The sequence below is a fragment of the Denitrobacterium sp. genome, assembly GCF_056180635.1.
The window spans coordinates 1-40,452 of sequence record NZ_JAZZJS010000049.1; the positions used below are offsets into that span (position 1 = coordinate 1).

General features: G+C 60.1%; 34 protein-coding genes and 1 tRNA gene. 16 read left to right on the forward strand and 19 right to left on the reverse strand.

Annotation, left to right across the window (positions count from 1 at the left end):
- The first annotated feature begins 230 nt into the window (after positions 1–230).
- From AC04P6_RS04530 to AC04P6_RS04565, 8 genes are all read left to right on the forward strand, one after another.
- Positions 231–1,796: a helix-turn-helix domain-containing protein gene (locus AC04P6_RS04530; protein ID WP_475565412.1), complete on the forward strand. Its 1,566-nt coding sequence runs from the start codon at positions 231–233 to the stop codon at positions 1,794–1,796.
- A gap of 185 nt (positions 1,797–1,981) precedes the next feature.
- On the forward strand, positions 1,982–2,647 hold the full coding sequence (locus AC04P6_RS04535) for a hypothetical protein (RefSeq protein ID WP_475565413.1): 666 nt from the start codon (positions 1,982–1,984) through the stop codon (positions 2,645–2,647).
- A gap of 61 nt (positions 2,648–2,708) precedes the next feature.
- The gene (locus AC04P6_RS04540; RefSeq protein WP_475565414.1) at positions 2,709–5,633 is read left to right on the forward strand and encodes a molybdopterin-containing oxidoreductase family protein; all 2,925 of its coding nucleotides are present in this window, start codon (positions 2,709–2,711) and stop codon (positions 5,631–5,633) included.
- Positions 5,633–6,217, forward strand: coding sequence for a 4Fe-4S dicluster domain-containing protein (locus AC04P6_RS04545; protein WP_475565415.1), 585 nt, complete (start codon positions 5,633–5,635; stop codon positions 6,215–6,217). The genes AC04P6_RS04540 and AC04P6_RS04545 overlap by 1 nt, the downstream gene beginning before the upstream one ends.
- On the forward strand, positions 6,218–7,036 hold the full coding sequence (locus AC04P6_RS04550; protein WP_475565416.1) for a dimethyl sulfoxide reductase anchor subunit family protein: 819 nt from the start codon (positions 6,218–6,220) through the stop codon (positions 7,034–7,036).
- A 56-nt stretch (positions 7,037–7,092) separates the two neighbouring features.
- Complete coding sequence (locus AC04P6_RS04555) at positions 7,093–7,875, forward strand: TorD/DmsD family molecular chaperone (RefSeq protein WP_475565417.1); 783 nt, start codon at positions 7,093–7,095, stop codon at positions 7,873–7,875.
- Complete coding sequence (locus AC04P6_RS04560) at positions 7,865–8,515, forward strand: 4Fe-4S dicluster domain-containing protein (RefSeq protein ID WP_475565418.1); 651 nt, start codon at positions 7,865–7,867, stop codon at positions 8,513–8,515. Before AC04P6_RS04555 ends, AC04P6_RS04560 begins: the two co-directional genes overlap by 11 nt.
- A gap of 5 nt (positions 8,516–8,520) precedes the next feature.
- Positions 8,521–9,474: a 4Fe-4S binding protein gene (locus tag AC04P6_RS04565; RefSeq protein ID WP_475565419.1), complete on the forward strand. Its 954-nt coding sequence runs from the start codon at positions 8,521–8,523 to the stop codon at positions 9,472–9,474.
- Positions 9,475–9,628: 154 nt separating this feature from the next.
- On the opposite strand, the gene AC04P6_RS04570 is transcribed toward AC04P6_RS04565, so the two are convergent.
- The 5 genes from AC04P6_RS04570 to AC04P6_RS04590 all read right to left on the reverse strand — a co-directional run bounded on the left by AC04P6_RS04570 (position 9,629) and on the right by AC04P6_RS04590 (position 15,206).
- Positions 9,629–10,537, reverse strand: coding sequence for a dimethyl sulfoxide reductase anchor subunit family protein (locus AC04P6_RS04570; protein WP_475565420.1), 909 nt, complete (start codon positions 10,535–10,537; stop codon positions 9,629–9,631).
- A 5-nt stretch (positions 10,538–10,542) separates the two neighbouring features.
- Entirely contained in the window at positions 10,543–11,208 is a 666-nt protein-coding gene (dmsD, locus tag AC04P6_RS04575; protein ID WP_475565421.1) for a Tat proofreading chaperone DmsD, read from the reverse strand.
- 108 nt (positions 11,209–11,316) lie between these two features.
- Positions 11,317–12,180, reverse strand: a complete 864-nt coding sequence (locus AC04P6_RS04580; RefSeq protein WP_475565422.1) for a dimethyl sulfoxide reductase anchor subunit family protein — start codon at positions 12,178–12,180, stop codon at positions 11,317–11,319.
- Position 12,181: 1 nt separating this feature from the next.
- Entirely contained in the window at positions 12,182–12,802 is a 621-nt protein-coding gene (locus AC04P6_RS04585) for a DMSO/selenate family reductase complex B subunit (RefSeq protein ID WP_475565423.1), read from the reverse strand.
- A 10-nt stretch (positions 12,803–12,812) separates the two neighbouring features.
- Positions 12,813–15,206 carry a DMSO/selenate family reductase complex A subunit gene (locus AC04P6_RS04590; protein WP_475565424.1) on the reverse strand — a complete coding sequence of 798 codons (2,394 nt, stop codon included), beginning with the start codon at positions 15,204–15,206 and terminating at the stop codon, positions 12,813–12,815.
- Between the two features lie 191 nt (positions 15,207–15,397).
- Between AC04P6_RS04590 and AC04P6_RS04595 the strand changes: the two genes are divergently transcribed.
- The gene (locus AC04P6_RS04595) at positions 15,398–16,927 is read left to right on the forward strand and encodes a helix-turn-helix domain-containing protein (RefSeq protein WP_475565425.1); all 1,530 of its coding nucleotides are present in this window, start codon (positions 15,398–15,400) and stop codon (positions 16,925–16,927) included.
- Between the two features lie 699 nt (positions 16,928–17,626).
- On the opposite strand, the gene AC04P6_RS04600 is transcribed toward AC04P6_RS04595, so the two are convergent.
- Complete coding sequence (locus AC04P6_RS04600) at positions 17,627–18,091, reverse strand: DUF4143 domain-containing protein (RefSeq protein ID WP_475565446.1); 465 nt, start codon at positions 18,089–18,091, stop codon at positions 17,627–17,629.
- A gap of 490 nt (positions 18,092–18,581) precedes the next feature.
- On the opposite strand from AC04P6_RS04600, the gene AC04P6_RS04605 reads away from it, so the two are divergent.
- On the forward strand, positions 18,582–20,801 hold the full coding sequence (locus AC04P6_RS04605) for an isopeptide-forming domain-containing fimbrial protein (protein WP_475565426.1): 2,220 nt from the start codon (positions 18,582–18,584) through the stop codon (positions 20,799–20,801).
- 16 nt (positions 20,802–20,817) lie between these two features.
- Here the strand turns inward: AC04P6_RS04605 and AC04P6_RS04610 are convergent, their stop codons facing one another.
- Entirely contained in the window at positions 20,818–21,069 is a 252-nt protein-coding gene (locus AC04P6_RS04610) for a hypothetical protein (RefSeq protein WP_475565427.1), read from the reverse strand.
- 89 nt (positions 21,070–21,158) lie between these two features.
- On the opposite strand from AC04P6_RS04610, the gene AC04P6_RS04615 reads away from it, so the two are divergent.
- Together AC04P6_RS04615 and AC04P6_RS04620 are read left to right on the forward strand one after the other, a co-directional pair.
- The gene (locus tag AC04P6_RS04615; protein WP_475565428.1) at positions 21,159–21,713 is read left to right on the forward strand and encodes a hypothetical protein; all 555 of its coding nucleotides are present in this window, start codon (positions 21,159–21,161) and stop codon (positions 21,711–21,713) included.
- Between the two features lie 4 nt (positions 21,714–21,717).
- Positions 21,718–23,079, forward strand: coding sequence for a hypothetical protein (locus AC04P6_RS04620; RefSeq protein WP_475565430.1), 1,362 nt, complete (start codon positions 21,718–21,720; stop codon positions 23,077–23,079).
- Here the strand turns inward: AC04P6_RS04620 and AC04P6_RS04625 are convergent.
- Positions 23,066–23,263 (reverse strand): hypothetical protein, encoded by a 198-nt coding sequence (locus AC04P6_RS04625; protein WP_475565431.1) that lies wholly within the window; start codon positions 23,261–23,263, stop codon positions 23,066–23,068. The two genes, AC04P6_RS04620 and AC04P6_RS04625, sit on opposite strands and share 14 nt — an antisense overlap.
- Positions 23,264–23,470: 207 nt before the next feature.
- Between AC04P6_RS04625 and AC04P6_RS04630 the strand changes: the two genes are divergently transcribed.
- The 4 genes from AC04P6_RS04630 to AC04P6_RS04645 are packed head-to-tail and all read left to right on the forward strand — an operon-like array spanning position 23,471 to position 26,897.
- On the forward strand, positions 23,471–23,881 hold the full coding sequence (locus AC04P6_RS04630; RefSeq protein ID WP_475565432.1) for a hypothetical protein: 411 nt from the start codon (positions 23,471–23,473) through the stop codon (positions 23,879–23,881).
- A 58-nt stretch (positions 23,882–23,939) separates the two neighbouring features.
- Positions 23,940–24,896: an ABC-three component system protein gene (locus tag AC04P6_RS04635; RefSeq protein ID WP_475565433.1), complete on the forward strand. Its 957-nt coding sequence runs from the start codon at positions 23,940–23,942 to the stop codon at positions 24,894–24,896.
- Entirely contained in the window at positions 24,877–25,122 is a 246-nt protein-coding gene (locus AC04P6_RS04640) for an ABC-three component system middle component 8 (protein ID WP_475565434.1), read from the forward strand. Before AC04P6_RS04635 ends, AC04P6_RS04640 begins: the two co-directional genes overlap by 20 nt.
- Positions 25,119–26,897 carry a DUF2326 domain-containing protein gene (locus tag AC04P6_RS04645; RefSeq protein ID WP_475565435.1) on the forward strand — a complete coding sequence of 593 codons (1,779 nt, stop codon included), beginning with the start codon at positions 25,119–25,121 and terminating at the stop codon, positions 26,895–26,897. The genes AC04P6_RS04640 and AC04P6_RS04645 overlap by 4 nt, the downstream gene beginning before the upstream one ends.
- A gap of 344 nt (positions 26,898–27,241) precedes the next feature.
- On the opposite strand, the gene AC04P6_RS04650 is transcribed toward AC04P6_RS04645, so the two are convergent.
- From AC04P6_RS04650 to AC04P6_RS04700, 11 genes are all read right to left on the reverse strand, one after another.
- Positions 27,242–27,754: an LlaJI family restriction endonuclease gene (locus AC04P6_RS04650; RefSeq protein ID WP_475565436.1), complete on the reverse strand. Its 513-nt coding sequence runs from the start codon at positions 27,752–27,754 to the stop codon at positions 27,242–27,244.
- A 605-nt stretch (positions 27,755–28,359) separates the two neighbouring features.
- Positions 28,360–28,436, reverse strand: a tRNA-Met gene (locus AC04P6_RS04655).
- 186 nt (positions 28,437–28,622) lie between these two features.
- Positions 28,623–29,204: a phosphodiesterase gene (gene yfcE / locus AC04P6_RS04660; RefSeq protein ID WP_475565437.1), complete on the reverse strand. Its 582-nt coding sequence runs from the start codon at positions 29,202–29,204 to the stop codon at positions 28,623–28,625.
- 265 nt (positions 29,205–29,469) lie between these two features.
- The gene (locus tag AC04P6_RS04665; protein ID WP_475565438.1) at positions 29,470–30,255 is read right to left on the reverse strand and encodes a dimethylarginine dimethylaminohydrolase family protein; all 786 of its coding nucleotides are present in this window, start codon (positions 30,253–30,255) and stop codon (positions 29,470–29,472) included.
- Between the two features lie 105 nt (positions 30,256–30,360).
- Positions 30,361–31,851 carry a basic amino acid/polyamine antiporter gene (locus tag AC04P6_RS04670; RefSeq protein WP_475565439.1) on the reverse strand — a complete coding sequence of 497 codons (1,491 nt, stop codon included), beginning with the start codon at positions 31,849–31,851 and terminating at the stop codon, positions 30,361–30,363.
- Between the two features lie 113 nt (positions 31,852–31,964).
- Positions 31,965–34,622: an o-succinylbenzoate synthase gene (menC, locus tag AC04P6_RS04675; RefSeq protein ID WP_475565440.1), complete on the reverse strand. Its 2,658-nt coding sequence runs from the start codon at positions 34,620–34,622 to the stop codon at positions 31,965–31,967.
- Between the two features lie 41 nt (positions 34,623–34,663).
- Positions 34,664–35,503, reverse strand: coding sequence for a 1,4-dihydroxy-2-naphthoyl-CoA synthase (gene menB, locus AC04P6_RS04680; protein WP_475565441.1), 840 nt, complete (start codon positions 35,501–35,503; stop codon positions 34,664–34,666).
- Positions 35,504–35,514: 11 nt separating this feature from the next.
- A complete protein-coding gene (locus tag AC04P6_RS04685; RefSeq protein WP_475565442.1) occupies positions 35,515–36,264 on the reverse strand; it encodes an alpha/beta fold hydrolase in 750 nt (249 codons plus the stop codon).
- 12 nt (positions 36,265–36,276) lie between these two features.
- Positions 36,277–38,526, reverse strand: coding sequence for a 2-succinyl-5-enolpyruvyl-6-hydroxy-3-cyclohexene-1-carboxylic-acid synthase (gene menD, locus AC04P6_RS04690; protein WP_475565443.1), 2,250 nt, complete (start codon positions 38,524–38,526; stop codon positions 36,277–36,279).
- On the reverse strand, positions 38,526–39,785 hold the full coding sequence (locus tag AC04P6_RS04695; RefSeq protein ID WP_475565444.1) for an isochorismate synthase: 1,260 nt from the start codon (positions 39,783–39,785) through the stop codon (positions 38,526–38,528). Before AC04P6_RS04695 ends, menD begins: the two co-directional genes overlap by 1 nt.
- Positions 39,786–39,896: 111 nt before the next feature.
- Positions 39,897–40,452 (reverse strand): HAD family hydrolase (locus AC04P6_RS04700; RefSeq protein WP_475565445.1); only part of this gene is annotated, 556 nt, incomplete at its 5' end.

Below are 40,452 nucleotides of genomic sequence, written 5' to 3' on the forward strand. Positions count from 1 at the left end.
CCCGTAGCTCAATGACGGGATAAAGAAAATGGAGCATCCCACGCTCGGGCGGCAGCCCCAACGTTTCACGGGAAACAATAGCCCAGCCACCAGACGAAGTGCACGGGGCGACAGAAGGACTGTCCCCCTGTCACCGTTCCCCTGTCGCCCGTTCGTTGACAACGCCGCTACGCACCCCGACAATGAAAGGAGCTCATAGGGAGAGTCGTCTTACGGGGGAGCGAGACGATATGGACGAGAGGGAGCGCAACACCGTCGCACGCTTTGGCAAGCTGTGGCCCTCACTGCCGTTCCTGGCAACGGGTCTTTCGCTTGCCTGGAACGACATCGCCTTCAGCGGCGCAGGTTGGCTTTCTGCCACCGAATCGAACGGCGCCAACATCACCCTGCTCTACCTATACTTCAACGGCGCGTTTGCCCTGGCCTGCCTAGCCGCGGCCCTTCTCCCCCATCGGTTTCGGCTGCCGCTCATCCGTCCACGCGTGGTGCGAACCGCAGGCCTGATCTCCGCCTTCGGAGCCCTGCTCATCATTCTGGCGGGGCCCTTCTATCTTGATGAGGCTTTACCCTTCAACATAGGCTGCGCGCTCATGGGCATAAGCTCCGTGGTCATCATGCTGCGCTGCGCTTCGGCGTACAGTCAGCTTGCCCCACGCCAGCTGCTGCTCTATCTAGCGCTTGCCCAGATAGCGGAGGTATTCGTCTACCAGCTGAACATGTGCGCGCCCCCAGGGCTGGCCGTGGAGGGCGGTCCTTCGCTTGCCAGCATCATCATCTGCATAGGGCTACCCCTGCTCGCGGCATTCTTCGCCACCATTCCCAGCCCCGCGGCACCCTTCACCATGCAGAAGAAGCCCCAAATGCCCGAGGCAAACGGCACGATCACGCGCGGATTCGTAGCCATTCTGGCCGTATTCTTCCTGCTAGCGTTCGTGTCTTCCATGATCAACATCAATGCCATCAGCCAGAGCAATCCCGCCGACACGCTCGCCTCCACCAACGTCACCACCCTCCTGCGCATCCCCGTGGCGCTGGCGTTCATCTACATTGCCATCAGCCCGCGGCTGGCCTCGCTCGACGTGGTGAAGGTCATCTGGGTATTCATGCTGCTTCTGGCCATGTCATTCGTGGGTCTGGCGCTGCTGAGCGCCGCCGGTGGCATCTGGCAGCAGCTGAACAACATCTGCTACACCGTGGCTGGCCTAGTGAACTGGTGCATTCTCTCGCTCGTAGTCTACCAGCGACATACTTCGGTCGTGCGCACCTTCGGCCTGGGCCAGGGCCTGTTCCTGGCTGGCTGCGTAACCGGCTGCTACTGGGGCGTGAACGTTCTGCCCAACCTACTGCAGATCATCTCCCCCGCAGAATTCTTCGGGGCAACTGCCGTAGTGGTTCTGCTGGTCGCCGTGCTCATGATGATATTCATCGACAGCAACGCGCTGTTCGCCCCAGCGTCCCAGGAAGAGGAAACGCTCGAAGAAATGATGCAGCAGCGCATCATCATGCCGCAAATCGCCACCGAAGACGATTCGGAACACCCCGCCGAACGCCGTCCGTTCCGCACCGCCATGGAAGAAATGGCGGCAGCCCATCAGCTTACCCAGCGCGAAACCGAAATCTTCATCATGCTCGCGCGCGGCCTAACGGTAAACGCCATCGCCGAGCAGCTCTGCCTTTCGCGCAACACCGTACGCACGCACGCCCATGCGGTCTACTCCAAGCTTGGCGTGCATTCCCGCGAAGAGCTCATGAAAGACGCGCACCTGCGCTACAACGCCGAAAAAACGTTCGTTTAGCCACGTCAAACCTCTCATCCAGTTTGAACTAGAAGCCCTGGGACGAGATTCCGGGGCCCTCATCCTTCAATTTCATCCGTTCCACATCTTCCTCGCCTCCTCCTTCCTGGCCATGCTTGGCCCCAAGGAGATGGGAGCATACCGCGGCGCTTAGGGCGCGCGGCAAGGAGGAGAGGAGCTTTCTCATGGACGAGGAAGTACAGGCGGAGCTATGTGAACCAACCGACGAGGAAAAGCTCGACGAACTTGAGTTCGCCGTAACGCGTCAGTCGCTTCACCGCGAAATCTGCTACAAGACGCTGGCATTCTGCCAAACGCGTCGCATACTGCGTGAGGTCGAAGAATACATCATGGGCCTGCCGCAATATGCCCAGGCCGTTCAGTCGCCCTATCACCTCACGGCGCTGCTGGCAAAGCATTACGGGCTCGAGCGCATTCTGCTGGACGAGGAAGGCAACGTGGTGACCGCAGCCGACCTGGAGGGGCTTTCCGAAGACGAGTCGGACGACCTAGTAGCCGACGAAGCCTACGAAACCACCGGGGTGGGCAGGCGCTTCGTGGCGTTGCACGACCCCCTTTCCCGCATGCGCGAACTCCTGGAAGAGGAGCCCCTGCGCGCGGCAACCTACCGCGAGCTGCTGGCCTACTGCTCAATCCAAAAACGCACCTACAACGATCTATCAGACCTGCTAGAGGGTCGCGACGTGCTCTTCATTACCCAAGACGGTTCCAGGCAGCGCATCCAGCCTAGCGTGCTCGTCGACCGCCTCAACCGCGTCGGCGCGCTCGTCTGGCAGGCCGGATGGGAAACGACGGACGAGGGACGGAGGTTTCTAGCGGAGGTGCAGTAGGCAAGGGACCCCGCAGACGGGGGAGGAGAAAGCAAGTGAGAGAAAGGGAAGGTAGGAGAATATGGCGTTGAAAACGAACATGTCGCGCCGAGCATTCACGAAGATGTCAATGCTCGCAGGCGCGGCGGCATCGCTGGGCATTTCGATGAGCGGATCGCTCGTCGAAACGGACACCGCCGAAGCTGCCACCACGACGGAAACCAAGAAGGTCCGTACGTCGTGCCATGGCTGCATCCAAATGTGTCCGGCAATCGCCTACATCGAAAACGGCGTGGTCGTACGCCTGGAAGGCGACCCCGAAGCGCCGGTAAGCCGCGGCTCATTGTGCATCAAGGGACTCAACCAGCTGCATACCATGTACAGCCCGCGCCGCGTGCTGCACCCACTGAAGCGAGCGGGAGAACGTGGCGAAAACAAGTGGGAAGTCATTTCCTGGGACGAAGCCATCGAGCTAGCCGCCACGAAGATCAAGGAAGCCATCGACGAATACGGCAACTACTCCTTCTTCTCTTCGGTAGGCGGTGGCGGATCCTATTCGTTCATGGAAGCCATGACGCTCCCCATGGCCATGGGCTCGCCCACGGTATTCGAGCCAGGCTGCGCGCAGTGCTACCTGCCGCGCTGGAGCATGTCGAAGCTGTTCTACGGTGGCGACGACCAGTCCATCGCCGACAACGCGGTGCAGGAGATCTTCCGCCCCGAGGAAGACAACAAGGCGGAAGTCGTGGTTATCTGGGCAGCTCAGCCCTCGGTATCGGAAACGGCCGAATCGGGCCGCGGCATGGCCGAAATTCGCAGCATGGGCGTGAAGACCATCGTGGTCGACCCGAACTTCTCGCCCGATGCCGCAAAAGCCGATGTATGGCTGCCCGTGCGCCCCGCCACCGATACGGGCGTCATCCTTTCGTGGTTCCGCTACATCTTCGAGAACAAGCTCTATAACGAGCAGTTCACGAAATACTGGACGAACATGCCGTTCCTCATCGACCCCGACACGAAACTGCCGGTTATCGCGAGCGAGCTGTTCCCCGATTACGTTTCGCCCACGCCCGATAACACGCCGGCGTACGTGTGCTACGACCTGAAGACGAACAGCGTGCAGCCCTTCGCCTACAGCAAGCCCGAAGACTCCACCGTAGACCCCGAAATCTTCTGGACGGGCACGTACAACGGCAAGACATACAAGACCGCAGGCCAGATTTACAAGGAAGAGGCCGAACCCTGGACGCTGGAGCATTGCGAGGAAGTATGCTGGGTTCCCGCCGACAAGAACGAGCAGGCCATCCGCCTGTACACGCACGCCGATGACGGCAACCGCGCTCCCTGCAAGGGCGGCGACGGCGTGGCCGGCATCTGCAACGGCGTGGCAGCCGACATGACCGAATCGGCCTCGCAGGTACCCATCGGCCTCATGGGCCTGGATTCCATCATGGGCTACATCAACAAGCCCGGCGTCTCCATGACCCAGAAGGGCGGCGGTTATTTCACCGCCACTCCTACGGGCGAAAAGGTAATCGAGCGCCCCGTTACCTACAACAACGGATTCGGCGGCATGTTCTCTGACATGTACGGCGTTGGCGCAGTCATCGGCATGTCGGAAGCCGAAAACAAGGAGCGCATCGAAAAGCTGGGCGCCGCAATGCCCGACTCGCAGCGCATCCTGAACAAGCTGCTGCAGGACCGCCTGGGCATGAAAGACCACAAGGGCCTGTACGCCTGGTGCCACAGCCACATCCCCACGGTGCGCCAGGCCATCGCCACCGGCGAGCCGTACAAGCCGCGCGTGTGGTTCGACATGTCGGGTAACAAGCTGGCCATGCTGGGCAACGCGAAGAGCTGGTACGAGGTGTTCCCCGAAGTGGACTTCATCATCGGCCAGTATCCGATGCTCACGTCGTTCCACGTGGAAGCCGCCGACCTGGTGTTCCCGCTGCGCGAGTGGCTGGAAGAGCCCATGGTGAACATGACCCAGCTGAACACCCAGTGGCTGCAGAACGAATGCACCCACATCGGCGAAACAGTGAGCCATTCCATTCCCGCCGGACAGGTAGTGAACCGCGTGCGCGAGATGTACGGCGGACACATTCCCAACGGCCTGGAACTGGGCGGCGGCAAGGTGACTGCGTACATGGGTAGCGCCACGGAACAGGAAGTGAAGGAGAGCACGGCCGAAACGCTGATGGCCCCCAGTTGGGACGCCCTGCAGGCGGACATCGACAAATACGTCCCCTGCGTTACGCCGAAAGACCAGTACTTCCAGTACTACCAGCATGAGATGACGGCAACCGACGGCCTGCCCGCCGGGTTTGGCACCGAATCGCGCAAGGTGGAAACCTACACGCAGATCGTGCTGAAGATGGCCCGCAACGGCTACCCGTTCTGCTACCCCAACCCGCAGGAAGCCTGCGACGACTACAGCCCCATCTGCACGTTCATCGAACCCTGCGAAAGCCCCTACAGCGATGCGCAGCAGCAGATCGGCGACCGCGACCAGTATCCGTTCATCCTCACTTCGGGCCGCGTTCCCTACTTCCATCACGGCACCATGCGCCACGCGCCGTTCTCGCGCGAGCTGTACCCCGCACCCGACGTGCGCATTAATACGCGCGACGCCGAAGCGCTGGGCATCAAGCACATGGACTGGGTGAAGGTAACCAGCCGTCGCGGAGAGATTCACGGACGCGCCTACCTTACCGAAGGCGTAGCGCCCGGCGTGGTATGGATGGAGCGCTTCTGGAATCCGGAATGCTTCGATGATTCCATCCCCGAAGCCAAGCGCACTGCCGGCTGGCGCGAATGCAACGTGAACGTGCTCACCAAGAACACCGCCCCCTTCAACGAAGTGTATGGCTCGTATACCAACCGCGGCTTCACGGTGAAGGTCGAGAAGAGCACTAAGCCCGACCTCATCTGGGTCGAGCCCAAGGAGTTCGAGCCGTTCATGCCCACCCTGCACAACGAGCCCAGGACGGAGGATGTATTCTAATGAGGAATTGTCTTGTCTTAGACCTCGACCGCTGCAGCGGCTGCGATTCCTGCATTGCCGCATGCAAGTTCGAGAACGGAATCGGCCTCGGCAGCTACTGGAACCGCGTCGTGGCTGTTGGCCCCACGGGAACGCATCCCGACATCGAAATGTACTGGCTACCCGTGCAGTGCCAGCAGTGCGAAAACCCTCAGTGCGTGAAGGTCTGCCCCACTGGTGCCAGCTATCGCGACCCCGACACGGGCATCGTGCTCATCGACAAGTCGAAGTGCATCGGCTGCCGTTATTGCATGATGGCCTGCCCCTATGGCGTACGCAGCTACAACGAAACGGAACGCGTAGTGGAAAAGTGCACCCTGTGCAGCCACCGCACGGCCGAAGGGCTTGAGCCCGCATGCGTGCACAACTGCTGCACGGGCGCGCGTATCTACGGCGACCTGGACGACCCCTCAAGCGACGCGGCAAAGGCCGTGGCAGCAGCGGGTGCCGCCAACTGCCACCACCTGCCCGACCCGAAGGATTCCGGACCCAGCTCGGTGTACATTCTCAGTTCGAAAACGGCTAGCTGGAAGGAGCTGATCTAGATGGAAATCCAATGGCCTCTGCTCTTGTTCAGCCTCATCGCGGGCTGCGGGGGCGCCACGTTCGCCTTCGTGGGCCTTTCCGAGCTTCTGGGCGCCGCTGAAAAAGCGCGCTTCAAGGCTACCATCGCGGCCATCGCCCTCATGATCGCGGGCGGCTTATGCTCTGTTGCCCACCTGGGCCAACCCTCGAACATCATGGCGGCCGCGCAGAACCTGTTCTCGTTCTCGGGCATTTCGATGGAGATCTTCGCACTCGGCCTAGCCGTTATCGTGGCGCTTATCTACCTGATTGCCATCCGCGGCGGCAACTTCGGCGGCGCTTCCAAGGCGCTGGGAGTATGCGGCATCGTGGTCGGCCTGCTGTTGGGCTTCGTTACCGGCAACGGCTACGTGATGCAGGCCCAGCCAGCATGGAACACCATCGCGCTCCCGCTGGCCTACCTGGGCACCGACCTGCCCATGGGCGCATTCACGTTCCTGGCCATCGCCTCACTTTCCGGCGTGGACGGCGAGGAGCTGAAGAAGTTCGACACGGCGGCTATCGTGTGCGCCGTAGCGGCTCCGGTGCTGTGCCTGATATACGGGTTCATGGTGCAATTCGCCCTCGACCCCGTGCTGTTCTGGGGCGGAACCATCGTCGTCGGCGCGCTCACCTGCCTGTTCGCATGGAAACGCGGCACGAACGCCAACATGGTGTACGGCGGGCTTGCGTGCGCCATCGCATGCGGCGTCTGCCTCCGCGCAGTGATGTGGCTTGCCGGAAGCGGGTTCTTCGACCTGTTCTCAACCGCAGCCGCGCATAGCGTGCTGGGCATTTAGCAACCTGGGGTGGGGCGGGCTGCCTGCCCCACCCCTTCGAGAAGGAGGAACCGTCGATGATCCTCGAAGAGGAAATGGACGCAACACGCGAGCGCGAGCAGGTCAGGCAAGACGAGCTGGCCATGATTGCGGCGCTTGACACGCGCGCCGAATTCTACGAACTGCTGGCGAGCCTCTACTTCGCGCCACTCAAGCAGGAGCAGATCGACAACCTTGCCCAGGCGGACCTTTCCGGTTGGGCCGAACTGAACGAGCTCTTCGCCGAGGGCGCCAATGACATTGCCCGCTACCTGCGTAAACGCAACACGGGAACGCGCCAGGAACTTGCCGTCGACTTTACGGGCGCTTTCGCTGGCACCTCTACCTACAAAGGCAAAACCGCCGTGCCCTACAAATCGGTGTTCACGAGCGCCACGGGGCTGCTCATGCAGGAAGGCTATCGCGACGTCGTCCACGCCATGCGCGCGGAATCGGTCACGAAGCGCGCCGGGCTGGACTGGCCCGATGACCATCTATCGTTCCTGTTCGAATTCATGGCGCTGGAAAGCCGCCGCACGCGCGACGCGCTGCTGGATGGCCGTCTGGAACTGGCGTTGCATTACCTGAACGCCTCGGGCGATTTCCTGGACGCTCAGATTGCCTCATGGTTCGGCATGTTCCGCGACCAGGCACTGCTCCTGCTTCACACCCGCTTCTACCGCGGCGTACTGAAAATCACCCAGGGGTTCATAGAGCTCGACGAGCAGTCGCTGTTCGAAATGATCGATGTGGTGGAAAGCGCCGCTCCGAGCGACTTCGAGAGCCTGACCGAGGGCCAGGAGCCCCGCGATGAGCAGTGAGGACGCCACCCCGAATGCAGAACCCGACGACCGTAGCCCGGGCCTGAGCAGGCGCGCCTTCATGGTGGGCGCGGCCGGTGCCGCGGCCATGATCGCCGTGGGTGGCGGGGTGAAGGCGTTCGCTGGGGAAAACGACTTCGTATTCCCGCCCGGCGGGCAAACGAGCCAGCTTGTAGGCTCGTGCATACGCTGCGATCGCTGCCGTTCCGCTTGTCCGCAGAACGCCATCAGCTTGGGGCATCTGGAAAACGGCCTGCTGAGCGTCCGCCTACCCATCATGAAATACAGCCTGGGCTGGTGCGATTTTTGCGACGGCGAAGATGGCTTCCGCTGCGTAAAGTCATGTCCCACCGGAGCGCTTATTCCAGGATTCGATCCGCACGCTAACAAGATGGGCATTGCGGCATTCGACTACGACGAGTGCCTGCTCTTCCGCTCGGGTTCCCGCTCGTGCTCGAAGGAATGCCGGGGCGCCTGCGCCTACGATGCCATCAAAGACACGCCCGATGGCGGCCTGGAAATAATCGCCGACCTATGCAACGGCTGCGGGGCCTGCGAATACGAATGCCCCTCGGCTAAGTACACCGCCTACGACGGATCGAATCGGCGCGGCGTGAACGTAGAGGTATGGAAGGGGTGAGCACCATGGCCAACGAAACCGCAACCAAGGACAAACCCCGCGCCGAGCAACGCGGAAAGTCGGCGCGCGTGCGCGCCACGGTAGCCATTCTGGCGTTCGTGGCCATGGGCGTGGGCCTAGCCATACACAGCGGCACCGGAACCATTTCATCATTCGGCTGGGACTATATCGCCACCGTCTGCCCGCTGGGCGCGCTCGAGTCCATCTTCGGCTCGTGGGCGTTCGTGCCGCGGCTGGTAATTGCGCTTATCGCCATGCTCGCCGTGGTATGGGTCGCAGGCAAGGGCTTCTGTGGCTGGATTTGCCCCATCCCCTACGTGGGCAAACTGTTCCGCACCAAGAAGAGCTCCGCACGCGAAGCAAACGAGCGCCATGAGGCGGCGAGGCTTTCCTACGAACGCTGGAAGAACAACGACGCTCCGCAGCGGAAGAAGCTCAACCTCGATTCGCGCCATGGCGTGCTCCTGGGGGCCCTGGCCTCTACGGCCGTCTTCGGCTTCCCCGTGTTCTGCCTGGTGTGCCCCGTGGGCCTGAGCGTCGCAACATTCGTGCTGTTCTGGCGCATGGTGCAATACAACGAAGTCACGTTCTGCCTGCTGCTCTTCCCCGCCATCATCATCTTGGAGGTGGTGGTGCTGGGCAAGTGGTGCGGCAGGTTCTGCCCGCTGGGCGCGCTGTTTTCGCTCATCGGCTCCACGAACCGCACGTTCAAGCCCACGGTGGACCACGATGCGTGCCTGCGCAACACGAAGGGCGAGGCATGCAAGGCCTGCGCTTCTGCCTGCCCTGAGCACATCGACCCCTTCTCCGATATGGGCGAACGACCGATGACCGAATGCGTCAAATGCCGCAGCTGCGCCGACGCTTGCCCCGCGAGCGCCATCACGCTGCCGTTCCTGCCCGCTAAACGCGCGAGCAGCGAAAACCCGGCATCCCCCACGCCGGAGATGCCATCCTAACGCGAACCTTCCGGGGCGCCCGTCCCCTCTCCCTCCGCGGGCGCCCACCCTTTTTGTTCCGCGCAAGACCACGCATGTAAAAGTACAGCTATGCACCCCCTCCAAGCCGCTCCTTACCTTCGAAAACGGCTGGAGCCCACGACCGCAACCCACCCTAGAGCGACATGCCCACTGTGAGATGCGAGAGGTAGAAGGCGAAACGCATGATGAACAATCCGCCGAGCGCGAGTGCGCAAGCGCCAAACACGCGCCACGAAAGCGTGCGCGCGGTCGCCGCGGAGCCGAAGTGCGTGAAAACCTGGGCCCCGGCAATGGCGGAAGCGGCAGCCAGCAACGCACCCGCGGCGGCAAGCATAGCACCGTATCGGGGAACGAGCTCGGTTGCCTGATACAGCTCGTTGCCTACATGAGGAAGAGCGCTCCACACGAATGCATACACAGCCATAAGCCCCATCGCGCAGGCAAAAGAAACGCCCACGAGCACACGGCAGAGCATGTCTTCCTTACGGCAGAATTCCGCATGCAGGAAGCAGCCAAGAGCCAGCAACGGTCCAACAACGAAGCCGCCCAGGATGATGCTCGCGGGCGTAGTGGGCGTAGCCCATGTTTCGATAGTGCTCACGTTGTAGGCGAAACCGCACGCGCTAATGAACAAGGCACCCGTTGCCGCCGTTATCAGGGCGAGTGCCTTACGTAGGACGGGATGCTCGCGTTCGGCGAACGTGATCATCCAGGAAAGCGCTGCCGAAAGCAGGAGCACGGCCGCCGATGCCACCTCATTCGAAAGCGGGCTCGCCCCCACGCGCGACACCACGTAAAGCGCGTTCGAGGGGTTCCCCAGATGCGTGGCGGAAGCCACAAGCCCCACCATGCACAGCACAAGGGGGACGCCAAGCGTCTTCCCCAAGCGATACGCACGCTGATGCTCCAGCCCGCCAAAGGCCAATGCCAACACCATGATGATGAATGCGATGGCGGAAGCGGGGGCCAGCGCCGTGAAAAACACGAGGCTGACTTCGCCCGAGGCGTTTGCGAAAGCTATGTCGGCGCCGCTCTGAAACATCTCGGCTACCGATAGAAGCGCGGGATGACGGGATGCAGGCCCAGTTCGCCCTGCATTGCATCCAGCGTAACAGCCGTAAGACGCGCAAGCGCGCGATAGGCGGGATGCTTCGCCGCCTCTTCCATGATGCCCAGGAAATGCCCCGACCAGGTAAGCAGATGCAGCTCCAGATATTCAGCCGTAAGCTCGGGTTTATTCTGGGCAATCCACGCAGCAAGCTGCAGCATGAGCCCAATATGGTCCTCGGGTTCCTTGTCGCGGCGGGCCTCGCTATCGATGCCGTGCTCGCCCATCCAATCGCGCAGGTCCAGGCACGTACGCCCGAAAATCACGCACTCACGGTCGGTGTAGACCGAACCCCACGGCGGCGCGGCCTTGCGAGCGGGGCCTACGAACAGCGTGCGGAAATCGTCGGAAAGCGCCTGACGCGCGTCTTCGGCGGGCCAGGTGGCAAGCGCTTCGGACAGCGCCTGCAGGGGTTCGCTCGCCGACACGCCGGCAAAGGGCCACTGACTCGCAGCGGCTTCAGGATCGAGCTGCGCCAACGCGTCAAACAGGGCGTCGGCGCTTCCCAGGGCCGGGTCTTCGCGAAAAAGCGTGCCCAGCGTGCTTCCCACGAATGCGATGCCCTCAAGCTGCTCGGGGGCAAGCAAACGGGTTTCTTCGGTCATGGCACATCCTTTCAAGCAATTCATGCGCTCCATGGTAGCGCATGGCGAAACGAAGAAGCCGGGCGCCCAGGCCCCACGGCCCGAACACCCGGCTTTCACAGAAAACGGTTACAGCGTAAAGCCCACGGAAAGCTGCACGGCGTAGAAGGCCACGCGGGCGGCAAAGACGCCCACAAGGCTCAGCGTGCATGCTGCTACAGCGGCACCCATGGCCACCTTACGCAGTGCTACGAAGGCAGTGACTGCGGCTCCCAACGCCATGCACGCCAGGCCGCCCGCGGCATAGGGAAGCGCCGTCGAGACCAGGCTTCCACCCTGCACGATGGAATTCGAGAGCCCGTCGGTAACGCCCAACTGCACGCCCAAACCCACGATGGCCAACACGGCACCCGCCAGCGCCATAATCGACAGAGGCATGCGCAGAGCTTGCAAGCGATCGACGCTCAGGACGCGCGCGGCGCCCAGCACGACCACACCCAGAGCCGCGCCGCCAGCCAGCAGATAGCCCACCATGGCAACGGGCGAAACGACCTGGTTCCACGAGGGAATGGTGGGAATCATGTAGGCCAGGCCCATGAACACGGCAAAAACCACGGCAAGCAAGGCAAGCACGGTCGCGAACGCCGCGCGAGCGCCCCGTGCAAGCTTGCCGGCAAGGGCAAGCGCCACGTACACGATGGACGCAAGGAAAAACACGACGCCCACGACTACCTCATTGGTGAGCGGAGAGGAGCCCAAGCCCAGGATGGCGAAGGGCGCATGCAGCGGATTGGCCAAATGCGCGGTCGCGCACAGGAATGCCACCAGCACCACACCTAGGGGAACGAGCGTCATCTTGTCGATGCGCGCCAACTCCTCATCGGAAAACTCCGCCACGCGGAAGGCAATCGCCAGCACGGCGAAGGCAGCAGCGCCCAGCGGCGCCAACGTGGTAAACAGCGTAAGGGGAAGTTCGGAAAACAACGATTCCACGTTAGATCACCTCGAGTTCGTTGACGATGGAGCCCAGGCCCGATTCAGCCGGGCAGGCATGCTTGCTGGGCTTGATGAACAGGTTAGGTTGCGTACGCTCCACCTTCGGAAGCGGCGCTATGTTGCCGCGCTCGCCCAGAGCTTCCATTTCGTCTACGGGACCAAACTGCAGAGCGCGCATGGGGCACGCCTCCACGCAAATGGGCTGCTGACCGGCGCTTACGCGGCTGGCGCAGCCATCGCACTTCACGCTGTGGCCCTTCAAGCGGTCTACCTTCGGCGCATTGTAGGGGCAAGCCATATGGCAGTATCCGCAACCGATGCATTTATCGGTATCCACGGAAACCAGCCCGGTATCGCCATCCTTGTGCATAGCACCCGTCGGGCACACCTTGGTACATGCCGGGTCGTCGCAGTGATTGCATGCCACGGAAACGTAGTAGGTGAACACGTCGGGAATGTCGAAGCCATTCTCGTCGGTGCTCCAGCTGCCGCCGCCGTACTCGCAGATGCGACGGTACGCGTAGTCGGCGGGCAGGTCGTTATAGTCTTTGCAGGCAAGTTCACAGGTCTTGCAGCCCGTGCAACGCTTACCGTCGAAGAAGAATGCGTATTGCGTCATGGCTGCCTCCCTACGCCTTTGCGATTTCAACGAGAATGGTGTGCGACGGGTTTGCCTTGGCAAGCGGGCTGGGATGACCGCTCACGAGCGTATTGATGCACCCGCCTTCATCGGTGCCGTCGGCCCCGCCCTTGTACCAGGCGCCCTGACCAGCGGCCACCACGCCGGGCATCACGCGCGGAGTGACGCGTGCTTCCATATGGGTCGTGCCCTGCGCATTGGTGATCTTCACGCGGTCACCCGTCTGGATGCCGCGAGATTCCGCGTCGACGGGGTTGATCCACACCTGCTGGCGGTTGGCCTGCTGCAACACGTCGATGGGCGCGTAGCAAGAATGCGTACGACCCTTGAAGTGATAGCCGGTCATCTGCAGCGGCGTGGCCCCGTTGGCATTTAGGTAGCCGCCGTTTTCGGGAGCGTACACGGGAAGCGGGTCGATGATATCGGCCTCGTCGAGCTCCCACGTGCCGGCGATTTCGGCAAGCTCTTCGGAATAGATCTCAATCTTGCCCGAAGGGGTCTTCAGCGGATTGGCGATGGGGTCTTCGCGGAAGTCCCTGAAGGCCACGGAATGTCCGTCGGGGTCGGCCTTCTTCACGATGTGGCTCTTCCACGCCTCGGCAAACGGGGGCAGCGGGCTACCATCCTCGATCATCGAGTTGTAGATGATTTCGAGCCATTCCATTTCGTCATGGCCTTCGGTGAAGGCTTCCTTGCAACCCATCTTCTCGGCGATGTCGGTAAGCACGGAATACAGCGTGCGGCGCTCGAACTTCGGCTCGGTAGCAGCTTCGCCCAGAATGACATAGCCCATGTTGCCAGCATAGTCGTTGGAGTTGTACGTGGGCTGTTCCTGCGGCATGGCGTCGGGCAGCAGGATGTCGGCGTACTTGGCGCTGTCGGTCATGAAGGTTTCCCACACCACGATGAACTCGCACTTGGAGTCGTCCTTCAGAATCTCGTGAGCGCGGTCGATTTCGCCATGCTGGTTAGTCAGGCAATTGCCAGCGTAGTTCCACATGAACTTGATGGGCACTTCCAGCCTGTCCTTGCCCTTCACGCCGTCTGCCAGAGCGGTGAGCTCGGTGGGATGGTCGATGGCATTCAGCCAATTGAACGTGCTGATGGACGTTTCCACCGGGTTGTCCTCCATGGGAACGCTGGCCCAGGCCAGGTAGTAGCCATCGTGGTCGCTGCCGGTGTTGCCGCCGTTGATGCCCACATTGCCCGTGAGGATGGGCAGCATGCAGATGGCTCGGGCGGTCTGCTCGCCGTTGCTGCGACGCTGCGGGCCCTTACCCTGGTAGATGGCGCAGGGCTTGGCCGTGCCGATTTCGCGCGCCAGGCGCTCGATGGTTTCCTGCGGAATGCGCGTAATCTGGCTGGCCCAGGCAGGAGTCTTCGCCGTTTTGTCGGCGCCGTTGCCCAAGATGTAGTCCTTGTACGAGGCGTTCTTGCCCTTCGCGCTTTCGGGCATGGTGCTTTCGTCGTAGCCGATGCAGTATTTGGCCAGGAACTCCTCGTCCACCAGGTTTTCAGTGATAAGCACATAGGCCAGGGCATCCACCAGAGCGGCATCGGTGCCGGGGCGAATGGGGATCCACTCATCAGCGCGCGTGGCGGCAGAATCGCTGTAACGCGGGTCGATGACGATCACCTTCGCGTTGCCTCGCTCCAGCGCCTCCATGAGGTGATAGCCCGCGCCGCCACCCGACATGCGGTTTTCGGCGGCGTTTTCGCCGAAGAGCACTACGAGTTCCGCGTTCACGATATCGGAATTGGAATTCGCAGCACGCTTGCCGTACAGGTACGGCAATGCCTTGGCAATCTGCGCGGAGCTATACGTGCCGTAGCGGTTCAGGTAGCCGCCGTTCAACACGCACAGGCGCGGAATGAAATCGGCGATATTGCACGCCTGCACGCCCGTGCCATAGGGAATGAAGATAGACTCGGGGCCGTATTCGCTCAGGATGCGCTTGTACTCGCTTGCAATGGTTTCGATGGCCTCGTCCCAGCTGATGCGCTCGAACTGACCGCTGCCGCGTTCTCCCACGCGCTTCATGGGGTACTGCAGACGGTCGGGGCTATTCAGCCAGCGGCGAATGGAGCGGCCACGCTGGCACGCGCGAATCTGATGATTGCCGAATTCGTCGTTGCCCGTGTTATCGGTTTCCACCCAGTAGACTTCGTTGTCTTTCACGTGCAGGCGAAGGGCGCAGCGACCCTCGCAGTTCGTGGAGCATGCCGACCAGCAAACGGTGTCCTGGTCATGTTCCGCCGCGTGCGCTTCGGTCGCGCCAAACGGATTCTGATTGGCGAGTGCGCTTCCCCCCGCCGCGGCAAGCGCCGCAAGCGCGCCCGTGGATTTCACGAACGAGCGACGGCTCATGCTTGTCTCTGTCATCGGTCCTCCTTCTACGTCTTCGATTCCAAAAGACGGTCGAAGAATAATGCGGTGCGCATGTGCCTCTGTCACATATAGTATGTGAATCTGCTGCTCAGCGGCCTGTATGTGACATTCACCCACTCGGCTGCGTTGATTTTTCCCACCATGCAGGATAGGCTACAGAGCATCGTCTGCACGGGAGGGGGATTATGCGCGAAGTAATTGCGGGGCTCGTGCGCCCCACGCTACCCGCAATGGGATATGCGCTTTTCCTAGCGGTGAACGCCGCAGGCGTATGGGGCGGCGTATTCCCGTTTCTGCCGCTCGACTTCCAGACCTACGACTTGCTGTTGTGGTTCTATCTGGCTCAAGCCGGCACGCTCTTCATCACGTTCTTCGCGGGCGCGCGCCTTTCCTTCACCGGGAACGGCTTTCTGAAGAAGGCACCGGTGCTGAAAGCAGCGCTTCCCTACTTCCTGGGATGGTGCGGGCTCATTGCGGCCATCTACGTGCATGACCGCACGGTTGAGCTCACCGTAGCCGGCGGTGCCCTGCTAGGCCTGGGAAGCGGTGCTTTCTACCTGCAGTGGCAGCGCTACTTCGCCGCCACTGACGAAGAGGTGGGCGAACGCAATATGCTCACCGGTGGCATGTACGCCGCGGCAATCTATTTCGCGCTCTACCTTATCCCACGGGCGATTACGGCACTGCTTATCCCCACGGTGTTCCTGCCGCTGTTCAGCATGGCCCTTATGCTGGCGAATCGCACCATCGATCTGAATCAGCCCATGTTCCAAGACGGCCCACGGCAAAACCGGCGCGTGTACCGCCGTGCATTCGCCAGCATGTGGCGCAGCGCCCTTTGCCTGGGAGGCTTCGCACTCTGCACGGGCCTCATCCGCGCCACGGCCATAGAGTCGCCCACCATAGGCTCGCTCGTGAACATCCTCTCAATGGCCGGCCTATTCGTGGCTGGTCTAGCCGTGCTAGCCCTGTGGCAGCTGAAGGGCCTGCGGCTGAACATCGTAAAGCTCTACCAGTTCACCTATCCCGTGGTTGCTACGGCGTTCCTGGTGCTGCCCGCCACGCGCTTGGGATACGTACGCTGGCTGGCGGCAGCCGTGTACGCGCTGTACAGCATAGGCCTGCTGCTCATGATGCTGCAGTGCGCACAGACCTCGCGCGCACGCGGCGTGGAGCCCCTGTTCGCCTACGGCATGTTCGGCGGCATCGTATACGGCATGCACGACATGGGCTTCATCGCGGGCAGCATCGGACATCAATTAACCAACCAGCTCGTCACGCAAAACACGCTCGTCTCCCTTGCATCCGTCTACCTGCTGGGCATTCTGTTCTTCGCGGTCACCGTAAACTTCCGCGGCACAGCACCGCGCCTGTTGCAAGGAGATTCCATCGAACTGGTAAGCACTCATCCCAATGCCGTTCCCCCACGGCCCAAAACGGTGGCGCGCGTAGCCGATGGCGAACGCTTCCACCACGACCGCGTGGCCAAGCAGGTCTATCTACTGCAAACCGAATTCCGCTTAAGCGAGCGCGAGGCTGAAGTGGTCGATTTGGTAGTGCGCGGCAACACGGTGGCGCGCATCGCCGAGCTACTCACCGTTTCCGAAAACACCGTACGCACCCACATGAAGCGCATCTACACCAAGCTTTCCGTGCACCGCAAGCAAGAGCTAATCGAACTCGTGGAACGCTACGATCCCTCACCCGCGCTATAACGTACGAGCGACGCCGCGAAACCACGACGCGAGTCGCACGCAATGCACCCCTGCAGGCAACAAAAAAAGCCTGACCTTACCAGGTCAGGCATTACATTTGGTCGCGGGGGCTGGATTTGAACCAACGACCTATTTCAGTTACACACCAGTTACAAGAAAACCCCTGGCAAAAGGACATTTACGAGAAATACAGGCGAAAACGTGAGCTTTTCTCGCGCGCGTAGGAGCCTACCCCTCTCCCAACGCGTTGTAGGCCGGGCGGAGCGCGCGATACAAGTTGGCGAAAACGGCTGATTTGGTTACAAACGGCGATTGAACTGCGGAAACGTTGTAACTGGCGTGTAACTGATCTAGTTGCAAGGGGGTTAGGACGCTTTTGTCCTATAAGCCCCCGATTGCTCAAAATCGCCGTTTTCGATCCCCCCTCGCAGTGTTTGTATAAATCTTTGGAAACAGCCACTCGAGGGCCATATCTACAAGCACGCGTTTGCAGGTGCACTGCCATGCGGAGAGAGCACGAAGCGACTGGAAAATGCAACTACAACTCAGTGATTTCCGTTCGGAATTCGAAAAAGACGAGAAGCCTTCATCAGGATCGAATACCGCTATCCCAAGAAGAAGTCTGCCGCGCGCACTATGCGAATCCCGTCGACGTCGGGAGGGTAGCTCCCCTGGCGCACGACGACCCACTTCGGGTGGTTATCGGCGATGGAGCGCAGGGGGGGCAAGCTCCCGCTCGCGTGTCGCCTCGTCTGTCATAGAGTCGGTCACCTGGACGTAGAGCACCTCGCCCTCGCGAAGACAGACGAAGTCGACCTCCTTCTGGTAGAGCTTGCCGACATGAACGGACCACCCGTCGTGCAACAGCTGCAGGTACACGGCGTTCTCGAAGACGCGCCCGACGTCCGATTCGCGATAGCCCATCAGGTACGAGCGCAAGCCCGTATCGACGATGTACTGCTTGGGCAGCGTGCGCAGCGGCGCACGCCCGTGACGACCTTGACGAGGTCGGTATCGCGGAACATGAGCGCGCGTTCCAAATACGCAGGACGTTGGATCAGCTTTGTTGCTATAGACCCTCCGTTCCGAAAATACTAATCTGTTTTGACTTTTCGGAATTGCAGCATAAGTAAGTGCAGCACACCGCTTACCCAGGAACCGGATTCGAACCGACGGTCCAGGGGCTCGCTAAAGCTCACCCTATACGAAGCTTTTCGCCCAGGCCTGCGCCTTATCCCGTGAATGAATTGGCGACCAATTCCACGCATGACCACGTGGTATACGCCCGGGTGACAGGGGGACGGTTCTTCTGTCACCTACCGGATCGTAGCAGGTTCACGGGCGGGTCGTGCATCGTCGACTGCCCTCACTGGCCAAGCCGTGAAAAGTAACGCCTGTTACAGTTTGTTTCGGCCTCAATCGAAAACTGTTTGATTCGTCGCTCCGAAGGGGCTAGCATTGGATGCAGCATGCGAGGCCGCCGGCTGGCCGCCCCGCATGGGCGGTGGCGGAAACGCAACTGCTTGCCTCCATCATCCACAGTCATCCGTACCTAGGCGACGCTCGTACTCATAATGAACGCAGATGCTTTTGCTGCGTCGACGCAGGCCGTTTCAAGACATTGGCGCGTCACGCGTTGGGAGAGGAGACCAACATGGAAGCAACTCCCAAAGGGAAGCTGCCAAGGCTCGCACTAAGCCTGATTGCAGTCATCACCATGGTGCTGGGGCTTATGTCCGGCGCGGGTTTAGGGAAGGCCCTGGCGGATGATGCCGAAACCGGTCGCATTGTGCCCGCAGAGCTGCAGACCGCCGCCGAGACGTACCCCCTCTGGATTGGCGAGACGCAGGTCGCGAGCGATAACTTGCAGGGTCAGGGCTGGAGCTTCACGCCAGCCGCGAACGGCAATCCCGCTACGTTAACGCTGAGCGGCTACAGCTACACGGGCCCGGGCAATATGGAAACGCTGCAGGACTACGATGGCGAATGGGACTACTATCGCCATGCCCCGATCTTTTGGAATGCTGACAGCGCGCTGGTAGTCAAGCTTGCAGGCGAAAACAGCATCGTCGTCACCGCCGATTCTACGGACGGCAACGCTTCAGAAGGCAGTGCCGACGAAGAGGATGAAGATCCAACCCATCGCTACAGTGGCATCTTCTGTGCGGGGAGCCTGACGGTCAGAGGGACGGGCAGCCTTTCTGCAAATGCCGGCGGCATGGAAGACGGAGATGCCGGCATCTACGCAAGGGGCGACGTGAGCATCGAGGGCGGCTCAGTATCGGCGACAGGCTACGATTACGGCATCTATTCGTACGAGGGCACGATTGCCATCGGCGCAGACGCCGGAACGGTTGTCGCCGAAACCACAGGGGGCGCGAACTCGATACACGGGATAAGAGCCGAATACGGTGACGTGAAGATCGACGGCGGTACGGTCACCGCCAGTGGATATCGCGGCATCTCCGTGGGAGGCGACATCGTAGTCAACGGCGGCGAGGTTTTTGCACTATGCTCCGTTCCCTCCTCCTACACAACAAGCATCATGGCCCCCTGTGGCATCGCCTGCGACTACGGCACCCTGACCGTCAACGGCGGCACGGTCACCGCAAGGGGCCACCAGTACGGCATCTACGCCGTGCGTCACCCCGCATCGGGCGAAACGGGATTGGTTCCCGGCATTGCCATCAACGGCGGCAGCGTCGTAGCAGAAAGCAGGGAAAGCGAAAGCAGCGGCATCGGCATTGACGGCTGCATCATGACCGTAAAGGGAGGCTCCGTTCAGGCATCTGGAAACGGCGACAAGGCATACGGCGTGAGCGCCATCAATTCCAGGGGCGAATCCGGCAACGGTTCGCTCGTGATCGAAGAGGGGGTTGCGTCTTTTATCGCCCAGGGCCCGGCCGGCGCCATCAACGCGGATACCAGCGTGAAGAACGCCGTTGTCGGCCTTGGCTATTCAGACGTTGCCGGTACCGAGGGCAAGACGTCCATTGAGGCCAATGCGGATAGCAAGGACTTGAGCGGCTACAGACGGGCCCTTTTCCCGGCCACCGCGGCTTCCGCTACGACGTCGCCTGCGGGGAAGAGCCTTCCCTACACCGGCAAGCCCCAGGAGCTGGTGACGGAGGGCGCAGCCAGCGGCGGCACCATGCTGTACTCGCTCGACGGGAGGGCGTATGCCGCCGAGCTGCCCACCGCGACGGATCCGGGCGAGTACACGGTCTACTACAAGGTGGCCGGCGATGCGAGCCATGTCGACTCCCAGACGCAGACGGTGACCTCCACCATTGCCGAGAAGGCCTATCCCGCGCCGACCACGTCCAACAGCAAGGGTTCCGCCTTCGCCTCTCAAACGGACGAAATCACCTACACCGTGAACCAGGAAGTGCCCAGCTGGGCGACGTTCGTGCGCACGTGGGTCGACCTTGAGAGCGTCTTGCAATACACGGTGGACGCCAGCGACGTCGCCGTGACGTGCGACGGCACGGCGCTAAGCTCTGCCAAGGCATCCATCGACGGCCAGAAGCTCACTGTGGAGATAGACGATGCCACGGCCCTGCGCGGCAAGACCATACAGATTTTGTACAAGGCCAGGCTGCGCTCAGGCGCGAGGCTCGACCCCTACCTCAACGCCGACAAGAACATCGCATCGGTGCCTTACCAGGCGCACACCTCTTTCAACGGAGAGTCAAAGGTGGTCTCGTCGCAGGTGGAGAGCGTGAAGTTCAGGGCAAGCGCCGCGGGCGGGTCGAGGTCGGACCTCCCAAAGACCGGCGACACCATGCCGTACGCGGCTCCCGCAGCCACAGCCCTCGTGGTGCTGGCCGCTGCGGCGCTCGCGCTCGCGGCTCGCAGGCGCCATCGCGACTAGACGAAATCAATACGGGCTATTTGCGATTAGCAACGCGGCCGAGGATTTTGCCAATCGCGAAGATCAGGTACCCGAGCACGACGAAGGCGACGATCATCGCAACGATGAAGAGCGCGACTCCGCCGACGCCGGAGATGGCGGGATCGAGGAAGGGATAGGGATACCTGGTTATCCCGGCCGTAGTGCCCCCTCCCAAATCCAGGCCGAGGGGCCCGGGAACCGCGTTTCGGACGTGAACTGCTTGGCCCCGCTTCTTCTCTCCAAACACAGATGTCAACAGAGGGTTGACATAAGCGCATATACATGCGCCTTATAATTGCACCATCATCTAACGACGGGGTTCAGCGAGGTCCGACCATGGGCGAGTACGTGAAAAAGAAGAAGGACATGATCTTCCAAAGCGGGGACTCCCTGCAGCAGGTTGTCAACGTCGTCAACGAGGCGGGTGCCGCCCTCAACGACAAGAGGCGCACGATACGCGAGAGCTCCATCCCGGAAGTATTGGCGGGTGCGCTTGGCGCGGGCATCGGTGGCGTAGGCTCGTTTGCCGCGCTGTATGGCCTGGGTACGGTCGGCCTCTCTGCTGCCGGCATCACTTCGGGGCTCGCCGCCGCGGGCAGCATAGTGGGCGGAGGCATGGTGGCGGGTGTCTTCGTCCTCGCAGCGCCGGTGGCGGCTCTCGCGGCAGTCGGCGTCGGCACCGCATCCTATCTCAAGAACAAGCAGCTGAAGCAGGAGAAGGAGCGTCTTTACAAGGCCGCCCTCGAAAAGCACCAGGCAATCATCCAGGCGCTCAAGGACGAGGTAGACGCAAGCAAGGAACGCATGGACTACCTGCAGAGTCTGAACGTCCTGCTCGAGCGCGCCGTACGGGACCTCCGCCAGGACCTCGGAATCGACGACGCTGCATAGCTCCATGGAAGACGAGAAGCGCATCAACAAGGTGCTCGCCTATCAGGCAAAGCAGCTTGGCGAGATTGAGGTACCCGACACAAGCGGAATCGAAGACCGCATCGCGGCGAGCGAGAGGCTTCTCAGTGAGCTCGGATATGCGCTTCCGCCTAACGTCACGCGCACCAGCTCGACACAGCGAGCGATTCTCCGCGTGCCTTCGTGGGACGACCTTTGCGCCGAGGCAGAACAAGCCATCAGCTGCAAAGTGGAGATCGAGGACCTGTTCACCGCAGAGGAGCTCAAGGAGAACGCCCTCGCCATACGAAGGCTCAACTTCGAATACAACCAAATCCACAAGCTAGACAAGTTCGACGTTGCTATTGCCGTCGCCGCAGGGCTGCTTGCTGGGGCTGTGGACACTCTGCTCGTTGGCCTCCCGCAGAAGACGCCCGACGGTCTCAGGGCCGGGCCGCTTTCCAACTATATCCGCGATGCGTTCGATCGTAGATTTCCGCCCGAGGAGATGGAGAAGCTGGCCAACTCGAAGGTCAGCAAAGTTCCGTTTGACGCACAGGACAACCGCAACACCACCGAATGGGTCGAAGGGCTATCTGCCTACTACCACAGACTGCTGTCCCTCGGCCACGATCCCCTGCTCGGCTTCGTGTTCGGCGTGGCCGACATCCTCACGGGGAGGATGACCACCATAGACAAGACAGGTAAAGTCGTCTCGCAGGTCATGGAGAACTATGCAGACCGTACCGAAGCCGACATCTTCGCGGCTTTAGCCAAGCAGATTGCACACCTCAAGTCCGACATGACGACTTCGATGGGGCTGCCTGCACCCATGATGGGACTGTTCAACTTCCTACAGTTCGGCAGCATCGGCGAATATGAGCAGACGGTCGCGGAGATTGTTCAAGGCATGTACTACGAGGGATACGACTTCATCCACTTTTGCTCGTTGTCGGTGAGCGCGATGCTCATAGAGGTCGTCGTACGAATTGGCTATGCCGTAAAGCGGATCAAGGAGGGGATTGCTGTCAAGAACGCGATTCCCATCGGCACAGACCACGAGAGGATGCCAAAGCTCGGGACGATGCTGTTCACCGCCCATTCCGCCGCTACCGCCATCAATGCAGGCAAGGTGGTCTTCACGGAGAATCCCATGGCCATCAACTATCCCCAGTGGGTCGCTTTTGCAAAGTACTCGTACCAACAACTCAAGTGGGGTCTTGTAACGAAGCCAGCCCTGCGAGACAGGTTCGTCCTCGACACCATCGACTCTGAGTTACAGAGCGTCTACGAGGACATCGACGCGCTCTTCGATGAAGTGGCAGACGGTCGTATCCAAATGCTCCCCGCATCCACTAACTCGCTGTGATGCACCCCGGCGCGCTCGTCGTGTCGATGCGGAAGTACGCGTACGCCGTCTTGTCGCTCGCCCATGTGGTGCCGTTACCGCCAACGAGCGGCGTGGAGCACGAGTAGAAGCATTGAGACCCCGTGATCCGCTCGAAGGTAGCGCCCAAATCGCATCCGCATAGATCGTCGTCAGGTGCGAGCACCCCGAGAACATGTAGAACAGGTCCGTCAGCGTCGACGGGTCGAAGCCCCGGAAGTCGATGGTCGTGAGGTACTGGCGGTGGGTCGGGCCCGTCATACCGTCCCAGGGCGTGAAGCCGAGCCCCGCGTCGTCGACATCGAGTGCCGCGACATGTTAGGTTACCAGCCGAAATGGCACTGCTCCAAAACTGGATATGCCGGGCGTTCGCATGGTAGAGCACGCAGCCAGCAGTGCCGGTCACGGCGCACGAAGCCACATTCCAGCGCGTGGGCGCCAGCACGACCGCCAGAGCCTGCGCCGCCGTATAGAAGACCAGGTGTTGCTCCTCGATGAAGTCGTCCAGCAACTCGCACAAGAACGCGCCCTCGATCACAACGACGAGCTCCGCGCAGTCAAGCGCCGCCTGCTGCTGTCCGAGGTCTTCCTGGGCTTGCAGCTCTTCCTGCGTCTTGTCGCCATGGTTATCACCTGCCATATCAGCCTGCCTTTCTGTGACGGGCCAATAGATGCAACCGGCCGCATTGCTCTGAAAGCAACTCTATGGGAGCGTCACGAAGTGGCTTATCGAACAATGGCTGTAGTTTCCCGATTGCTTTCTTGTCCGTTATTCGATGCTTGACAAGAAGGTTTAAAATGAACTAATTGCTTCGTGATCTGTGTTGAGGGGAGGTTCTTCGATGTCAAGATATCGCTATGAAGAGCTCTCTCCGTCACAGTTCGAAAACCTCGTAGTCGATATTTGTCGCTGTCTGATTGGCAAGGGCGTTAGGGGTTTTTCTGAAGGGCCCGATGGTGGTCGTGACGCTCGTTTTGACGGCACGGCAGATGACTTCCCGAGCAAGCGGGAGCCATGGATTGGTATCACGATAATCCAAGCCAAACACACTTCTCGCGCCGATGCCGCATATTCTGACGCTGATTTCAAGGGATTAGGGTCGGTGCTTGATAAAGAAATTCTGCGCATAAAAGCTCTGGTTCAATCCAAGGGGCTTGATCACTACATCTTGTTTGCAAACCGCAGGCTTGGCGCCAATACAGAAGATGAGATTCTAAATCGTATCTCCTCCGAGTGCGGACTTGCGCTCAGTGATGTACATATATCAGGGGTCGAGGAAATAGATGACCTGCTAAAAATATATTCTGATATTGCACCTCGACATGGCCTCGATTTACTTGCGGCACCATTGCGCATCACTCGGGATAGCCTCGCGGAGGTAATCGAGTCGATGCGCAAGGCTATAGGCACGACAGGCGCTGAACCAACAGATGAACCGGTCAGGCGCACTCTGCTCACACGCAAAAATGTGTTGAATGGCGTCTCCGAAGAAGAAATTGCTCCACTCAGGAGGCGATACCTCAAAGACACACGCGTCATCGAGCATTTCTTGTCAAACCCAATGAACCAGCAACTGCTCGACAAATACAACGAGGCTGTTGAGGAGCTTAATGCAAGATTGCCGGTCCTTATAGAGCTGCACGGTGGCTTCATGGGTGCTTGGCATGCGGTTTACGACATCATGGTAAACCATGAAGAGACGCTCCGTCGCAACGCACGTCTTGTTCGGTCGGTCCAGTTTTACATGTATTGGAACTGCGATTTTGGAAGGAGCGACGATGACGATCAAGCCGAATAAGCACTCTAATCCCGATCAGACCATCATCGGCGTCGCCGCTCTCCTTCTGAAGACGCTGAGCAAATCTGGTGTGGAAAAATACGATGATCTAGAGGAGCTTGTTGATTCGAAAATCGAAGGGGGACAGTTCCTATTTCTCCCTGCATTAAATCTGCTCTACCTGCTTGGCGCCGTTGACTACCACAAGAAGTCTGATGCCTTTGAGTACGTAGGGGCACCAAGATGATCATCAGGCTGTACTGCAACAAAGATGAGTTCAAGGACATTGAGTTCCATAGTGGACTCAACGTGGTTCTCGGAGAGATTCACCTTGAGAAAGACCGCGACAAGGATACGCATAACCTGGGAAAGAGTACGCTGTGTCAGCTGCTCGACTTTTGCCTCCTCAAGGCAAGGCATAAGGACTTCTTCCTCTTCAAGCACGACGAGCTGTTCCATAACTATATCTTCTTCCTCGAACTACAGCTGGCGGATGGCAGATATCTCACAATTCGTCGCGATGTTGCTACTCCTAGCAAGATCTGGCTCTTCATTTCGCCAGATCGTGGTGTGGATGCCAGGGACCTCGACGATGATGCATGGACGCATAGGCGTCTACCATTCGAAAAAGCCAAGACCCTTGTCGACGGCCTGTTAGGCTACGAGTCGCTGCAGCCGTGGGATTATCGTAAGGTGCTAGCCTATCTGTTCAGAGGGCAGCTCGACTTCGGTGACGTGTTCAGGCCGACAATCTTCCGTGGCAAGGACAAGGATTGGAAGCCGTTCCTATTGCATGTCATGGGCTTCAATTCCGAGCTATTCTCACGCCGCTATGACCTCGAAGCAGAAATTGACTCTCTCAAAGACCAGGAGCGTCGGCTTGCGAGTCAGTTGCCCGATGGCGCGGATGATTCAGGCGAATTGGATGCGTTCCTTGCTATCAAACAGCGCGAGGTCGATGAACTGCAATCATTCTTGGATGAGTTCAAGCTTGAGCCGCATGACCAAGAAGCCGTAAGGGAGCTCGTTGAAGACATTGATGCTCGTATTGGCGAGCTAAACGACAGGCGCTACGACCTGCGCTATTCGATTGCTCAAATCGAGAAGTCGCTCGAGAAAGAGAAGCTTCTCTTCAGCACGTCCGAGGCGAAGAAGCTCTTTGAGGAGGCGGGTGTGCTTTTCGAGGGGCAAATCGCGCATAGCTTTGACCAGCTGCTTGCCTTCAATGCTGATATCACAGAGGAACGACGTTCCTACCTTTTGGAAGACCTCAGCGAAGCCAGAGCAGAGCTCAGACAGATTGAGGGTGAGCTGTCTCAGCTTGACTCCCGCCGCAGTAAGCTTCTCGATCAACTGGGTAGCAGGGATGTTGTCTCAAAGTACAAAGCCGCCACTAATGACCTTGTGCTGCGCCGAACTGAGCTGGAGACCATTAAGCAGCGCCGTGAGCGTATAAGAGAGCTTCAGAAGGTGAGACGAGAGATTGCCTCGAAGAAAGCCACATTGACAACTTGCGATGCTGAAATACAGGATGAGATTGACAGAGTTTCTGATGTCGAAGGCGCTGGCATTTTCGGCCGTTTGCGCGGTGAGTTCGACGGCATTGTATACAAGGTCATTAGCCATCATGGGATGCTATCGGTAAGCGCCAACACCGAGGGTCATGCCGAATTCAAGGCGGAGATTTCAGACAAGCGCGGCATGTCGACCAATCAAGATGAGGGTGTTACATACAAAAAGCTGCTGTGTGTAGCGTTCGACCTGGCTCTTCTCCTCGCTCATGATGCTAGTGGTTTCCCGGATTTTGTCTATCACGATGACGCCTTTGGGGGACTTGATAACCGCAAAAAGGAAAACCTTCGTGATGTGATGAGAAGCTGCGGCAACAAGGGTATCCAGCAAATCGTCACGGCAATTGATAGCGAACTTCCGACACCCGATTTCTTTGATGCCGACGAGATCGCGCTTCGTCTACACGATGACGGCAGCGATGGCAGACTATTCAAAATACCGGAGTGGTGATATGGAGCCCGAGGGGTACGCTTGGCATAACGTAGCCATATCTGACCTAGAGTCCCGCCCCGAATGCATCTACAGCGCCTATCTCGATCCCGAGGAAGAATGGAATGGCTGGGCATGTCCCTACTTCGAGAAGTTCGAGGTCGAGCGTATGGCTGAATGGCTTCCCAAGTTCGATGGCGGCCTCGTTTACAACGAGACCGCCGACATTCACCACCACCTACGACTCCGATGCTCCAGAATCCTTCACCGGTACCGACATTGATGGCATGCACCTGTATCCCATCGGCAGCGACTCATGGGCGTGGTCAATCGTAGATTCACCCACACCCGATCCCCCACCGGATTTACCCCAATAGTGATTCGTAAACCGCTGAATCTAGTTCTCTTCCGCGCAGGTAGCAGTCGAAAACCTCGTGTGCCGGCAACGCCCACATGTCGATGTGATCACAGAGCTTCTCGCTCGCTCCCGTAGCTCCCGACATCACACCTGGGAACGACACGCTCGCCAGCAGTCTTGGCTTATCGTCCTCGGTCGGCACGAGGAACGTGTTTACAACACCATCAAAACTATGGTCCTCGACGAGCCGCTGGTAAGCCGACTGGTACAGGAACTGCTTGGTTATCGATTCCACGCCGGGTTGGCCGCATATCTTACCTTGTCTGTTCGGTGAGTAGTACTTTGCATCGTAGATGTAGAAAAGGTGCCACCCGCATTCCGCGCCACGAAGGTTCGCCTCGTTGCTAAGCGCCGAGAAGTACTTCCCGATATCCTCGAAGTCGTAGTTCTGTTTCGCAGCCTTATACTCGACGACCTCCGTCTCAACGTCCCCTATAAGGCGTAGGACCAGAGAAGGCATCTCGCTCAGCTGTCGTATCGTAGCGCTCCCAACTAATGTAATTACATTAGTTGGTGCAGTCCCCCACCCAATTCTCGCCAAGGGCTCACAGAGCAAATTAATGGAGAAGAAACCGCGCTTACATTACCCAACAAGCTCGTGACCTACGCATGTCGATAGATGATGGATGGAAACTAATGTAAAGGCGCATGGAAAGCTTTATTGCGCGGCTGCGTTTACATTAGTTCGCTCACGCCTCAGCATGTGGAAGGACCGTCAGGCGAAAGAGCTCGCCAAGATCTGCGTCAAGCAAAAGGAAGACTAACCGAAAGACCCGCAGGAAAACGCTGCTCAAACCCAAGAAGAATCATTCCGGTTGTTCCCTCACGAGAGCCTTCCCAAAGTCACGGCAGAAAGCTCGAAGGGGGCATACGAAAACAGGCCAGCTCATCCAATTGGCGAGCTAACCTGCGTCAATGTTGGTCGCGGGGATTCGAGCGCCCGAAAGACGAGCCAGTGGCTCGTCTTTAGCGAGAATGGGTTCACGCTTGCGGGAACCCCCGGAACAGCCCGCAAGGGCAGCCCCCGCGAAAATGAAAAAGGCGCCCGAAGGCGCCTCGTGAATTTGGTCGCGGGGGCTGGATTTGAACCAACGACCTCCGGGTTATGAGCCCGGCGAGCTACCAGACTGCTCCACCCCGCAATGTCTGGTGCTGCTTCAAGCAGCCCAATTAGAATACGCCGAACACAGCCGCATTGCAACTTTTAATCGGCCGCACACACAAAGCACACCTTCAACGGAAGTGTCAACCGACAGCTGGTACCCCAACAGCCATCCCAGCAAATAACCCCGCAAAAGGCCCCGACACCGCAACGGTCGTTCACCTGCCTACCACTGCACCAGTTCGAATTCTCCGTTTTCGTACAACGCAAAGCTGTGACTTCCATCCTTCGGAATGCTCACGCTACCAGGGTTGACCAGGCGAATGGTACGCACATCGCCCCCTGCCGCATTAGTGTCTTCCCCGCTCGCAGGCACCAACACGCCATCACGCACGCGCATGCGCACATCCTCGTTCACCTTCACATGCGTATGCCCGGAAAGAAACGCCGCACCGCTGGGAAGCAATGGCATGCGCTCAGGCGACCACACATGACCATGCGTGCAGAACAGCGTGGCATCGCCGTCGACCAGGGTAGCGTAGTCGGCCATGCAGGGAAAGTCGAGCACCATCTGGTCCACTTCCGCATCGCAATTGCCCCGAACGGCCACGATGGATTCCGCCACCCCATTCAGCATGGCAGCAACCTCCTTGGGGGCATACCCTTCGGGCAGGTCGTTGCGCGGGCCGTGATAGAGAACATCGCCCAGCAGCACAATGCGGTCGGGTGTTTCACGGGAAACAGCATCCATCAACCTACGGCACCACGTTGCCGAACCATGAATATCGGAAGCGATCAACAGCTTCATGTTCTTCCTTTCCCTCGTTCGCTCGAGCATACCGCAATCGCAGCTGCACGCCCGCGCAGTTCACCCATACGCCATGCGGCCCATCGGCGAATGTCACAACAAGCGAAATGCATCCAAGCAAGCGCGCCTCGCATTACCCAACCGCAATGACCCGTCGAGCTCTCGCACGCATAAGAGCGAACCCACCCAACATACGCCAACGGCCTGCAGGTTTCCCCACAGGCCGTCCGAGTTTGGCTTTGGTTTGCGGGCGCGCCCGCAGCAATTACTTCAGAGCGGTGAAGCGCAGGCTCAGGCAGCTCAGGCCGCCGTCGATCTTGCGGAACTCGCTCGTGTCGAGCACGATGGTTTCGTAGCCCAGGTCCTGAACGGCCTTGAGCACCGTGGGATAGCCTTCGGGCACGATAACCGTGCCGTTGATCCAGATGCAGTTTGCGCCGTAGGCCTCTTCTTCGGGGACAACGATCTTGTTGTACTTGGCGAACTCGCGCTTGTCGATGAACTCGCCGCTCACCAGCATGTTGTTGTCTTCCAGGTAGTTCACGCCCGTCTTCAGGTGCAACACTTCCTCCAGCGGCACTTCGCTGCCGGACAGGCCGTACTTTTCCAGGATGGCGATGAACTGGCGGATGCCCTCTTCATTCGTGCGAGCGGAACGACCCACGTAGAAATGGTCGCCCACCATCATCACGTCGCCGCCTTCCAGCGTGCCGGGCGCAACGATGTGCTCGATGCGGTCTTCGGGATAGTAGCGACGAATGATGGGCTCCATCAGCTCGGCTTCCGCATTACGCGTGCCGGCGCCGGGGTTGTCGATGATTGCGCACTCGCGCGTGAGAACGGCCGTGTCTTCCACGAAGCAGCTGTCGGGGAATTCGGGGGCGTCAGGCAGAACGTCCACTTCCAGACCCAGGCTCACCAGGGCCTGAATGTACGCATCGTGCTGGCGCAGCGCGTTTTCGTAATCGGGCTTGCCCAGCTCGGGAGCGCTCGTGATGCCATCGCATACTGCGGGGCACGGGCGGCGCACAATAATGTTGGAGAATGCCATATCCAATTCCTTTCACTAACGCGGATATGCGAATTGCGTCGGCCCTAAGCCGACTGAAATGGAGCGGCCGAACCCCTTGGAGCCAGCCGCCCTGAATGAACTGAACTACCAGACGATTTGACCGGTAAGCAGGAAGTAGATGCTCACGACCAGAGCAACCAGGATGACGCCCACGGCAATCTTGTCGGCAGTGCCGCGCAGGTAGCCGTCGCCGCGCCTCTTCTTCGACAGAACGTACACCACGATGCCGGGTGCAAACAGGAAGCTCATGATGGTGAGGCCCACGGCGCCCGTCGCCCAGCAGAGCAACAGCGCATACGCAACGCCCAGAAGGCCCACGATGCCGTAGAACACGGGCGAACCGCCAACCTTGCCCTGGAAGGCTTCGGGCTCCTTGAAGGCAACCTTCACCATGTAGGCAGCGCTGAACAGGTACGGCAGAAGAATCATGCCAGCGGAAAGCACGTAGAAGAACTGATACGTATTGTCGGAGAACATCATGATGAGCAGGAAGGCCTCGATGATGCAGGCGTTAAGCACCAGCGTGCCAACCGGCGAGCCCTTCTCGTTCGTCTTCGCGAAGAATGCCGGGAAGCCAGCCTTCTGCTGAGCAGCCTCGAAGGGGCTTTCGGCAGTGAGCACGGTATAGCCCAGCATGGCTCCGATGAGAGACAGGGCCACGCCGAAGTTGATCAGGATGGCACCCCACTCGCCCACAGCGTATTCCATGAGGTTCGCCAGCGGCGGATTCTCGAGGGCGGCCAGCTCGTCGAGCGGCATAACGCCCAGCGAGAGCAGCGAAACCATGAGGTAGATGCACAGCACGCAAATGAAGGCGACGATGGTTGCCTTGCCCACGTCGGAATCGCGGCGCGCACGGCCCGAAATGGCAACAGCGGATTCGATGCCAATGAACACCCACACCGTGGTGGTAAGCGCAGAAAGAATCTTGTCGCCGCTACCGAGGATTGCCCCCGTTTCGGCATCGGTGGTCATGACGCTGAAGTTCGCCATGAACGTTTCGGGGTGGAAATGCCCCAGGAACACGATGGCGATGATAGCCGTGAAAATGGGCACCATCTTGGCAATGGTAACCACGGCGTTGATAGCCGCGGCTTCCGTAACGCCACGAGACACCAGCCAGGTATAGAACCAGATGATGCACGATGCGCCAATGATGGAGGGCAGGTTATTGCCCGACTCGAAGATGGGGAAGAAATACGCGAGAGCGCTGAACAGCAGGGCGCTGAAGCTCACGATGCACAGAATGGCGGAAATCCAGTAGCCCCAGGCGCTGCAGAAGCCAATGAAGTGACCAAAGCCTTCGCTCGCATAGCTGTAGATGCCGCCCTTCAGCTTGGGCTTCACGCGGGACAGGCAGAAGAACGTAAGCACGAGGCAGAACACGCCTACGCCGGAAATGCACCAAGCAAGTACGATAGCCTGGCCGTCGGCGCCGTTCGCCGCCATATCGCTGCACAGGCTAAAAACGCCCGAACCAACGATGAGAGTGATGACTGAAGTGATAAGATGGAAGAACCCCATGCCCTGGGGATTGTCGACAGTCTGGTCGACGACAGCTGGTTTACCAGCCATGCAAACTCCTTTATCGGGCTAAGTAAAAGCCGCGCATCTCTTACCCAGCGATATACACAACGGTGAATAGATTACCACACCTTACGTTACAGTTTTGTATATTTTGCCTGCGGTTAAGCATTTGGATAGGTGCGTCTCCACAGCTCAACCCTGTGCAATTCCTCCATGTTCAGACCGCATCCAAGGCCCGCTTCCCCGCCCACGGGGTTCACGACGAGCGACCCCTTTTCCAATACGAAGGGCGGCTCGGTAATGTCATGCTCGAAATAGCGCGACGTATCGGAAATGTCGCCGGGAATGTTCACCCCAGGGAGCATGGCGAATGCCGCATGCAGGCGCTTGCTAATGCCCGTGTCGTACATCCCTCCCATCCATACGGTTACGCCCATGCCACGGGCGCGCTTGTAGAAGTCCAGCGCAGGTTGCACTCCGCCGAACTTTCCTATCTTCATCACCACGCAACGTAGGTCGCGGTGTTCCTTCAGAATATCGTCGAGCTGGGAAGCGTTCGTCCAGCTCTCGTCGAGCGCGATGGGCGTGCGCAAGGTTCGCTGCAAACGCGCCAAGCGCTCGAACAGGCCCTTGGGCCCCACCTGCGGCATATGCTTCGGATCGAGCGGCTCTTCGATGCAGGCCAGATTCAGCGCATCCAGGCGCTTGAGCTCATCCATGTCATCTTCGGTGAAACTCTGGTTCGCATCGGCCAGCAGCGTAAGGTCGGGGAATTCCTCGCGTACCGCAGCAATGGCGCGCACATGACCCGGCTTGACCTTGATCTTCACGCGACGATAGCCCGCCGCAAGCGCATCGCGCACGGCGTCTACCGTTTCGCGCTCGCTGGCGATGCCCACCACGGCGCCACCGGGAGCGCACCCCTCGGGCACGCCCGCAATGGAACCCTCTTCGCTCACGGCATCGCGCGCGCCGATGAGCTGGCGTACGGATAGACCCATGACCTTGCCATACAGATCCCAGAACGCCGATTCCACCGCGGCTGCCGCTAGCGGATGCTTCTGCGCGGCGGGAACGCGCGCAAGCACACGGCTAACCTCGATGGGATGCAGGAACGTATACTTCAAAACCACCGGGATAATCGACTTCTCCAGAACGGGAAGATCGTCGTCGATGGTTTCGGGAAGATACCAATCGGTGGAAAAGGCGACGTCTTCGCCCAGGCCGCAACGGCCCGCCCAGTCGGTAATGCGCACGATAAGCGATTCGCGCTCGCGCACTTTCGTGCGAGCCGTTCGCTGGCCGCCGCCCACCATGGGCTGCTTCACGCGCCAAACGTCGATTTTCACGGCCTCAAGGCGCTCGTTATAGCGCATGCGCAACGCCATGCGGTTCACCTTGCCGATTCCCGTACGCGGAAACTCCGGCAGGACCACGATATGCTTGGGCATGTAGATGCGCGCCAGGCGCGATTGCAGGCTGATGCGCACGGAGTCGGCCATGTCCTGGGCGTTGAAGCCAGGCTCGTATGCCATCTCGCGCGCCTCGGCGAACGCAACGGGGCGACGACCCCAGTCAGGGTCCTCCACGCCGAAGACGAACGCGTCGGTAATGCCCGGGACCTGCAGAATCTTCTTGCGAATCTCTTCGGGATAGACGTTTTCGCCGCCCGAAACGAACATATCGCCCGTGCGTTCCGCAACCTCAACCCTGCCATCCACCAAACGTGCGCGGTCGCCCGTGATGAAGAAACCGTCGGACGTGAAGGCGGCATGCGCATTCAGGTACCCCTTGAACACGCCAGGACCGCGTACGCCCAGCTGACCGAAGCCGTTTTCGTCGGCAGACAAAATGACAACCTGGTAAGGCGCCATGATATTCAACGATGTTGCCCCACCCGGTTCGTAGAGGCGGGAAGCCACATGGCTGCACGTTTCCGTCATGCCATAGCTCGTGTACACATGCGCGTCGAGCGAAGCCGCCTTCTCGAGCGTTGCGCCATTGGGCGCTGCGCCCCCAAGCAGAATGCACTCGTAACGGGGAAGGATTTCCGCCGCATACGAAGAAGCGAGCATGTCCTGCAGCATCTTGTCGACCACCGAAACGTGGGTGCAGCCGTACACGGCCGCATCGCACAGCGTCTGCGTGGCGTCGAAATGACGATACAGAATGAACGGCGTGTCATTCAGAAGCGAGCGAATGAATATCTGCAGGCCACCTACGTGATACATCGGCAGGGTAAGCTGCCAAGACCCCTCACCGGGCGCATTCAGGCAGCGATTCGACGCAGCCGCGGCGCCCTGCAAGTTAGCCCACGAGAGCTCGGCCGCCTTCGGGCGACCCGATGTGCCCGAAGTGAACATGACCACGGCACGCGCATGGCCATCGAACGCGCCGCTCCCCCGCTGCGCCCAATGGACGAGCTGCGCGGGATCGACATGCGATGAGGCGATGAGACCCATGACGTCGTTTTCGCCGAGCACGCGCATATTCGATACGCCCAGCGCATGTTCGGCAGCGCGCACGCGGTCCTTCTTCTCTTGCGAAGTGAGACGCGCGTTCAGCGTGACCACGGCGAATCCGCCATACGCAGCTGCCAGCAGCAAGTACAGGAACGCGGGCGAGTTGCCCATATCGCTAGCCACCACCCCTCCGCGGTGAATATCGGCCGCTTCCAGAGCCATGCCCAAGCGCGCGGCGCTCTTTCGCACCTGCGCGCAGTTAACCTGGGCATACTCCGACGACGCGTCGATAAAACACGGAGACTGGGGCGCTTTGGCGATACGCTCCTCGATATGCTGCAGAATCGTTGCAGTCATCGCTCATGCACACTCGTTTTCACGTGAAACACCGGCAGATCCTAGGGAAACTTGGGGAACTGCTTGAAGTCGGGCTTGCGCTTTTCCTTGAACGCGTCGCGGCCTTCCTTGGCTTCGTCGGTGGTGTAATACAGCAGCGTCGCATCGCCGGCCAGCTGGGCCAGACCAGCATAGCCATCGGTTGCGGCGTTGAAGCTCGCCTTCATGAAACGCAGGGCCGTGGGGCTCCACTGCATCATCTCGCGCGCCCAGGAAACGCATTCCGCTTCCAGCTCGTCGAAGGGAACGACCTTGTTGACCATGCCCATCTCGAGCGCCTCGGCGGCCGTGTACTGGCGGCAGAGGTACCAGATTTCGCGAGCCTTCTTCTGGCCAACGATGGCAGCCAGGTACGAAGCGCCATAACCAGCATCGAAGCTGCCGACCTTCGGGCCCGTCTGGCCGAACTTGGCCGTATCGGCCGCAAGCGACAGGTCGCACAGCAGGTGCAGGATGTGGCCGCCGCCGATGGCATAGCCGTTGATCATGCCGATGATGGGCTTGGGCACGATGCGCATGAGGCGCTGCAGGTCGAGTACGTTCAGGCGCGGGATGTTGTCCTCACCCACGTAGCCGCCATTGCCGCGAATCTTCTGGTCGCCGCCGCTGCAGAACGCCTCATCCTCGTGCCTGCCGCCATGGTTGGCGCCCGTGAGGATGATGACGCCGATTTCGGCATCGTCACGCGCGACGGAAAACGCGTCGTACATCTCGTTGACGGTTAGAGGGGTGAACGCATTGCGGCGCTCGGGTCGGTTGATGGTGATCTTCGCGATGCCATCGAACGTCTCGTAGACGATTTCGCGGTACTCCTTACCGCGCTTCCACTCGAAATCGCTCATAGCCTACCTTCCTATTCCACGCCCCGCGCTCGGTTGAGCAGCTGGGCAAATTCACCTGGTTGTTCCATATGCACGTTATGCCCGCAATCGAAGAAGTCGACGGCAACGCCAGCCGCTTCCGCGGCGCGGGCCTTGCGTGAGTATTTTTCATCTTTCGAGCCAGCCACATACAGCACGGGCATGGGCAGCGACACCATCATATCCAAAGTGCGTTCCTGAAGGGGCATGTTCTGCACGCCCCCATCGCGCAGTTGCGCGGCAAGCGAGTGCGGGTCTTGGGCCAAGCGCATCGCACGCTGCGTACGCTGCACCTCTTCAGGCTGGTTGAGCTGGGAGGAAAAGAGCGGCAGGCGCTCCCACCATTCCACGATTTCCTCGATGGATTCGGATGCTTCCATCTGGCGCGCCCATTCGAGGTTACGCGCAGCATAGCGCTCGCGCACGTCCTCGCTCACGCAGCCCAGGCCAGCGCTTTCCAGCACCAAGCCCGCAAGCGATTCGGGATAGAGTCGCGCGTATTCCAGCGCAACGCGCCCACCCATGGAATAGCCCACGAGCAGCACGCCCAGCGCACCCGTTTCGTCGAGTATGCGCTCGACCGACTGGTGAACCGATTGAGCAAGCTCGGGAAGCGAATAGCCAGAAGCATCGCGCACGTAATCGAGGGCGTACACGCCTTCGGGACGCATGCGCTCCAGCACGCTGTTCCAGGTACGCGAATCCTGCATGAAGCCATGCAGGAGAACTACTGGCAGAGACACGATGCGATTCGCCTACCAGTAACGCGCGTAACGGTTTTCCACGCCCGCCAGGGGAAGCGAGACATCGATGATGTTGATGCCCGGCTCGCCCAGGAAGCTCTCGTAGATGCGACGGAAGTCATGCACGCTGCTCACGCGGCGGTACCCAGCGCCAAACGCCTGCGCAAGATGCTTGCAATCGACGTTCTGCGGCGTAAGGAACAAGCGCCCGAAGTACTCCTCGGTGGACTTCTGCGGAAGCATGTCGAAGATCGCGCCACCGTTATTGTTCAGAAGCACGATGATGATGGACGGTACGGGGCCATCGTGGCGGATTTCGCGAATATGCATCTCGTTCTGCAGCGAGAGCGCGTTTGCGTCATGCAGAAACGCCAGGTCACCCGTGAGGACGGTGGTCTGCTTATACGCCTGAGCCGCGCCGATGGCAGAGGAGAGCGTGCCGTCGATACCGTTCAGGCCACGGTTGCAGAGCACGCGGATGCGCTTGTCGGACTTGCAGTAGAACGTATCGAGCGCGCGGATGCTCATGCTGTTCGCGCTGAACAGCAGCGAATCCTCGGGGATGAGCGACATCATCTTGGCGACGTAGGCTCCCTCGAAGTCATCGGCTCCCACGCGGCTGGGCACCGACGTGATGCGCTCGCGCGCTTCGTCGTTGGCAGCCATCCACTCTTCCACTGCCTTCACGCTTGCGGCGCTCTTGGCGCGCACGCCAATCATGCCGGCGGCGAACACCACGGGCAGCGCATGCACGAACAGCGAGGTGCTGGCGGAGTAATCGCGCGTATCGCGCATGTCGACGGCAATCTGCGTGGGATTCATTTCCTGCAGCGCCATGAAGCAGCGCTTGGAAACGGGCCAGCGGCCGAAGCGAATGACAACATCCACGCGAGGAGCTTCCCCACCGAATACCGTGTCGTAGTTGTCGATAATATACGGGTCGTCGACGCTGCGCAGACCGGAAAGCGGGTCGGCCAGAAGCGGGATGTGGCATTTATGGGCGAACTCGAGCAATACCTGCACGTCTTCGTCGTTATTGCAGGTACCCTCGCCGCACAGGGCGATGGTGCGTTTGCCGTGGAACACCTTGAAGATGCCGCGAGCATCGCCGGGGCGCAGGCCCTGACCGGGCACAACCGTGGGAGGAAGCGGATTCACGACCGCATCCCCCTTGCTGCGCGCAGGCTTCAGGGGCTCGTCGAATGGGAAGTTGATATGCACGGGGCCGCCGTCGCAGCTTGCCGCACCGGGAACGGAACCATGGGCGGCAACGCATGCCTCGAGGGCAGTCTGACGGGCGAACGCAAGTGCTTCGTCGGTGGCCGCAGGCTGCGGCATCTGGACGAACTTCTTCACGTGGTCGCCGAACATCTTCAGCTGATCGCAGGTCTGGGGCGCTCCCAGGCCCTGCAGGCGCGAGGGGCGATCGCCCGAGAGAAGCAGCAGCGGCACGCGGCTCGCCTCCGCTTCCAGCACGGCGGGCATCCAGTTGCCCACGGCCGTGCCGCTCGTGCAGATAACGGCAACGGGCTGGCGCTTCGCCTTGGCCAGTCCAAGCGCGAAGAACGCGGCACCGCGCTCGTCGACATCGACGTACACGCTGCTGAAGCGCTCGAACGCCTTCATGGCGAGGCCCGTGGAACGGGAACCGGGGCTGATGACGTAATCGGTGATGCCGCAACGCTCCAGCTCCGAGAAGAACGCATCCAGGTATTCAGAGGTGATTTCCGCGGGTTCGGTGGGAACGACGCGCGGCTCGCGCACAGGCGCAGGCTCGGGCTCTTCCTTCACCGCCGCAACGGGGGCAGCGGTATGAGCGCCCTGGGGCTCCTCTTCCTGCTGCGGTTCAGGCGCGGAAACGGGCTCGACAGGCTGGGGCTTCGCGGCGGGAGCCGCAACAGGCTGCGCAGCGGGAGCGGCCTGCACGCTGGCGGATGCCTGCGGAGCAGCGGCGCGAGCGGCAGCTTTCGACTGCGCATGCGCGGCAACGGCCGATGCGGCGGTTACGGCCGCGGCAGTCGCTTCGGCGCGACGCATGGCAGCCATGGCGGCGCGGCGGGCCTCGTCGGCCTCACGTTCGCGACGCGACATGGGAACCTGCTGAGACTTGGTGGACGGAGGCATCGTGTAGCCAGCCCCATCGGATACCGACGGAGAGTAGCTACGGCCGCGTTCGCGCGCGATAGCCTTGGCAGCAGCCTCGATGATTCCCTGATCGATCGAGATTTTCCTTGCTGGAATTGGTTGCGTTGCGTCTTCCATTAGTCCCTATCTTCCCCATCAAACGCCGAAAGAATGGTTTTAAGCTTCAAATTTATCTCATCGTATTCCGAATCGGCATCGCTGCCGGCCACGATTCCGCAACCTGCATACACATAGCCGTCTTCCCCGTCGAACACGCCGCAGCGAATGGCCACCGAAAACGACCCATTGCCGTCGCCGTCGACGTAGCCCACCGACCCGCCAAAGAACCCGCGATTATAGGGTTCCACCCGACGAAGGAGCATCATGGCCTCGCCCACAGGCGTTCCCGACAAGGCGGGAGTGGGCGAAAGCTGGCCGGCGAGGTTCTGCACGCTGCGACCCTCCATCATCTTCGCCGCGACGGGCGTATGCAGGTGCTGCACATGCTGCAGAGGCTTGATGATGGGAGCAGCGGGAATATCGACATCGTGACAATTGCGCTCGACAACCGAGCGAATGAAATCGACCACGAACGCATGCTCGCGTCGGTTCTTGTCGTCGGAAAGCAGCTCGTTCGCCAAGGCCTCGCGTTCTTCCGCAGAAGAACCCACGCCAATGGTGCCCGCGAGACATTCGCTCTGGATGTGCGTGCCGCACTTGCGCACGAGCAGCTCGGGCGTGCATCCGCAGAAGAACACGTCGCCATAGCGATACATGAACACGGTGCCACGCGCTGATCCGTCGATGAGATTCACCAGCAGGTCTTTGCTGGAAAAGGGCGTGGAGGCATGCAGGGGCAGGCGACGCGAAAGCACGGCCTTCGACACGCGACCCGATTCGATGGCGGCAAGCGTGTCTTCCATCTCGCGATGCCATACGTCACGCGAATCGCTGCCAAGCTGATACTCGATGGTGCGGCGCGTGCGTGCGGGAGCCGACTTGGCCTGGCGCACGAAACGCTGCACACGACCCTCGTATACGGGGCCGAGGCTGTTCACCTGCAAGTACGTACCCGTTTCGTTCCGCAGCAAGACGACTTCGGGAACCATGAAACGCAACTGCGGAAACGACGAGAACATCTCGTCGGCAGGAGCAGGGTTTTCCGCGTCGAAACGCTGGAACGTGAACATCACGGGAGGAATGGCCTGCGAGCCGCAGGAAACGTATTCCGTTTCCGATGCGGAGCAGAGAGCGATGCAACGGCCCAGGCCGAACAGGCGCGACGGGCCGGATTTATCGTAGTAAACGAACTGGTCGGTGAACCCTTTTTGGAGCTGGCAGAATGCATCTACGATGTCCGCACCCAAAGGCAATGCGTACGTGTAGATTTTTGCCATGAACCGCCCCTATCGCTCGAACCACGTTACCCATTCTAACATTGATACGGTACGGCCGATGGCACAGCGTCGGTGGCGCGCAAGCTGCAAACAACAAGCGCATCCACGGCATTAGCGAGACAGCAAACCCAGCAGATTTTCCGGGCTATGCAGCATGACATCGGCGCCTTCCGCAAGCAGAACGGGTTCGGGATTGTACCCCCACGAAACGGCGGCGGCAAGTACCCCCGCACGCTTCGACACTTGAACGTCAACAGGAGAATCGCCCACGTACACAGCCTCTTCAGGAGCGACGCCCAATTCCTCGAGCGTCTTCAGGAGGCCCTGCGGGTCGGGCTTGCGCGGAAAGTCGGCGCATTCGCCATGAACGGCATCGAAGACGCCCGGGAAGTACTTATCGGTGACTTCCTTCGTGGCAGCATCGAACTTGTTGCTGAGCACCGCGACCTTCACGCCCATGCGCTTCAGAGCGTCGAGCGTAGATGCCATGCCCTGATAGGGCTTCGTCTTCTGAAAGCCAAATTGCGGATACAACTCGCGCCAGCGATTGAGCACCGCCACGCGAAGCTCCTCGCTAGACTGATGGGGCACCGCCTGGTCGATGAGCGCACGCGCGCCCGCGCCCACGTAGCTGAGGATGTCCTTGGTCGTATGCTGAGGCAGCCCA

Coding starts and splice junctions, on each gene's coding strand:
- AC04P6_RS04620 (WP_475565430.1), top strand. CDS start 21,718: ATGGAAGACGAGAAGCGCATCAACAAGGTGCTCGCCTATCAGGCAAAG.
- yfcE (WP_475565437.1), bottom strand. CDS start 29,204: ATGAAGCTGTTGATCGCTTCCGATATTCATGGTTCGGCAACGTGGTGC.
- AC04P6_RS04650 (WP_475565436.1), bottom strand. CDS start 27,754: ATGCCTTCTCTGGTCCTACGCCTTATAGGGGACGTTGAGACGGAGGTC.
- AC04P6_RS04645 (WP_475565435.1), top strand. CDS start 25,119: ATGATCATCAGGCTGTACTGCAACAAAGATGAGTTCAAGGACATTGAG.
- AC04P6_RS04530 (WP_475565412.1), top strand. CDS start 231: ATGGACGAGAGGGAGCGCAACACCGTCGCACGCTTTGGCAAGCTGTGG.
- AC04P6_RS04565 (WP_475565419.1), top strand. CDS start 8,521: ATGGCCAACGAAACCGCAACCAAGGACAAACCCCGCGCCGAGCAACGC.
- AC04P6_RS04585 (WP_475565423.1), bottom strand. CDS start 12,802: ATGACGCAATACGCATTCTTCTTCGACGGTAAGCGTTGCACGGGCTGC.
- dmsD (WP_475565421.1), bottom strand. CDS start 11,208: ATGACCGAAGAAACCCGTTTGCTTGCCCCCGAGCAGCTTGAGGGCATC.
- menC (WP_475565440.1), bottom strand. CDS start 34,622: ATGACTGCAACGATTCTGCAGCATATCGAGGAGCGTATCGCCAAAGCG.
- AC04P6_RS04670 (WP_475565439.1), bottom strand. CDS start 31,851: ATGGCTGGTAAACCAGCTGTCGTCGACCAGACTGTCGACAATCCCCAG.
- AC04P6_RS04695 (WP_475565444.1), bottom strand. CDS start 39,785: ATGGCAAAAATCTACACGTACGCATTGCCTTTGGGTGCGGACATCGTA.
- menD (WP_475565443.1), bottom strand. CDS start 38,526: ATGGAAGACGCAACGCAACCAATTCCAGCAAGGAAAATCTCGATCGAT.
- AC04P6_RS04545 (WP_475565415.1), top strand. CDS start 5,633: ATGAGGAATTGTCTTGTCTTAGACCTCGACCGCTGCAGCGGCTGCGAT.
- AC04P6_RS04560 (WP_475565418.1), top strand. CDS start 7,865: ATGAGCAGTGAGGACGCCACCCCGAATGCAGAACCCGACGACCGTAGC.
- AC04P6_RS04540 (WP_475565414.1), top strand. CDS start 2,709: ATGGCGTTGAAAACGAACATGTCGCGCCGAGCATTCACGAAGATGTCA.
- AC04P6_RS04590 (WP_475565424.1), bottom strand. CDS start 15,206: ATGACAGAGACAAGCATGAGCCGTCGCTCGTTCGTGAAATCCACGGGC.
- menB (WP_475565441.1), bottom strand. CDS start 35,503: ATGAGCGATTTCGAGTGGAAGCGCGGTAAGGAGTACCGCGAAATCGTC.
- AC04P6_RS04550 (WP_475565416.1), top strand. CDS start 6,218: ATGGAAATCCAATGGCCTCTGCTCTTGTTCAGCCTCATCGCGGGCTGC.
- AC04P6_RS04605 (WP_475565426.1), top strand. CDS start 18,582: ATGGAAGCAACTCCCAAAGGGAAGCTGCCAAGGCTCGCACTAAGCCTG.
- AC04P6_RS04635 (WP_475565433.1), top strand. CDS start 23,940: ATGTCAAGATATCGCTATGAAGAGCTCTCTCCGTCACAGTTCGAAAAC.
- AC04P6_RS04665 (WP_475565438.1), bottom strand. CDS start 30,255: ATGGCATTCTCCAACATTATTGTGCGCCGCCCGTGCCCCGCAGTATGC.
- AC04P6_RS04555 (WP_475565417.1), top strand. CDS start 7,093: ATGATCCTCGAAGAGGAAATGGACGCAACACGCGAGCGCGAGCAGGTC.
- AC04P6_RS04640 (WP_475565434.1), top strand. CDS start 24,877: ATGACGATCAAGCCGAATAAGCACTCTAATCCCGATCAGACCATCATC.
- AC04P6_RS04570 (WP_475565420.1), bottom strand. CDS start 10,537: ATGTTTCAGAGCGGCGCCGACATAGCTTTCGCAAACGCCTCGGGCGAA.
- AC04P6_RS04630 (WP_475565432.1), top strand. CDS start 23,471: ATGGTAGAGCACGCAGCCAGCAGTGCCGGTCACGGCGCACGAAGCCAC.
- AC04P6_RS04615 (WP_475565428.1), top strand. CDS start 21,159: ATGGGCGAGTACGTGAAAAAGAAGAAGGACATGATCTTCCAAAGCGGG.
- AC04P6_RS04535 (WP_475565413.1), top strand. CDS start 1,982: ATGGACGAGGAAGTACAGGCGGAGCTATGTGAACCAACCGACGAGGAA.
- AC04P6_RS04595 (WP_475565425.1), top strand. CDS start 15,398: ATGCGCGAAGTAATTGCGGGGCTCGTGCGCCCCACGCTACCCGCAATG.